The sequence below is a fragment of the Umezawaea sp. NPDC059074 genome (genome assembly GCF_042738955.1).
In the GTDB taxonomy this organism is placed as follows: domain Bacteria; phylum Actinomycetota; class Actinomycetes; order Mycobacteriales; family Pseudonocardiaceae; genus Umezawaea.
The window spans coordinates 112,635-163,228 of the sequence record NZ_JBHYHC010000006.1 but is presented as its reverse complement, the minus strand read 5'-3'; the positions used below and the strand labels follow the sequence as shown (position 1 = coordinate 163,228).

Below are 50,594 nucleotides of genomic sequence, written 5' to 3'. Positions count from 1 at the left end.
GTCTTGTCAAGGCATCTTTCCCGCCTTGACAAGACAAAAAGGATGTTGAAATAATTGCGCGAGCGGGGTGGGGAGACGCCAAGCAGCGCCCCCAACAGGGCCCCAACAACGCCCTCTACAACGCCCCAGCCAACCCAGCCACTTCCCCCACCACGATGATGGCAGGCGGCCGAATCCCCTCAGCCACGATGTCATCGGCAACCTTCGCCAAGGTAGACCGCACCACCTTCTGCGTCCGAGTAGTCCCCTCCTGAATCACCGAAGCAGGCGTCTCCCCAGACCGCCCCCCAGCCACCAACACCTCCGCAAACGCTCGCGCCCTCTCCACCCCCATCAGGATCACCAACGTCCCCCGAAGCCGACCCAACGCCTCCCAGTCCACAAGGGACCGAGCATCATCCGGCGCAACATGCCCCGACACCACCACAACCTCATGCGCCACCCCCCGATGCGTCACAGGGATGTCCACCATCGCAGGCACCCCAAAAGCACTGGAGATCCCCGGCACCACAGTCACCGGCACCCCAGCCTCAGCGCAGGCGATCAACTCCTCAAACCCACGCCCGAACACATAGGGATCCCCACCCTTCAACCGCACCACGAACTTCCCAGCCCGAGCGTTGTCCACCAACGCAGCGTTGATGAACTCCTGCGAAGCCGCCCGCCCATAAGGAATCTTCGACGCGTCCACAACGACAACCCCAGGCGCCAGGTCATCCAGCAACTCCCGAGGCGCCAACCGATCCGCCACCACCACGTCCGCACGCGACAACAACCGCCGCCCCCGAACGGTGATCAGGTCAGGATCCCCAGGCCCCCCACCGACAAGCGCCACCCCCGCCAACCGCTCGTGATGATCATCAACCACGGTCGCGTCCCGCAACGCCGACACCAGGCTGTCCCGCACCCGAGCGGACCGCCGATGCTCCCCACCGGCCAGCACCCCGAGCAACAACCCGTCATGCCCTCCAACGGCAGGCGTCACAGCCGTCCCCAACGCCGCGATGTCCGCCCGCACGCAGAACACCCGCGCGGCCTCGGCGTCCGCCGCCACCTGAGCGTTCACCGACGCCACCGACGTGCACGCCAGCACGTACCAGGCCCCGTCCAGATCCCCCGCCGCGTACCCGCGCGCGTGCCACGTGACTTCCCCGCCGTCGACCATCCCCTCGACCGCCGGGGTCACCTCGGGCGAGATGAGTTCGACGACGGCCCCCGCCGCCACCAACCGGGGCAGCCGCCGCTGCGCGACCGTCCCGCCACCGACCACGACGACGCGGCGTCCAGCCAGGTCGAGGCCCACGAGGTAGTGCTGTTCACCGTGCATGCGTCACAGCATCCACATGCGGCGGGCCCCGGCCAACTCGGGAGTTCACATCGCGAGCAGTTCGAACGACGCGGCCGCCCTCCCGCCGAACCGCTCCCCCGTCGTCGCCGCGATCCGCCGCAGGAATTCGGGCCCGTCAGCCATGTCCCCGCTCAACCCGGCCAGGTAGACGGCGTGCGCCCGCAGCGACTCGACGGCGCGGTCCAGGGTGTCTGTGATGTCCACCGCATGGGTCGCCTGAGGCGATCCGAACACCGCCACGTGCTGCACCCCGCCCCACGGTTCCAGCTCCAGGTCGCGGAACACCCACCGGTTCGCCGCGTCCCGCACGGCGTCGATCGTGGCCTCTCCCACGACCCGGTGGTCCGCCATGTTGAGGAACCCGCCGGGGAACGTCGGGTGGTGGTTGCCGCTGATCACCACGTCCGGCTTGTGCCGCCGGATGGCCGCCGCGATGTCCCGCCGCAGCGGCAGCCCGTACGTGATCATGCCGTCGTGGTGGTCCAGGAACTCCACGACGTCCACGCCCACGACCGCCGCGCTGGCGATCTGCTCCCGCTCCCGCACCGGCCCGGCCTCCTCGGGGGCCATCGAGTCGATCCCGGCCTCACCACGGGTCGCCAGGAGGTACGTGATCTTCTTCCCCTGCGCGGTCCACCGCGCAATCGCCCCCGACGCCCCGTACTCCAGGTCGTCCGGGTGCGCGACGACCGCCAAAGCGGTCTCCCAGCCTTCGGGCATCTCCACGAGGTCGTCCATGCGGGTGAGCCTAATCCTCACGGCCCGTCATTCTTCGCAGTGAATTGGCGTGAGCATTTGATCCACACCAGTCACAGCGACACAAATCAATGGCGATCACCGGACCACCCTCCGCCCCAGCGGCGGGCGTTCCTAGACGGTCTCGGGAACGACTTCGACGACCTTCGCCCCGGTGGCGGCGACCCCCGAGTTCCGGCACGACGCGTACAGCGCCCCGTACCCACCGGTGATCCTGGCCAGTCCGCTGGTCACCGTCGTCCCGTCGGCGCAGGTGACCACGACGCGGAACGCGCCGGTGCCCTGGCACCAGCCCACGGCCGAGGCCCGGTCGATCTTCGTGCCGCAGTCGTGCAGCCGGCTCGGGGCGGCGACCGCCGTGGCGGGGGCGGCGGCGAGGGCGAGCCCGGCGAGGAGTGCGAGGAGTCGTTGAGTCATGCCTCGATCCGAACACCGGCCGTGCCCACGACCGGGCCAACCACCCGGTCGTGGGCGTGCCTCGGGTCAGGCGTTGATCTGCGCCGTCAGCAGGTCGTAGTAGGAGGCGACCCTGGCGTAGACGCCGGGGTAGCCCGCGGCCGCGCAGCCGCGACCCCACGAGGTGGCTCCGATGAGCTTGCCGCCCGCGACGATCGGGCCGCCCGAGTCGCCCTGGCAGGTGTCGACGCCGCCCTGCGGGTAGCCCGCGCACACCATCGAGGTGGGGCTGTACTGCGGGTACGCCGTCTTGCATGTGGCGTCCGAGGTGACCGGGACGGTGGCCTTCAGCAGGTACCGGGAGGCCGAGCCGCCGGACGAGGTGGTGCCCCAGCCGAGGATCGTGGTGCTGGTGCCCGCCGCGTACAGCGACGTGTCGGACGGCGTGGCCAGCGGGAGGTACGTGGAGGAGATCGAGCGGTCCAGGGTCAGGACCGCGACGTCCGAGCCCGTGCTGGTGCCCTGGTAGTTCGGGTGCACCCAGATGCGGGTCACCGAGGCCACGACGCCCGCCGTGCTCTGCTTGTCCTCACGGCCCCACACGACCCGCGTGCTGGACGCGCTGCGGCCCGCGACGCAGTGCGCGGCCGTGACGACCTTGGTGCCCTTCACGAGCGTGCCGCCGCAGAACTGCGAGCCGCTGGTGCTCGCGAGGTACACCGTCCACGGGTACTGGCTGATCGTGGCGCGCGTGCCGCCCACGACGAAGGGGGTCACGTCCGCCGACGACGGCACGGTGGTCAGCAAGCCCACCACGGCCGCGATGGCGGTCACGACGATGAACTTCACCAGGCGATGCAGGGTGTTCGCCATTGGAGTCCTTCCGAGGAAAGGTAAAGGGGACTCCAAGAGCTACCGCGACGAAGCCGACCGGGGTAACCCCCGATCGGCTTCGCCACACCCTTGACCGTTGACTCACCGCAATCGCTTGATTACGGGCGGATGTCGTGCGGACTACAGGATCCCGCGGGCCACGAAAGCGGCCTTGACCTTGGCCGCGGTGCGGTCGCCGCACAGGGCCTTCGCCGTCGCCACGGTGGTCTCGGCGGCCTGCGCGAACGTCGTGTCCGGCGTGTAGGAGAACTGCGCCTCCAGCACGATCTTCGCCGACTCGTTGCGGCCCAGGGCCTTGTAGACGTCGAACAGCGCCCGCGACCAGATCTGGCCGTCGAAGTGCACTTCACCCTGGCGGTCGGAGACCTTCAGGTCCGTGTCCGTGCGGCGCAGGCAGTGCGGGGTCTCGCCCTCGGTGTAGGACACCGCGTCCCAGTCGCCGATGCACGCGAGCGGCGTGGTCGCCGTGTCCTTCTGGAGCGGCACGGACATGATCATCGCCCACCAGTCGCCGAACGCCTCGCCGATGGAGCCGCCGTCCAGGCTCTGGCCGAAGTTCGGCACCTGCGCGTCCTGGATCGCGTGGCCCAGCTCGTGCCAGATGATCTCGGCGTCCTCGGCGTCGTCCACACCGCCGGTGCCGAACGTGATCTGGTCGACCGACGGGTCGTAGAACGACTGGTCGTCCTCGAACCCGATCGTCGTCACGTCCTGGGCCTCGTTGTTGACGTCCTTGAACCCGAGGCGCTGGATGTACTTCTGCGCCTCCGTCACGCTGTAGTACGCCATGACCTGCTCGAACCGGTCGTCGGACCGGGTGTACTCGAACTTGCGGTTCTTCGCGAACGCCAGCTCGTTCGTCGGCCCCACGAGCTTCGCGTACTTGCCCGACAGGTAACCCGACGAGTCCAGATCGGACAGCTTGACCGCCTTGTACGCCTTCTTCGGCACGGCCGCGTCGGCGTCGTCCTGGTCGGTCAGGTTCTCGTCCTGGAGCGTCGCGACCGGGTTCGGCGCGAACACCTTCCCGGTGCCCTCGGCCCGCTTCACGATGTCCTCGGTCTTGATGACCGCGCCGGAGGAGGCGTCCACGATCGTCCGCACCGATCCGCGGTCGGTCCGCGACACCACGGCGTACACCAGCTTCGCCTGCGCGCCGGGCAGGACCGACAGCTCGGTCGCCGCGCGGTCGCCCGCGACCTGCTGGTCCACGGTCGCGTCGGCGCGCTCGGCCGCCACGCCGGGCGCGGTCGTCGCCAGGCCCTCGACCTTGAGCCGCCCGTCCTGCACGGTCTCCTTGTGGGTCCGCTTGTCCACGTGCTTCGCGTAGTACCCGCCCAGGACCGGCTTGCCCTCGAACGTCTGCGCGTACCAGTAGTGGGTCGCCAGCAGCGAATCCCGCGTGGCCACCAGTTGCAGATCCGCCGGCGCCTGCGGGGCGGCCTGGGCGACACCGCCGAACAGGGACACCGCGCTGGCACAACAGGCCACGGCGACGAGGCGACGCAGACGCATGGATGCTCTCCAGAATGCAGGGACCCGGAACGGATCGGGCCGTGTGCGGAGCGACGCTAGTACCGACAGCGACCGGGAAAACCATCCGAAGGTAGGAAAGTCCGCACGGGTTCACCACCTGGGACGGTGACCCGTGGTGAGCTTTCGCCCCAGAAGTCCGGATCGGCGCTAGGAACCCGCCACTCCGGGCACGACCACGGTCTCCACACGACCTTCGTCCGGGGGCAGCGAGGGGCCCACACCGGACGCGACCCACGCGACCGCCAACCCGGACGCGGCCAGCTCCACGGCCCCGTGCGGGTGGATGCCGGTGCCGGGCCGCAGCAGGTGCCGCACCTGGTCCACCGCCGACGCCGCTCCCACCACGAACGCCGCCCGCCGCAGCTCCGCGTCGGCCCGTGGCGTCCGCTGGTCCGCCGTCCCCGGCCCGAGCCCGATCAACGCCAACCGCCCGCGCGGCAGCACCCGAGCGGCGGCCACGGTCACGTTGTCGCCCTTGACCTTCGGCGCGGCCAGCTCCACCGGGCCCCCGTCGGCCAGGTCCGCGGCGGCCCGCAGCGCGGCGGCCTCGGCGACGCTGGCCGACCCGGTCACCTCCGCCACCACGGCGCTGGGGTTCGGCACCGGCACGGCCGCCAGCACGTCAGCGGAGAACGTCAGCAGCGGCGCGGACGTGTCCCCGTGCCAGAATCCCCAGTCCTCGACGGCTTCCAGGATGCCCTGCTCGTCGGCCTTCCGGTCGGCGGTCGCGAACGCCCGCACCGCCCGCAGGTCCAACCCGCGAGCCTCTAGTTCCGCCAACGCGGACGCGACCGCGGACGTCGACACCCCGCTCCCGGAGCCCAACCCCACCACGAGCGTGCGGGGCACCAACCGCACCTCGCGGTCGGCCCGCGTGGCGGCGGGCAGCCGGTCGTCGATCACGATCTTCCAGTCCGCCTCGCCGTGCGACAGGACCGTGTCCGGCAGCGCGGGCAGCGGGAACCCCAGCGGGTTCAGCAGCAGCACGTGGTCCCCGGCCGCCAACGCCGCCGAGCACCCGGCCAGGTCCCCGTCGGCCGTGGCGTCCAGTAGTTCGACCAGCTCGTCCAACGGGCCGTCGTCGGCGGCGGAGCCCACGACGGCCGTGCGCCCGAGGAACTCCGCGATCCGCAGGGCCAGGGCGTCGTCGCCCAGCGACACCACGAACTCGCCGTCCACGCACACCACGCCGGGGTCGGATCGCTTGTCCCGCAACAGGGGCGCGACCAGCCGGACCGCCGACGCGGCCCCCACGAAGAACACCGCGGCCGACAGCGACGGCCACAACCGGTGCAGCGCGGGCCGCACGGGACCGTCGGGGACCACGGTGTCCGGCCCCAGGAAGGGCCCCACCTCGACCAGGTCCCGCCGTCCGGCCTCGGTGGCCGCGAACAGCCCGATCACGTCCGGGTCCCCCACAGCACCAGCACCGGGTTGGTCGCGGTCGTCACGCTGCCGACCAGCCGCGCCGACGACAGCAGGCTGCCCTCCACGGCGTACCCGGCGTCCCGCAGCACGTCCCGCGAGGGCACGGCCCGGTCCAGTTCCGGCATCGCCACGACGATCCGCTGCGCGCCGACCTTCGCGCACGCGGCCACGGCGGCGGGTCCGCCGCCACCGACGAAGATCGCGTCCGGCCGGGGCAGCTCACCGATCACCGAGGACAGCTCCTCCTCGACGATCCGCACGTCCACGGCGTGCGCGGCGGCGTTCGCGATGATCCGCACCACCTGCACGGGGTTCCGCTCCACGGCGAGCACCGCCGCGCCCAGCCGACCGCACTCGATCCCCACCGCGCCGGGACCGGCGCCGACGTCCCACACCAGTACACCTGGCCGTGGTGCCAACCGGGCCAAAGCCAGCGCCCGGACCTCGGTGGTCGCGACCATCCCGTCCCGGTTCGCGAACCGGTCGTCCGGCAGCGCCCAGCCCTCGGGCTCGACGGCGAACTCGGTATCCGCCAGGCACAGCACCTCCGGCGTGCGCCACAACCGGTTCACCGCCTCGGCCGGGTCCACAGTGGACCGCCGTTCGGTGGGGCCGCCCAGGTTCTCCGCGACCACCAGCGTCCGCCGCCACCCGGCCAGCCCTCGGGCCAGCTCGACGACGGAGGCGTTGCGCACCAGCACCGCCGACCGCGCGCGGCACAGGTTCACCGCGTGGTCGAGCGGGAAGCCCTCGTCGAGGACCGTGACCTTGTTCCACGACCGGCCCGCCTCGGCGACGAACCGCTGGAGCGACTGGAGATCCGCCATGGCCTAGTGCGCGCGCCTGGTCCGCTTGCCGCGGGCCACGGGCTTGCGGGGCGTGGTGCTGGCGCGGACGGTGGTGATCGGCGTCGCGGCGGCGACCGCGCGCGGCTTCGGGTCCGGCGCGGGCTCGTCGGCCTCGACGGGCACGACCACGTCGTCGGAGGCGGACACGGACACCGTCGCGGGCTTCACCCGGCGGGCGCTCTCCTGCCACCCGTGCACGGCCGACCACGCGGCCGCGGACGTCTCGGACGGGGCCTCGGTCGTCACGTCGGTGATCTCCACGACGTCCGCCACCTCGGCGCGGGCGTTGATCCGGCCCGCGCGACCGGCGCGGACCGACCACTTCGACGGCCGGGCCTTGCGCACGGGCTCGTCGGACGCCTCGACGGGCGCGTCGGACTTGCGGAACCCGGCGCCGCGCGCCCGGCTCGACGGCTTGAGCACCTTGCCCACCAGGAACAGGGTGGTGCGGTAGATCTTGTGCTCCTTCACGGCGGCCTCGAGGTCGGCGAGCGTGGTGTGCACGATCGTCTCGTCGGGCCAGGAAACCTTGTACGCCACCACGATCGGCGTCTCCTCGGGGTACCCGCCCGCGCGCAGCTTCTCGACCAGCTGGCCGGTGCGCGCGGCGGACAGGGACACCGCCATGGTGGTGCCGTGGCCCGCGAACTCCTGGAGGTGCTCGCTGCCCTCGGGGCCGGTCAGGATCAGCGACTGCGCCACGTCCGACGTCGTCAGCTCACGGCCGATCGCGGCGGCCGCGGCGGAGAACTGGGACACGCCGGGCACGACCTCCAGCTCCAGCCCGAGCCTGCCGCACGTGTCGTGGTGCTCCTGCACCTCGCCCCACAGCGACGGGTCGCCCGCGTGCAGCCGCACGACCTTGAGCCTGCCCGCCGCGGCCCGCCGGTAGACGTCCACGACCTCCTCCGGCGGCACGCGGGTGAAGTCGACCAGCTCGGCGTCGGCGCGCGCGTGCTCGCGGACGCACTCGGCGTCCACGACGCTCGGCGCCCACACGACGACGTCCGCTTCCGCGATCCGCTTCGCGCCCCGCAGGGTGAGGAGATCGGCGGCGCCGGGACCGGCGCCCACGAAGGAGATCCGACCAGACGTCACGCGTGGCTCCTGTGGGGACAGAGGGTGTTCGGGGAGATGGGGCGACCGTACCTTCCGGTCATCCGCCACTAACGAGTGGCCTCATACGGCATTTCCGCCGATGTGCACGCCCGGACGAAGCGAGCCACCGAATCGGGTGACGCCGCCGGGTGCGTGTGCAGGTATGACGCGTGCACCCCGCCCACCACGAACCCCTCGGCGACGGGCCGCCGGTCGTGCCCCCGCCACTGCCACGCCGGACTGGCGCCACTCGAAGGGGTGAGCACCGTCCGGTGGAACTCGTGCCCGGTGATCCGCTGCCCGGCCCGTGCCAGCACCGAGTCCACGGTCGCCACGGCGTCGCGGTAGCCCAGGGTCAGCTTGGCCGACATCGAGCCGTCCGCGTCCAGCACCCCGCACATCGGCACGCCGTCGAGCTTGCGGGCCAGGTACAGCAGCCCGCCGCACTCGGCGTGGATCGGCGCGCCGGACCTCGCGAGCGCCGCCACGGCCGCGCGCAGCGGCTCGTTCTGCGACAGCAGGTCGGCGTGCTGCTCGGGGAACCCGCCGGGCAGCACCAGCCCGGCCGTGCCCTCGGGCAGCTCCTCGTCGCGCAGTGGGTCCACGGTCACCACGTCCGCGCCCGCCGCGCGCAGCAGTTCGACGTGCTCGGCGTAGCCGAACGTGAACGCCGCCCCGCCCGCGATGGCGACGACCGGGGCCCCGGCGACCGCCTCCACCTCGGCGGACGCGTTCCACGGCGGCACGGCCATCGCGGGCGCGATGGCGGCCAGCCCGCGGATCGCGTCCAGGTCGACGTGCTTGGCGACGGCGTCCGCGATGGCGTCCACGGCGGCCACCGCCTCCGGCCCGTGCTCGACGGCCGTGATCAGCCCGAGGTGCCGCGACGGCAGCGAGAACGCCGGGTCGCGCGGCAGGACGCCCATGACCTCCAGGCCGACCTCGGCGCACGCGCTGCGCAGCACCTGCTCGTGCCGCTCGGACCCGACCTGGTTGAGGATCACGCCGCCGAGGCGCACGGTCGGGTCGTAGCCGCGGAACCCGTGCAGCAGGGCGGCGAGGCTGCGGGACTGGCCGCGCGCGTCGACCACGAACAGCACGGGCGCGGCCAGCAGCTTGGCGACGTGCGCCGTCGACCCGACGCCCTCGGTGTCGATCCGCCCGTCGAACAGGCCCATCACGCCCTCGACCACGGCGATGTCCGTGCCGCGCGAGCCGTGCACGAACAGCGACGCGACCTTCTGCTCCCCCACCATCACCGGGTCGAGGTTGCGGCCGGGCAGTCCCGTGGCGATGCCGTGGTAGCCGGGGTCGATGTAGTCCGGGCCGACCTTGAACGGCGCGACCCTGCTGCCGGAGCGGCGCAGGGCGGCCATCAGCCCGGTAGCCACGGTGGTCTTGCCGCTGCCCGACGCGGGCGCCGCGACCACCAGCCGATTCACCACTCGATCCCCTTCTGGCCCTTCTGCCCGTCGTCCATGGGGTGCTTGACCTTGGACATCTCCACCACCAGGTCGGCGGCGTCCAGCAGGGCGGGTGGGGCGTACCTGCCGGTGATCACGACGTGCTGGTGGCCCGGCCGGTCCCTCAGCACGGACACCACCTCGTCGACGTCCACCCAGCCCCAGTGCATCGGGTAGGTGAACTCATCCAGAACGTACAGGCCGTGAACGCCCTCGGCGATCCGCCGGGAGATCTCCCGCCAGCCCTCCAGCGCCGCGGTGGCGTGGTCCTGCTCCGTTCCCTGCTTGCGGGTCCAGGACCAGCCCTCGCCCATCTTGTGCCACTCGACCGGCCCTCCCGCGCCAGTCTCGTCGTGCACGCGGCCGAGCGCCTTGAACGCCTCCTCCTCGCCGACCTTCCACTTCGCCGACTTCACGAACTGGAACACACCGATCGACCAGCCCTGGTTCCAGCCGCGCAGGGCGAGCCCGAACGCCGAGGTCGACTTCCCCTTCATCTCGCCGGTGTGGACCATCAGCAGCGGCCGGTTGCGCCGCTGCCGGGTGGTCAGGCCGTCCTTCGGGACCGACGCGGGTTGTCCTTGGGGCACCGGGGTCTCCTAGGCGGCGCGGGCCGCGCGGACGACGCCCGCGACCTGGTCGGCGGACAGTTCTTCCAGGCGCAGGCAGGCCCCGTCGAGCGCGACGGCGACCTTGGCGGCCAGGCCGAGCCGGATCGGGCCGTGCTCGCAGTCGACGACGACGGACGCGGTGCCGTCGGCGGCCAGCAGGCCCGCGGCGCGCAGCGCGTCCCGCATCGGGTCCCCGCCCGCGCCGGTCGAGGTGGCGCGGCCGTCGGTGAGCAGCACCAGCAGCGGACGACGGCGGGGGTCGCGGAGCCGTTCGATCTCCAGGAGCCTGCGGGCCTTGAGCAGGCCGTCCGCCAACGGGGTCCGGCCGCCGGTGCGCATCCGGCGCAGCCGGGCCGCGGCCGCGTCGACCGACGTGGTGGGCGGCAGCGCGACCTCGGCGGACGAGCCGCGGAACGTGACCACGCCGACCTTGTCGCGGCGCTGGTAGGCGTCGCGGAGCAGGGAGATCACCGCGCCGCTGACGGCGGACATCCGCTGCCGGGCGGCCATCGAGCCGGAGGCGTCCACGACGAAGAGGACGAGGTTGCCCTCCTTGCCCTCGCGGACCGACAGCCGCACGTCACCGGCCTTGAGCAGCAGGCCGGGACCGGTGCGGCCGCGGGAGTTCTGGTGCGGCGCGGCGGCGGCCAGCGTGCCGACCAGGTGCAGCCCAGCACCGTCCACAGTGGACGAACGGACGACCTGGCCGGTGCGGGCGCGGGCCCGTGACCGCCTGCCGGGCGCGCCCTCGCCGACACCGGGCACCTGGAGCAGCCGGGCGCGGAACGCCGGAGCGGGCGCGGCCGGGGGCTTGTCCGACGACCCCGACCCACCCTGCTGCGGCTGCTGTTGCGGCTGCTCGGAGCCCTCGGGCGCGGGCTGACCGCCGTCGTCGGGACCGTCGGGAGGCCCGTCCGGCTCGGGCTCGTTGTCGGCGTGCTCGGCCGCCTGCTGCATGGCATCGGCGAGCTGCTCCTCCTCCAGACCCGGCTCGTCGAACGGGTCGCGGCGCTTGCGGTGCGGCAGCGCGAGCCGGACGGCGGCCTCGACGTCGGCCTCCTCCACGACGTCCGCGCCGCGCCACGCCGCGTGCGCCACGGCCGTGCGGGCCACGACCAGGTCGGCGCGCATCCCGTCCACCTCGAACGCCGCGCACACGCCCGCGATCCGGCGCAGCTCGGAGTCCGGCAGCGCCACGGTCGGCAGCGCCGCGCGAGCGGTCACGATCCGGTCGGCCAGCTCGGCGTCCGCGGCCTCCCAGCGGGCGGCGAAGCCCTCGGGGTCGGCCTCGTAAGCCAGCCTGCGGCGGATGACCTCGGTCCGGGTGGCCACGTCGCGCGAGGCGCGCACGGCGACCGTGAGGCCGAAGCGGTCCAGCAACTGCGGGCGGAGTTCACCCTCCTCCGGGTTCATCGTCCCGACCAGCAGGAACGACGCCGCGTGCGAGATCGACACGCCCTCGCGCTCCACGTGCGCGCGGCCCATCGCGGCCGCGTCCAGCAGCAGGTCCACGAGGTGGTCGTGCAGCAGGTTGACCTCGTCGACGTAGAGGACGCCGCGGTGCGCGGCCGCCAGCAGGCCCGGCTGGTAGGCGCGGACGCCCTCGGTCAGGGCGCGCTCCAGGTCCAGCGAGCCGACCAGGCGGTCCTCGGTCGCGCCGACGGGCAGCTCGACCAGCTTGGCGGGACGGCGTTCGGCGGCGTCGCCGAGGTGCGGGCCGTCCGGGCACTCGGTGTCGACCAGCGGGTCGCAGCCGAACCGGCAGCCCGGCACGACGGCCAGTTCCGGCAGCAAGGCGGCGAGGGCTCGCACGACCGTCGACTTGGCGGTGCCCTTCTCACCCCTGACCAGCACACCGCCGATACCGGGGTGCACGGCGTTCAACAGCAGGGCCAGTCGCAGGTCGTCGTGACCGACGACCGCGGAAAAGGGGAAGCGCGAGGTCATGCGGGGAGGTCCTTCCTCGGGTGTCCACGCCCGTGTCCGGGAGAAGTGACTCGGGGGTCGAGTTCCTGACTCCCGGATCTCTCCTACCCGGTCACAGTGGCGGGACCGTGCCGGATTCCCACCGGCTTCCTCGCGCACCCCTACAGCTTTCGCATCGTCGCATCCCGCTCCGCGCCTACCAACCCCTCGGCGAGTCTGATCACATCCGCGCGGGGTGGACAATCGGCCCCGTGAGCGATGAGCCGGGTGTCCTCTCGGACGCGGAACTGGTCCGCGCCGCCCAGAGCGGCGAGGTGACGGCGTTGGGGACGCTGCTGGCCCGGCACCGGGCCGGGATGCGCGCGGTCGCGCTGGGCGTCCTGGGCTACGGGCCGGACGCCGACGACGCCGTGCAGGACGCGTCGCTCACGGCGGTGAGCCGGATCGGCGACCTGCGCGATCCCGCCGCCGTGGGCCCGTGGCTGCGGATGGTCACCCGCAACGCGGGCCGGATGCGGCTGCGCGCTCCCCAGGCCGTCGCGGTCCCCGAGACGCTGCCCGCGCTCGGTCCGACGCCGGACCAGGTCGTCGAGGAGGGCGCGCTGCGGGACTGGGTGTGGCACGCGATCGGCGAGCTGTCCGAACCGCTGCGGCTGGCCGTGCTGCTGCGGCACTTCAGCGGCGTGACCTCGTACGAGCAGATCGCGGCTGCGTGCGAGGTGCCGGTCGGGACGGTGCGGAGCAGGCTGAACGCGGCCAGGACGTCCCTCGCCGACGCCCTGCTCACCACCGCCGACCTCACGCACGACGACATCGCCGAGAAGACCGAGCGGAGCAAGGCGGAGGCGCTCGACACGCTGGCCGCCGCCGAGCGCGGGGCGTTCGCCGAGGTGGTCGCGGACCGGTGGACGCCGGACGCGGAACTGCTCGCGGGCGCTGTGCGCGGCGGCGTCGGGACGATGATCGACGGGATGAACTGCGACCTCGAGGCGGGCGTCCGGCAGCGGTTCGGGGCGGCGCTCGTCAGCCGCGACCTCACGCTGTGGGAGATGGACCTGGTCAACCCGCCCGACGACCCGGACCACTGCCCGCCCGGCGTGATCTGGATGATGTCCCACCGCGGCGGCCGCTACCACCGGCTGCGCCTGTTCCACCCGGCGTGAGCGGCGTCACAGCCCTCGCACCGAACTTCTCGGCCTCCCCCGCATCGTGCTCACGTGAACCGATTCGAAGAAGTCACGACCCCGCTCACCCCCGGCACGCACACGATCACCGTCGAGGGCATCGCCCAGCGCTACCACGTGGCGGGCTCGGGTCCCGTGTGCGTCGCGCACTCCGGCGGCCCCGGCATCGCCTGGCAGTACCTGAGGTCGACCGCGCTCGAACAGCACCTCACGATGGTCTACCTGGAGCCCATCGGCACCGGCGACTCCGGCAGGCTGGCCGACCCGTCCGGCTACCACCTCGACACCTACACGCGGTTCCTGCACGCCGTCGTGGAGCACCTCGGCGTGCCGAAGGTGGCTCTGCTGGGCCATTCCCACGGCGGTTTCGTCGTGCTGCGGCACGTCCTCGAGCACGCCGACCGGGTGTCGGGCATCGTCCTGTACGACACGTCGCCGGTCACCGGCGAGGAGTTCTGGGCCGACGCCGTCGCCAACGTCACCAGGTTCGCCGAGCGCCACCAGGCACCCGAGGTCGCCGCGGCGTTCGCGCGCATCGGCTCCGACCTGGACGACGACGGCAAGACCCAGCTGGTCAAGGACCTGCTGCCCTCCTACTTCGCTGACTTCTACGGCCGGGAGGCGGAGTTCCGCCCGCTGCGCGATGGGCTGCGGGCGTACCGCGCCCCGGACCTCGGCGTCGAACCGCGACCGTTCGACGTGCGGGAGGAACTGCCGGAGATCACCGTGCCGACGCTCGTGGTGGTGGGCGCGCACGACGTCATCTGCGGCCCGCGCTGGGCGGAACTGCTGACCGCGGGCATCCCGCACGCCCAGGCGCTCGCGCTCACCGACAGCGGCCACTTCGGCCACCTCGAGCAGCCCGAGGAGTTCGAGTCCGCTGTCGTCGACCTCGTGACGAAGGCCGCGGTGCGCTAGACGGGACGCTGAGCGGCGCGCGGAACGACAGCAGGCCGAGCATCGGCGGCGGCTCGATCGCGGCGAGCCGGAGGTCGGGGAACCGGCGGGCGACCGTGCGCAGCACGACCTCGCCCTCCAACCGCGCCAGGCCCGCGCCGAGGCAGTAGTGCCTGCCGAAGCCGAACGCCAGGTGCCTGCGGGCGCCGGACCGGCCGGGGCAGAACGACTCCGGTTCGGCGAACACCTCGGGGTCCGAGCCCGTGCCCGCGAGCATCAGCAGCAGGGGCGCGCCCGCAGGCAGGTCGACGCCGGCCAGCGTCACGGGACGGCTGGTCACCCGCCGCCACGTCGTCACCGGGGGTTCGCGGCGCAGCACCTCCTCGACGCACGCGGCGGCCAGGCCGGGCTCGTCGGCGGCCAGCCGCGCCCACAGGTCCGGGTGTCGCAGCACCCGGTCCAGCAGGGTGCTGAGGAGCTGCGTCGTCGTCTCCTGGCCCGCGATCAGCAGGAAGTAGCAGAGCCCGGCGGCCTCGCGGACCGGCGTGCCGTGCTGTCGCAACGCGCTGAACAGGTCGTCGCCGTCCGGCGATGCCGCCCGGATCCGCCGGGTCAACCACTGGTGGAACTCGCCCGCCTGGACGGCCAGCTCGTGCTGGCGTTCGACGGAAGGGTTGCCCCAGAACAACTCCAGCGACGCCGTGCTCCACGCCTTGAGCGCGGGCACGTCCACGTCGGTGATCCCGAGCACCTCCATCAGCACCACGCACGGCAGGTCCCGCGCCAGGTCGGCGTGCAGGTCGGTCGGCGAGGCCAGCCGTTCCTCGCACAGCGAGGCGATCCGCGCCTCGAACCCCGCCACCCGCGCGGGCGTGAGGAACCCGGCGACCAGGCGGCGCAGGTCGGTGTGGGTGTCGGTGCCGTTGTTGGCCAGCGTCGGCGGCAGCGAGAACCCGGCGCGCGCCAGCACCCGCAGCACCGGGCGCGGGATCGGGGTCACGGCCGTCAGCGCGTTGTCCGGGTGGAACGCCTCCGGGTCCGCGAGCACGGCCCGCACGTCGGCGTACCGGCTGACCAGCCACAACCCGGTCGCCGGGTCGTGGTGGACGGGGCTGTCGGACCGCAGCCGCCGCAGGTCGGGGTGCGGATCGGCGGTGAAGTCGGCCCCGAAGAGGTCGAGCTGGGTGGTCCGCACGCCAGGACCGTATCGGGCCGGTGGGAGACTGCCGCCGTGAGCGTGAGCACAGGTGACTCGGTGTTCGACTGGATCGACACCCGCGCGGAGGCCCGCGCCAAGGCCGGACTGACCCGGCGGCTGCGGCCGCGACCGGCGTCCTCGACGGACCTCGACCTCGCGGGCAACGACTACCTCGGGCTGGCGCGGGACAAGCGCGTGACCGGGTCGGCCGCCGCCGCGGCGATGCGCTGGGGCGCGGGCTCGACCGGGTCGCGCCTGGTCACGGGCAGCACCGAGCTGCACATGGAGCTGGAGTACGAGCTCGCCAACTTCTGCGGCGCGCAGGCGGCGCTGGTGTTCTCCTCCGGCTACGCGGCGAACCTCGGCGCGCTCACGGCGTTGTCCGGGCCGGGCACGGCGATCGTGGCCGACCAGTACATCCACGCGTCGCTGATCGACGGCTGCCGCCTGTCGAAGGCGGACGTCGTCGTGGCGGGCCACTGCGACGTCCCCCAGGTCACGCACGCCCTGGCGACCAGGGGCAAGCGCCGCGCGCTGGTCGTGACGGACTCGGTGTTCTCGGTGGACGGCGACCTCGCGCCGCTGGGCGAGCTGGCCGCGGCGTGCCGGGAGCACGACTCGGCGCTGGTCGTGGACGACGCGCACGGCCTCGGCGTGCTCGGCGACGGCGGGCGTGGCGCGGTGCACGCGGCGGGCCTGGCGAAGTCGCCGGACGTCGTCACCACGATCACCCTGTCGAAGTCGCTGGGCGCGCAGGGCGGCGCGATCCTCGGACCGAGCCGGGTCATCCGGCACCTCGTGGAGACGGCCCGCAGCTTCATCTTCGACACCGGCCTCGCGCCGGGCAGCGCCGCGGCGGCGTTGACCGCGCTGAAGGTGCTGCGCGAGGAGCCGGACCGGCCCGCGCGCGTCGTCGCCGTGGCCCAGGAGCTGGCCGAACGGCTGCGCGCGGCGGGCCTGCGGGCCAGCACGCCCTCGGCCGCCGTCGTGTCCGTCCAGGCCCCGTCGGCCGAGGCCGCGTTCTCCTGGGCCGAGGCGTGCCGCACCAGCGGGGTCGTCGTCGGCTGCTTCCGGCCGCCGTCGGTGCCGGACGGCGTGTCCCGCCTCCGGCTGACCGCGCGGGCCGACCTGTCCGACGCCGACGTCGACCGCGCGGTGCGGGTGATCAGCGAGACCGGCGCATCCGCAGGTGCGGTATCCCGTCCTCGATGAACTCGTCGCCCTCGGGCACGAAGCCGAACGAGCCGTAGAAGTCGGCGATGTAGGTCTGCGCGTCCAGCACGCAGTCCACCGTGCCGACCTCGCTGAGCGCGGCCTCGACCAGTCTGCGGCTGTACCCCCGGCCGCGCGCGGCGCGCCCGGTGACGACCCGGCCGATCCGGAACGTGCGGTCGGGCTCCTCCATCAGCCGGAGGTAGGCCAGCGGCTCGGGCGCGCTGTCGACCTCCAGCCAGAAGTGCCGGGTGCCCGGTTCGAGGTCGCGGCCGTCCATGTCCCGGTAGATCGAGGACTGCTCGATCACGAAGACCTCGCTGCGCAGCCGCAGGATCTCGTACAGCTGGGCCGAGGTCAGGTCGGCCGCCCACTGCCTGCGCAGCGTTGCCGGAAACTGTGATGTTCGCACCGGGCCTGGATATCACAGCGGAACGGTTCAGAGATGTGACCGGTAGGTCGCCAGCCGGGTGTACACGCCGGGCTCGCCGGGACGCGCGCACCCCTTGCCGTAGGACACGACGCCGACGAGCTTGCCGCGCACGACCATCGGCCCGCCCGAGTCGCCCTCGCACGCGTCCTTCCCGCCCTGCGGGTAGCCCGCGCACACCATCGCGTCGGAGCGGTAACTCGGGACCGCGCGGGCGCATTCGGCGTCGGACACGATCGGCACGCGCACCTGGCGCAGCACCGGCGACGGGTCCGCGCGCTCGGAGGTGCGACCCCAGCCGAGGACGGTCGCCTCGGTGCCCGGCGCGTAGCTCGCGGTGTCGCCCGCGTCGACCAGCGGGACCGTCGGGAACGGCTGCGGCTCGCTCAACGTGAGCACCGCCACGTCGTCGCCACCGGAGACCTCGCGGAAATCGGGGTTCCGCCACACCTTCGCCACCTTCGCGGGCGTGCCCCGGCGGCGGTCGGCGTGGCCGGCGACGACGCGGATCGTGTCCGGGGCGCGGTCGCGCGCGGTGATGGCGAGGCGGTCGGTCACGCAGTGCGCGGCCGTGACCACGCGGTCCGGGGCGATCAGCGCGCCGCCGCAGAAGAACTGGCCGTTCGCGTCGGTCAGCGCGACCGCCCACGGGGTCTCGGGCGCCTCGACGCCGCCGACGATCGCGTTCGCCGGGGTGGCGGACGCGACCACGGCGGCGACGGCGGCGAACAGCGACACGGTGGTCCGCACGGAGCACTCCTCTACGGCAGGTGGACGAACTACTACCCACCGTAGCGGGCACGAGAAAGTCGCCCCCGCCGGGACTAATACCGGAGATCCTCCTGTTAGAGTCCCATGTTGCCGGAAATTTAACGGCCTATTGCACAGATCACAACGATCTGTCCGGAAATCTGGGAGGTCTACGCGTGTTCCTCGACTTCGGTCAACTACCGGCCTTCCTGATCGCCTGCGTGGTCGTGGTGCTCACGCCGGGCGTCGACGCCTTCCTGCTGCTGCGCACCTCGATGCGCTCGGGCACCCGCGCGGGCCTGTGGGCGCTGGCGGGCATCCACTCGGCGAGCTTCGTGCAGGTCGGCCTGGTCATCTCCGGGCTCGGCGTCGTGCTGGCCCGGTACCCCGCCGTGCTCGTGGCGCTGCGCTGGATCGGCGCGGCCTACCTGCTGTGGCTGGCGCTGTCGATCGCGCGGAGCCTGCTGCGCCGCACGACCGGCTCCGACGAGCCGGTGGAGGTCGTGGCCGACCGGCCGTTCCGCCGCGGGTTCCTGACCAACATCACCAACCCGAAGATGCTGCTGTTCTCGCTGGCGTTCCTGCCGCAGTTCATCGGCGCCGGCCAGCCGACCGCGCAGCTCGCGATGCTGGCCGTGGTGTTCCTCGGTCTCGCGGCGCTGTGGGAGCTGCTGATCGTGGTGGCCGCGAGCCGGGTCGCGGGCAGGCTGCGGCGACCCGGCGTGACCACCGCGCTGGACGCGGTGTGCGCGGCGGTGTTCCTGACGATGTCCGTCGGACTGGTGCTCTAGCGCGCGAACGTGGGCAGCGCGGCCCGCATGGTCGCCTGCACCATCGCGAACGCGGGCGAGTGCGTCTGGAGGTCCTGGTAGACGCCGACGGTCTCGACGTTCTCGTAGCTGCGCTGGAGTTCGGAGGCGAACGACAGCCAGGAGACGGGCGTGACGCCGAGCTGGGTCATCCGCAGCATCGCCGCGTCGTGGATGACCCGGTTCTCGCCCGCCGTCGCGTCGACCACGACCGACACCTCGTAATCGCGGCGCAGCGCGCCCATCGTCGTGTGCAGGATGCAGCCCTCGGTCATCAGCCCCGCGATGACCAGGTGCTTCATCCCGGTCGCGGCGACGGCGGCCTCGAAACCGGGGAAGTCGAAGGCGTCGAACGAGCCGCCGCGGTGCACCAGCGGGACGTCCCCGAGGACGTCGAGCAGCTCGGGGTACAGGCCACCGCGCGGGTCGTTCTCCGGGCCGAGCGAGACGACCAGCGGGACGCGGTAGCCGAGCGCGGTCTTGGCCAGCGCGACCGCGCCGTTGACGTTCTCCGGGATCGTCTGCGAGCCGAACAGGTTCGCGAAGCCGGTGACGTAGTCGATCAGCAGGATGGCGGTGTTGTCGGGGGTGCGGCGGTCGATGTGCACGGGATTTCCCTTTCCTGGGGTCAGATCTCGTCGACGATCGGGGTTTCCATGACGCCGAGGCCCTCGATCTCCATCCGCACCACGTCGCCGTGGCGGAGGAAGACCGGCGGGTCCTGGAAGGCGCCGCACCCGGTCGTGGTGCCGGTCATGATCACGTCGCCGGGCGACAGCTCGATCACCTTGCTGATGTCCTCGACGAGGTGCGGGATGTCGACGATCATCTCCTCGCTGGTGCCGTCCTGGCGGAGTTCGCCGTTGACCCAGCAGCGCAACCGCAGCCGGTGCGGGTCGGGCACCTCGTCCTTGGTGACCAGCCACGGGCCGAGCGGGGCGCCGGTCGGGATGCCCTTGGCCCTGGTCATCTGCGCGTACATCGGGTGGATGTGCACGTCCTTGAACGCCAGGTCGCGGGCCGTCACGTCGTTCGCGATGAGGTAGCCGGCCACGTGGTCGTAGGCCCGGTCCAACGGGATGTGCCTGCCGCCCCGGCCGATCACGACGCCGATCTCGGTCTCGTAGTCGAGCTGCTCGGACTGCGCGGGCCGGACGAGGGCGTCGTGCGGGCCGATGACCGTGTTGGACGGCTTGAAGATGATGATCGGCTCCGACGGCGAGGGCGCGTCCTTGCGGCGCATGGCCTCGTCCACGTGGGACTGGTAGTTGCCGCCCGCGACGATGATCTTCTCCGGGCGTGGCACCGGCGGCCCGATCCGGGTGGTCGACTCGTCGACCCACCGCACCGGCCCGGTGAGGGCCTTCTCGACCATCGGCTGGAGCACGTCCAGCAGCGACAGCACGGTGTTGGTGTCCAACGAGGTCAGGCCGAGCGACCGGAACAGCGGGTCGAGCGGCGCGATCCCCTGTCCGGGGACGAACACCCCCGGCCGTTCCGCCCGCTCGGGGCCGTAGCTGACGATCTTCACGAGGGCACTCCCTTCCGGTGCTCGAGGCCGATGAACCCCTGGTAGCCGATCTCGTCGAGGGTGCGTTCCAGCAGGGCGAAGTCCAGCGTCCCGGTGCCGGGACCGCCCCGGCCGGGGACGTCGGCGAACTGGACGTGGCGGACCAGCGGGGCGTAGCGGCGCAGGACGGCCGCGGGGTCCTCGCCCATCATCGCCAGGTGGTAGACGTCGACCAGCAGGCCGAGATCGCCGGTGCCGCACCGCTTTCCGACGTCCTCGACCACACGCGCGGTCTCGTGGACGTCGGTGAGCGCGTAGGCGGGGGTGTCGTGGACGTTCAGCGTCTCCAGCACCACGGTCGCGTCGAGGGACTCCACCACCAGCGCCAGCCGTTCGTCCGCGAGGGCCGACCGTTTTCCGTTGCCGTACAAGGCGTTCACGATCCGGCAGCCGGTCAGCTCCAGCAGTTCCCCGACGGCGTTGAGGTTCTCGCGGAACCGCGCCCCCGCCGCAGGGTCGACGAGGAGTCCATTGGAGCCGCCCGCGTCCAGGTTCAACGACACCAGCCGCACGCCCGCCGCCACCAACGCCCGCGCGAACCCGTCGTCCGGCGGCGTCGGACCGTCGAACGGCCACCAGCTCTCCACGTGCTCGAACCCGGCGGCGGCCGCCGCGGCGGGCCGGTCGAGCAGCGGCAGGTCACCGAACAGCAGGGACAGGTTCGCGCTGTAGGCCCTCATCCCCGCAACACCTCCGCGACGGCCCGGTCGGCGTCCCGGCGGTCGCCCGCCCACGCCACGATCCCGTCCGGCCGCACCACGACCGCGTCCGCGCCGCCGAGCACCTTCGGGTCCAGCACCAGGTCCGCGGTGAGGACGGTGAACTCCTCGGGCAGCAGCACGGCCGACACGAGCACGTCGCCGACGCGCACCGGCGTGTGCGGGAACCGGTGCCCCACCACGGCTTCCCGCAGCGGATCGGCCCCGTGGGCGGGCGCGTAGCCGAACCCGAGGTCCTGGTCGACCGCGTCGATGTGCTCGCTCTGCTCGCGGATCACCACGTCCAGCCCCTCTCGGTCGTCCGCCACGATCGCGCGCCTGATCTCGCCCATCCGCACCCCGTTGCGCACGCTCCACTCCGCGTTGCTCACCGCGACGGCCTTCCGCTCGGCCTCGTAGGTGTCCAGCAACGCGGGAGACGCCCGCCCGCGCAGCACGTGCGCCAGCTTCCAGGCCAGGTTGTGCACGTCCTGCACCCCGGAGTTCATCCCGAACCCACCGGTGGGCGGAAAGGAATGCGCGGCATCGCCAACAAGGAACACCCGCCCGACCCGCCACGTCCGCGCGACCTGCGCACTGATCCGCCAGGTGGCGATCCGCACGACCTCCGGCTCAAAATCCGCCCCGACGGCCCGCCGCACGATCTCGCGCGCCTCAGCCTCCGTAGGCGGCTCAGGCCGGGCAGACACGCCCATCCGCGTCACCATCGTGACCCACCGCTCACGCCCGTCGACCGACGCCACACTCGCGGACTCCCCGGCCCGATCACCGGTCAGGAACTGGATGCACAACCGCCCCCGAGCCCACTCACCGATGTCGCCCCGCCAGTACACGCTCTGCCCGTACCCGAGCAGTTCCCCGTCGAACTCCACCCCCAGCCCACGCCGCACCCCGCTACCAACGCCATCAGCGGCGATCACGTAGTCGGCGACAACATCACCACCGGACGTCCGCACCACCACGTGATCGCCCAGATCCTCGACCCCGGTGATCTCGACCCCTTCCCGGAGATCGGCCACCTCCGCCGCGAGCACCCGCCGCACCACGTCCTGCCCGACCCGGCACACCGACGTCGGACTCAGTTCCTCACGCAGGTCCTCGACACTCCGCGCGACCTCCGCACCGGCCACCGAGTCGCAGTAGATGAACTGGTTCGCCCGACGCGGCAACGCCTCCCGCCGCACCGCGTCCTCAAGCCCCCACCGCGCGAACACCTCCATCGTCCGCGTCCGCACCCCACGGGCACGCGGGTGGTCGTCGACCTCCACCTCACGCTCGAACACCGTGCACGGAATCCCCGCCCGCCCCAACGCCACAGCCGCACTGAGCCCAACAGGCCCACCACCGACCACCACGACCCGAGGCTCACCCACGCTCCACCACCAGGAAGTCGAAGTCGCACCCCTGATCGGCCTGCATGACGTGCTCCCGGTACAGCCGCTCAAACCCCCGCGCCACCGTGACCGGCCCAGGCCACGGCACCCGCCCCGCCAGTTCCACCGGGTCCACCAGCAGATCGATGCGCGACTCCTCCACGTCCAGCTCGATCCAGTCCCCATCCCGGACCAACGCCAACGGCCCACCCACCGCCGCCTCCGGCGCGACGTGCAACACGACGGTCCCACTGGCCGTGCCACTCATCCGCGCGTCGGACACCCGCACCAGATCGGTCACCCCGCGCTCCAACAACTTCCGCGGAATGGGCAGGTGCCCCACCTCAGGCATCCCCGGCCCACCAACAGGCCCAGCCCCGCGCAACACCAGCACACTGCTCTCGTCGACGACCAACTCCGGATCATCGATCCGCGCGTTCAGATCAGCCACCCCGTCGAACATCACAGCCCGCCCCCGATGCCGCACAAGATGCGAACTGGCAGCAGACCGCTTGAGCACCGCCCCATCCGGCGCAAGCGACCCCGACAACAACGCCAACGCCCCAGCAGCCCCCACCGGCTCCCCCACAGTCCCCAGCCGCCGAGACCCCCCTTCGACCACCACCTCACGCCACGGCCGCCCATCCCCGGCAGCGGTGTCGAGATCGGCCAACTCGCTCAACCGCCCCATCAACGCCGGAACCCCACCATCCCCATCCAGCTCGTCCAACAGCCCATCCCCAGACGGCTTCACATCCGCGAGCAAGGGCGTCGAATCACTGATGGCCCGCAGTTCCTCCACGTCCAGGTGCAACCCCAGCCGCCCCGCAATGGCCTGGAGGTGGATGAGCACGTTCGTAGACCCACCCACCGCACACAACACCCGAAACGCGTTCCGCAACGAAGCACCGGTGATCACCCGCGACGGCGCCACCCCACCCCGCGCCAACTCAACAGCCCGCCGCCCAGTCAACTCAGCAGCCACCACCCGCCGCTCAGACCCAGCAGGCACCAACGCCGTCCCAGGCAACGCCATCCCCACCACTTCGGCGACAACAGCCATGGACACAGCGGTCCCCATCACGTTGCAGGTCCCCACCCCACAACTCAAACAGCTTTCCAACCGCGCCCAACCGTCATCATCAAGCCGCCCGGCACGCCGCTCGTCGATCAGCGGCCACAACTGCTCCACCGTCATCGGCCGACCATCCCAAGTGGACACCGGCCGTGGCCCAGCTCCCAACGCGATAGCAGGCTTCCCCGCACTGGCAGCCCCCATCAACTGCGCGGGCAACGTCTTGTCACACCCACCGAGCAGCACCACACCATCGATCGGCGAGGCCAACACCATCTCCTCGGTGTCCATCGCCAACAGGTTCCGCAGGTACATGCTCGACGGCCGCACGAACGCCTCAGCAAGCGAAATAGTCGGAAACTCCACCGGAAACCCACCAGCGGCAACAACACCGCGCTTCACGTGGGCAGCCAACTCCCGCAACCCCCCGTTGCACGGGTTCAACTCACTCCACGTGTTGGCAATCCCGATCACCGGCCACCGCCGAACCCCTTCAGCGGACACCCCACCCCCACGCATGAACCCACGCGCGATCAACCCATCGGGCCCACCGTCAGCGAACAACTCCCCACCACGCCGCCGACTCTCTTGCTGAGACACCACTCCACAGTGACATACACCCACTAGATCCGTGAAGTGCATCAGTGATATATCTAGCTCCATGTCCCTCACCGACACCGTCTACGAACAGCTGAAGGCCCAAATCCTCAGAGTGGAACGAGCTCCAGGCGACGTCCTCTACGAGGCGGTCTTGGCCAACGAGTTCGGCGTCTCGAAAACCCCAGTACGCGAGGCCCTACGCCTACTGGCCCAAACCGGCTGGGTGGTAGTCCTGTCCCGCAAGGGCTACATCGTCCGCCCGGTAGAACTGCGGGACGTACGAGACATCTTCGCCCTGCGCCGCATGCTGGAACCAACATTGGCAGGCGAGGCAGCCACCAACGCCACCACAGCCCAGGTAACCCACCTGCGAACCTTGGTGGACGACCAACAGCAAGCAGGCCCCGACCTGGACCGCGCCCTACGCTCAGCCAGACAGTTCCACCTGGCCCTGGCAGACATCACCGGCAGCCACCGCACCCGCACAATCCTCGAGGACTTGGTGGACGAGGTCAGACGCCTCCACTACCTACTGCCCAACGTGGAAAGCCACATCACGTCAGCAGAAGAACTCAAAGCCCACAACCTCATCCTCACAGCAGTAGCAGCAGGCAACGCCACACAAGCCCAAGCCTTGATGCTCGACCACCTCAACGAGGTAGCCCGCGCCCTGGTAACCGGCTTCGCTGGCGCCTAACCCACTTTCCAGCAGGGTTCACCAGCGACTTCGGCTCCCGGCTCACCCACTCAGCGGCTTCGGCTTCCAGCCTGGCCGGTTGGCGGCTTCGATTTCCAGCCCGCTGTGTCCAATTTGATTTGGGGCCCCTAGATTTGCCCCTTGATCGGGCCAAAAGGCAGTGCCCCAAAGCCCTGCCCGATCTCCAATTTTAAGGGGCAAATCCCCCAAATAAAATCGGACACGAACCAACCAGCCAGCCCCAGCAGGCAGGCAATCGGCCATCAAGCCTGCTGCCGCAGGCAACCCTGCGCCATCAACTCCCGTAGGCCTGCCGCAGGCAACACTTCGTCATGAACCCCGGTGGGCCTGCCGGAGGCAACCCTGCGACTTCCGCCCCTGCAAGCCTGCCGCAGGCAACCCTTCACCCTCAACCGCTGCCAGCCCGTCTGCCGCAGGCAACCTTCAACTGAGGCACCGCAGGTCTGGCCCTTGACACCTGGCCACATCGGCAGCCGTGGCCAGCGGGCCCCCGGCCCAGACTCATCCCCGTGACCAACCCGACCCGGATCTAAATTGCACCGATCGGAACTGCTCTTTCTCTCTTCCGGCCCCCGGCCGGCACTCGCACCGCGCACCAACCGGACTGTGCCGGCAGGTTCTTTTAACCCCCACCCCGGCCGGCCCCCGGTTGTTTTTGCGCCCCCACCCTCTTTCGCTTTGTCAAGCCGTCTTTCCAGGCTTGACAAAGCGAAAGAGGGTGGGATAATTGGCGCAACCGGGGGTTAGCCCCCACAACACCGGACCACCCAAACAAACCCGCAACCCCGATGACACCCCAAACAAGGGTCCCCCACCCGCGAGCACCCCCCGATACACACGCTACCCACAAGGTCCGACATTCCCGGACCCCAACCCCACCCCTCAGTTAGCCGGATCGGGTGAAGAACCCGCTTCCTCCAACTCCGCCTCCAACACACTCCCAAACGCAGCCACCCGCGCATAAACCCCAGGCTTCCCAGCCCGAGCACACCCTTCCCCCCAAGACGTAACCCCGATCAACTTCCCCCCAGCAACCAACGGCCCCCCAGAATCCCCCTGACACGTATCCACGCCACCCTCAGGAAACCCAGCACAAACCATCATCCCCGAGTCGTACTGCGAATAAGCGGCCCTACAAGCCTGATCCGACGTCACCGGCACAGAAGCCCCCAACAGGTACCGCGACGCAGCCCCCTGCTCACTCACCCGCCCCCACCCAAAAACAGCGGCGACACCCCCAGCCCGGTACAGCCCCACATCCCCCACCCCAGCCAAGGGCAACGCCGCATAGGTCAACGACTTCCGCAGCGTCAACACAGCCACGTCCGACCCCCGCTCAGCAGCGACGTACTCCGGATGCACCCACACCCGGCTGACGCCGCTCACCACCCCGTCGGACCCCTTCTTGTCCTCCCGCCCGGCCACCACCCGAAACGCCCCGGCCGCCCGCCCTTCCGCACAGTGAGCGGCCGTCAGCACCTTCGTGGGCGCGACGAGCGTCCCCCCGCAGAACTGGAACCCGTTCGCGTCCGTCAGGTACACGACCCACGGGTGGTCCACGATCGAGGCGCGCTCGCCGCCGATGATCCGCTCGTCTCCCGACGCGGACGCGACCCCTGGCAGAGCGGCCGCCACCAGTGCCGCCACCGCCACGACGAGTACGGCGATACGTCGCTTGCTCTCCCTCACGGGACCTCCTCAACGGGTTCCAGTACCACCGAGGAGGCTAGGCCATACGTCCGACAAAACTAGGCCGTTCAGCCCAACGTCAGTTGTTCGGGGAGTTCCCGAACTTGCTCCACACCTTCCCCGCCGTGTTCCCCAGCACCTCGCCGAACTCGTTGAACACCTTCATCAACGGGTCCTCGGACGTGCTCATCGAGTCCTTGTAGGACTTCGCGGCGGACTTGATGTCGTCGGTGAACGAGCTGGTCGGCCGGTCGTCCTCGCGGCGCTGGTACTCGCCGGTGAGGATGGCGCGGTACTCCTCACCCGCCGCCCACTTCTGCAACTCGGCCGCGCGCACCACGGCCAGCGGGTGGGTCAGCGGCCAGGTCTTCACCAGCTTGAGGACGCTGTCGCGGATGTCCTCGACCTGCTCGTACTCCTTGGCCTGCTTGAGGAACTCGGCGGTGTCCACCTGGGACCCGTCCATCCCACCGGCCAACGCCACGTGGACGCGCAGCGCCGCGGACGGGTCCTGCACGCACAGCAGCCCGGCACGGTCGCAGGACAGCTCGGTCTTGCGGTACCACTCGTGCAGCGCGGCGATGACGGCGCGGATCGCCCAGTAGCCCGCGGGCATCCAGCCGAGGCTGAACTGGAGCTGCATCAGGCGTTGCAGGATGGTCTGGTAGAGCGCGTGGCCGGACAGGACGTGGCCCATCTCGTGGCCGATGGCGAACCGCAGGCCCTCGTCGTCCAGCAGTTCGATCAGGCCCGTGGTCAGCACGATGAACGGCTTGTCGATGCCGAGCGTCAACGCGTTCGGCACCGGGTTGCGCTGCACGAACACCTCGGGCGCCGGGTCGATGTCCAGCGTCGCGGCCGTTTCCAGCCGCAGGCGGTCCAGCTTGGGGTACTGCTTCGGGCCCACGCGGATGGACGACGCCAGGTACACGAGGCGCTCGCCGCGTTCGGTGAACGCGCCCGCCACCGCCTGGAGCACCGGGCCGATGCCCGGCACCGCGCGCAGCAGCGCGAGCGCGCCGCGGTCGGCCGGATGTTCGTACGCCCGCGGACTGATCCCCGCGAAGCGCACCCTGGCCGTCGAACGTTCGATCTCCTCGGTCATCACCCCAGGTTAGACACGATTCGAGACTCGGCCTGCCGAAACGGACCAATCAGCGGGCACACTGCACCGATGACCGCTGACGTCCTTGGTGCCGACTTCGAGACCCGCGCCCTGCCCGTGAACGGCGGAGCCGCGACCGCCACCCTCGTGCGGCACCGCGCGCCGCAGGCGAGCCGGGGCGCGATCCTGTACGTGCACGGCTGGGCCGACTACTTCTTCCAGCGCCACGTCGCCGAGCACTACGCGGCGCTCGGGTTCGACTTCTACGGCGTCGACCTGCGCGCCTACGGCCGTTCCCTGAGGCCGGGCGAGACGCCGAACTTCATCACCGACATCACCGACTACTTCGAGGAGCTCGACAGCGCCGCGAAGCTCGTCCGCGAGGACGGCCACGCGAAGCTGGTGGTCATGGGCCACTCGACCGGCGGCCTGATCACCAGCCTGTGGGCGCACGAGCGACGCGCCGACCAGGTCCTCGACGCGCTGGTGCTGAACAGCCCGTGGTTCGACCTGGCCGAGCCGCGGATCATGCAGACCGTCGGCACGGCCGTGGTGCGCGGCGCGGGCCGCCTGTCACCCAAGCTGGTGATCAAGCCCGGCATGGGACCGGTGTACGGCGAGAGCATCCACCGCGACCACCACGGCGAATGGGACTTCGACCTGAAGTGGAAGCCGATCGACGCGTTCCCGGTGTACGCGGGCTGGCTACGCGCCATCCGCATCGGCCACGCCAGGCTGCACGCGGGCCTCGACGTCCGCGTGCCGTCGCTCGTGCTGCGCTCCGACGCCAGCCACCTGCACGCGAAGGCCTGGTCGGAGCGGGCGATGGTGACCGACACGGTGCTCGACGTCGAGCACATCGAGCGCTGGGCGCCGAAGCTCGGCGGCCAGGTCACGTCGCTCGCCATCGCGGGCGGCATGCACGACCTGTTCCTGTCCGCCGAGCCCGTGCGCGACCGCACGTTCGCCGCGATCGACGAGTTCCTGGACCGCTAGACCTCGTGCGGCTGGGGCCGGTGGTGGACGTACTCCACGATCGTCCCGTCCGGGTGCCGGGCCGTGAGCCCGGCCCCGGTCGGCACGTCGATCCGCGCGTCCAGGATCTCCGCACCCCGCGCCACCAACCGCTCCTCGTACACGTCGAGGTCCGCGACCAGCAGCGTGCCGTGCGTAGCCCGGAACGGCTCGACCACCTCCTCAACGCCTTCGACCAGCAGGAACGCGCCCACGGTCGCGATGCTCAGCCCCTTCTCCGGATACGGTGTGCGCAGATCGACCTCCACTCCTTGAAGCTCCTCGTAGAACGCGATGGCGTCGTCCAGCCCACCGGGCGGGACGAACGCGCGGACGTACGGACGGGGTGTCGTGCGGGTGGACGAGTCGGGCTCGCGCCGCCAGAGCTGATCGGTCATGCCTCCACCCTGCGACCCGGACGTCCACCGGACGAGACACCGGTTCATGGGGTTACCGGCGGTCATAGGCTCGGACCGTGTCGACGAAACAGGAACTGGGCGCGTTCCTCCGCGCCCACCGCGAGCGCCTGACCCCGTCCGACGTCGGCTTGGCGGGCGGCGGCCGCCGCCGCACCCCCGGCCTGCGCCGGGAAGAGGTCGCGGCCCTGTCCGGCGTCGGCCTGGCCTGGTACACGTGGCTGGAACAGGGCCGCGTCGACACCTCACGCCAGGTCCTCGACGCCGTGTCCCGCGCCCTCCACCTGGACGCCGACTCCCACAGCCACGTCCTGACCCTGGCGGGCCTCCTCCCCACGCCCGCCCCTCAACTCCCCCTCACCGCGACCCTCGCCCCGCTGGTCAACACCTGGCCCGGCCCGGCGGCGGCCGTGGACCGCCACTTCGACCTCCTCACCGCCAACCCGGCCTACCGGGACCTGTGGCGCCTCCCGGAGACCAACCTCGTCCTGCTCCTCACCGACCCCGCGCTGCACGACCGGATGCCGGACTGGGAACCACTGGCACAGGACGTGTTCCGCCAGTTCCGCCTGCACGCCGACCGCCACCCCGACGACCCGCGCACCACCGACCTGCTCACCCGCTTCACCCGCGAACGCCCGGAACTGGCCCCCTGGTGGGAATGCCGCTCCGTCCAGGAGTTCCGCACCACCACCGCGACCATCGACGACAGGTCGTGGACGTTCTCCCTCCTACGCCCCAGCGAAGACCCGGAAGCGGGCGTGCTGCTCCTGAGGCCGGGGCTCCGCTGACCCGCTTACCGCTTCTCCGGCCTGGGAAGCAGGAGATGCACGGCGAAGCCGGCCGCAGTACCCAAGAGGACCTGGTAGGCGATCGACAGCTCACGCTGCGAGCCGAGGTAGAACACCGCGTCGAGCTCGGTGCTCACCAGACCGGCCATGGTGATCAGCCCGGTGACGTGCCAGCCGAAGAACCCCGCCGTCCAGATGGCGAGCGGCCAATGCGTGCGGGCGGGGCGGCGCAGGACCAGGTAGGCGGAGAACGCGGCGGCGGCGTTGAAGAGCACGGCCAAGGCGATCAGTTCGAGCGAGCCGACGCCGAGCGTCGCGATCGTCTGCACCGCGGCCAACGCGAGCACCACCAGGCAGCCGAGCCGTGTCTTGTCCACGGCGCGGATGGTAGCCGCGGTGAGCACGACCCGATCGGCCGCGCCCACCGCTGATGTTGTCCCACGCGGGTGGTCCTGGAAGCAGGTCGGTGCCGCGACGAGCAGGGGAAGTCGTTGCCGCGTCGCATGTCGAGTGGCCAGGCGACGGCGCGTTCGACGACCCACCGGCGCCGCGGCCCAGCCTGTCGCGGTCGACGGCCGACAACCGAGGTGTGCAGTTCACGGCGAACACCTGCTCCTCCGTGCTAGACAGGAACCATGGGTTGGGGGCTCAGAGTTCTGCCATGGGTGGGAATCGTGGTGCTCGTGGTGTCCACCACCGCGGACTCCCCGGTACCGCCCCGCACGACCACCACAGTGATGGCGGCTCCGCAGCCACCACTGCCGCCGCTGCCGTCGACCACGGAGCCGCCACCGGTGACAGCGTCCTTGCCGCCGGTGCACGTCAGCTCGTCCTTTGACGGTCACGCTTCCGCACCGGTCTTCGTGTTTCCGGACGCGTTGGACGAGGAGACCCGCCTGCGGCTGATGAAACCGGAACGCGGCGAGGGGTCCGGGTACCCGAATTTCGAGGTGGGCCGCTGGAGGGTGGACGCGGGTGGCGTGCCGTCCGCCGAAGCCGAAGTCGACGGCGTCCGCAGGTCCATGTCGAAGCACTCCGTCCAGGTGACCAACAAGCACGGCGAGCAGATGCGAGTGCTGGATGTGCGGGCTGTGGTCCTGGAGCGGCGACCGGCCTTCGCGGGCACCCTGCTGCTGGACACGGGGATAGAGGCACCGGACCTGGCCCCCGCCAGCGTCGATCTCGACCAGCCGGAGGGACGCCTGGTCAGTGCGCAGTCCGGTCGCCCCCTGCTCGACGTCGAGCCCCTGGTCGCGGAGCGGGGTGAGACTGCCAGGGTCGACTTCACCGCGTTCACCTCCGCTCATGACTACCTCTGGGAACTGCGGTTGACGGTCCAGTACGGGGATTCGGAACCGGAGGAGCTGGTGATCCGCTCGGACGGAACCGTTGACGGACCGCCGTTCCACACCACCGCGTGGAACCGGGACTGGCACTACGCGGGCGGCGCCCACGAACTGCACTCCGGGCCCTGCTGCTACGCCGGTTGACCACGCCGCGGAACCGTATTCGTCAGCCCGGAACGCGATGACCGGATCGCCGGCCGCGTGGCCACGGGGTGAGGTTTCGACGGGCCTGCCACGACACCACCGAACCTCAGGCGAGGACAGACGCGCCGAACCGAGTCCGGGCGGTGGACTTCCAGTCCGACGCCACCACCGACGGCCACCCGTTCACGATCGTGTCCATCGTGGACGAACACACCCGCGAATGCCCCGGCGACCTGGTCGAACGGTCCACCACCGCGGACCGGCTGGTCGACGAGCCGGACCGGATCGCCTTGGCCCGTGACTACCCGGCGGTGTCGCGCAGCGACAACGGCTCGGAGTTTCAGCACGAACATGATCGACCAGCCTGCTGTCACACCCCGAGGACGGGCGGTGAACCGAGGGATCGGTGGGTTCGACCGGGCCTCGCGACTCGTCACGCAGCGAGGCGTTGCGGCAGGTCATCCGCAACCGATGGTCATGACGGCCAGGCCCGATCGACCCACGGGAACACCCTTCACGCCCTGGTTCGGCCGATCGTGGTCAGCGCCAGAAATGGTCCGGGAATGTCCCGCAGGGCCATTGGATCACCCTTTCCCCTTCCGCGGTGCTCGCACCCGGAACTGCCAAGCACTGGCCGGTCCCGTAATTGACGAAGCGCGACGTCCCGCCCCAGTTCTCCACGCGCCAGAAATGGTCGGGGAAGGTGCCGCACGGCCACTGGATGACCTGGATCCCCGCCTCGCCGCTGTTTCCGGGCACGGCGAGGCACTGGGTGCTGTTGAGGTTGATCACCCGGTAGTGCCGGACCCCGTCGACGTTCCACGCCTCCAGCCCCCACTGGTGGTCGCGGAACGAACCGCAGGTCCACTGGATGAGCCCGGTCCCCGCCGCAGTGCTGCCACCGGGTACCGCGAGGCACTTGCCGCTGTTGTCGTTGACTATGTGCCCGAACGCCGCCGCGACCGCGGGATCTCGGACCGGGTCGAACTCCAGCTTCACCGCGTTCGCCACGTGCGGTTCCAGACCGGCGGTCGCCGGTGGCGCGTCAGCGGCGGCGACCCCCGCACCCACCAGCACCAGACTCGCGACCGCGGTCAGCAGAACAGTTCCCCATCGAAACACGAATAACCCCCTGAGAACACGAGGGGGCCAGAACGAATCACCGGTCACGACCCCCCTCAGAATCTCGCGACCGAATAGATCGTCACATCCGGGCCACCCGTGAAACAAGAGGATAAACCGAGCAACACCCGATCGAGTTACCTACGAGCAAAATGATCCCACCGGTCAAATAACCACGGCGGAGCTTAATAGGAAATCATCAGACCACTCCCGCACGAGCGGCGGCAATCGCGGCATGAGCGGCCCGTTCGGCGACAACGGCATCCACCGGCTCACGAGTGATGAAAACCCGGTAGTACAGCGGCGCGCACGCCAGCCGAACCACCTCGACCGGATCGACCCCACCGGGGAGTTCACCGCGATCGACCGCGCGGACGACGACCTTCGCCGCCTCCTCCTGCCGAGCGGCGTAGAACGCCTGGAGCGCCAAGGCGGCGCGAGGCGACTGGAAGGACGCGGCCACGACCGCCGTCGGCACCCCGGCATCACCGAACGCCGAGGCGATCTCGACCGTGACGGCGACCAGGTCGCCCTCGACGGTCCCGGTGTCCGGCACCGGCCACGGCGTCTCGCGGGTCTGGTCGAGCGCGTCGGCGAGCAGGTCGTCGACGCCGCCCCAGCGCCGGTAGACCGTGGTCTTGTGGACGCCCGCGCGGGTCGCGACGGCGTCCACGGTGAGCGCCGGGTAGCCGTGGTCGGCCAGTTCGGCGTAGGTCGCGGCGAGCACGGCGTCGCGGACGCGGGCCGAGCGGCCGCCGGGGCGAGTCGTCATGGGAATCCAGTTGCGTCGTCGGGACGGGCGTGACCACAATAACGCAACTCGAGTTGCATTAGGGAGGGTTGCCGAGTGCTGTCGGACCGCCTCACTCGTTTCACCGCCGAGGCCGAACGGGATCCGGTCGCCGCCACCGAACGGCTGCGCGCGGACCTCGTCGACGCCGGTGGACCGCTGGTACAGCGGATCAACGACGACACCGTTCGGGTGACGTTCGTCTGGATCGGCCCGGAAGAGCAGGTCTCGGTGCGAGCGCAGGTGTTCGACGACCGCAACGCGCTGTCGCACCCGATGCGGCAGGTGCCGGGCACGGACGTGTGGCACCTCGACGCGGTGGTCGCGTCCGACGTGGTCACCACCTACCAGTACCTCGTCGACGACCCGTTCCCCGACGCCGACCACGAGGACCTGGCAGCGCTGGGCAAGCTCATGCTCGAGGCGCGCACCAGGATGTTCGCCGACCCGGTCAACCCGCGGCGGCTGTTCCCGCAGATGGCCGTCGTCGCGGGTGAGCGGACCGCCGACCCGCGGCACTGGGACTCGGTGCTCCAACTCCCGGACGCCGACCCCGTCGACTGGTTCGACGCGGAGCCCGCCGAGCGCGGCACCCTGACGGAGCATCGGCTCGACGACCGGACGATCACCGTCTACACACCGCCCGGCTACCGCCCCGACGAGACGTACCCGCTGGTGGTGCTGCTGGACGGCGAGTGCTGGCCGCTCGTCGCCGACCTCCCGACCGCGCTGGACAACCTGATGGGCCGCGAGATCGCGCCCGCCCTCGTGGCGATGGTGCACAACCTCGGCGGCATGGGCCCGCGGATGGCGGAGTTGGCCTGCGACAACGCTTTCGCCGCGCTGCTCGCGGACCGCGTCGTGCCGTTCGTGCGGTCGCTGCACGCCGTGGCGGACCGGGTCGTCGTCGCGGGCAACAGCCTCGGCGGCCTCGCCGCCGCCCACGCCGCCCTCGAACGCCCGGACGTGTTCGAGGCCGTCCTCTCCTGCTCCGGCTCGCACTGGTGGGGGTACGACGGATCGGGCTGGGGCAAGGACTCCGAGCCCGAGTGGCTGACCCGCCGGTACGCCGACGCACCCCTGCTGCCGTTGCGCTTCTGGGTCGACGTGGGCTCACTGGAGACCGGTTCCGGCCCCATCTCGCCCGGCGTCGACCAGCGCGCGGCCAACCGCCACCTGCGAACCGTGTTGCGCGCCAAGGGATACCGCGTCGACTACCACGAGGCGCCCGGCGGCCACGACTTCGCCACGTTCCGCCGCAGCGTCGTCCGCGGCCTCCGCGCCCTGCTCCCCGCCTGAGAGGACCGACCGTGCCCATCGCCCCGAGCCCGGACCAGCTCTACCCGCTCCCCGACCACCCGCGGGTCGTGCTGCTCAAACCGTTGATCACCTCGCCGACCATCGAGGTCGGCGACTACACCTACTACGACGACCCCGACGACGCCACGGCGTTCGAGCGCCGCAACGTCCTGTACTCCTACGGGGCCGAGAAGCTGGTCATCGGCAAGTACTGCGCCATCGCCGCCGGGACCACGTTCATCATGGCGGGCGCCAACCACCTGACGACCGGCGTGTCCACGTTCCCGTTCACCATCTTCGGCGGCGACTGGGCGGAGTCCACAGTGGACCTGATGCTGGCCAACCCGTCCAAGGGCGACACCGTCGTCGGCAACGACGTGTGGTTCGGCTACCGCACGATGATCATGCCCGGCGTGACCGTCGGCGACGGCGCGATCATCGCCAGCGGCTCGGTCGTGGTGTCCGACGTGCCGCCGTACACGATCGTCGGCGGCAACCCGGCCAAACCCGTGAAGGCCCGCTACACCGAAGCCGAGACGGCCCTGCTGCTGCAAGCCGCGTGGTGGGACTGGCCGGTCGACCTGGTCACCACCCACGTCCGCACCATCATGTCCGGCACCCCGGCGGACATCGGCGAGATCGCCCGCGCGAACGGGCTCATGACGGGGTGATCGCCTCCGACGACCCGAAGGGCTTGCGGGCCACGCCGACGTACGCGCTGATGTAGGCGTCGTCGGAGTCCGGGCGCCATTCGGGGAGGAGGACGACGCCGGGGTCGACCAGGTCCAAGCCGTCGAAGAAGCGGGCGATCTCGGCGGCTGAGCGGAGCACCAACTGGGCGTCCGTGCGCTGGTAGACGGCTTGGACGCGTTCGCCGCTGGTGACGCTGTCCTGGGGTACGCCGTCGAGGCTGCCGTGGGAGATGGCCAGGTAGCTGCCGGGGACGACGGCGTCTCGGTAGCGGGCCACGGCGGCGTGCGGGTGGTCGCTGTCCGGGACGAAGTGCAGGGCCGCGGCGAGCAGGACGGCGATCGGGCGGTCGAAGTCCAGGAGGGCCCGGATCTCCTGGTTGGCGAGGACCGCGTCGGGGTCGCGCAGGTCTGCTTGGACGGCGACGGTGAGCGGGTCCTTGGCCAGCAGGGCGATGCTGTGCGCCACCGCGACCGGTTCCACGTCCACGTAGGCGACTCGGCTGTCCGGGTTGACCTGCTGGGCGATCTCGTGGACGTTGCCGACCGTCGGGATGCCCGAGCCGAGGTCGAGGAACTGGTCGATGCCCTCCCCGGCCAGGTAGCGCACGGCGCGCCGCAGGAAGTCCCGGTTGGCGCGGGCCGCGCCCGCCATGCCGGGGTAGATCTTCTCGATGGCCTTCGCCGTCTCGCGGTCGACGGCGAAGTTGTGGGACCCGCCGAGGAAGTAGTCGTACATCCTGGCGACGCTCGGCCGGGTCAGGTCGACCGAGGACGGCACCCACTGGTCCACGACGTTCCCTCCCGTTGCTCGGTGTCGATCAAACTCCTGATCCTTCCGCGCCGCGTGACGACCTGTCCAGGCGCGATCAGGTGAGAACGACGCAACCCCGGCGTTCCAGGTCGAGCAGCCACACGGGCATGGACAGCGACTTGTTCCACCGCAGGTCCAGCTTCTCCAGCGCGGGCAGGCCGCCGATCACGTCCGGCAGCGCCGTCAGGGCGTTGTTGCGCAGGTCCAGCACCCGCAGCGCCGCCAGCGAGCCGATCTCGACGGGCAGCCGGACCAGGTGGTTGTCCCGCAGGCTCAGCTCGCGCAGGTCGACCAGCTCGCCGATCGACGGCGGCAGCGAGGTGAGCACGTTGTCGCGGAGGTGGAGTTCACGCAATCGGGTGAGATTCCCGATGGACGACGGCAGCTCCGCGAGCCGGTTCCCGTAGAGCCGCAGCTCGCGCAGCCCGACCATCCCGCCGAAGGTCTCCGGCAACGACGTCAGCAGGTTGTCCGTGATGTTGAGGTACCGCAGCTTCACCAGCCCGCCGAGCGACTCCGGCACGGACGTCAGCCGGTTGTCGCTGAGGTAGAGGTACCGGTCGAGCGAGGTCAGGTCGCCGAGGGAATCGGGCAGGGCGGTCAGGGCGTTGTGCCCCAGGTCCAGGGTGTGCAACGTGGTGAGGCCGCTGATCTTCGGCGACACCTCGCCGAGGCGGTTGGCCGCGACGTTGAGCATCCGGAGCTCGCCCAGCTCCCAGAGCGCGTCGGGCAACGCCGTGAGGTCGTTGTCGTACGCGCTCAGCTCCCACAGGTCGGGTGGGAGGTCGGGGAACTCGGTCAGCCCTTGGCCGTCCAGGTCGAGGGTCCGCATCGGGACACCCTAGGTGCTCGCTCAGAGCGAACGCCCATCGGAAACAATCCCCGGCTCTACTTGGTTGAGCCAGTCAGACTCAACTTTGGAGGGTGAACTGATGGGCAGGACTCTGGCTCTTCCGGTGTTGCCCCTCGACGACGTGGTCGTGCTCCCCGGCATGGTCGTCCCCATCCGGCTTTCCGGTGCGGACGCCAACGCCGAGGCCCGCGCCGCCGTCGAGGCCGCCACCGCCGCCGCCGAGAGCGGGACCAAGGCGCAGCTGCTGCTGGTCCCGAGGCTGGACGGCAAGTACGCCAAGGTCGGCACGCTGGCCGTGATCGAGCAGGTCGGCAGGCTGTCCGGCGGCGAGCGCGCGGCCGTGGTGCGCGGCACCGAGCGGGTGCGCATCGGCACCGGCACGACCGGGCCGGGCGCGGCGCTGTGGGTCGAGGCGACCGTCGCCGACATCCCAGCCTCCGACGAGCACACCGCCGAGCTGGTCCGCGAGTACCGCGGGCTGGTCACCACGATCCTCCAGCAGCGCGGCGCGTGGCAGGTCGTCGACTCCGTGCAGCAGGTCGACGAGCCGTCGGCCCTCGCGGACCTCGCGGGCTACGCCTCGTACGTGACCGAGGAGCAGAAGGTCTGGCTGCTGGAGACGAACGACGTCAACGCGCGGCTGGAGAAGCTGCTCGTGTGGGGTCGCGAGTACCTGGCGGAGCTGGACGTCGCCGAGACGATCCGCAAGGACGTCAAGGAGGGCATGGAGAAGCAGCAGCGGGAGTTCCTGCTGCGCCAGCAGCTGGCCGCGATCCGCAAGGAGCTGGCCGAGCTGGACGGCAAGCCCGCGACGGAGGAGCAGGACTACCGGGCCCGCGTAGAGGGCGCCGACCTGCCCGAGCACGTCCGCAAGGCCGCGCTCGCCGAGGTCGACAAGCTGGAGCGCACGTCCGACCAGTCCCCCGAGGTCGGGTGGATCCGGACGTGGCTGGACACGGTGTTGGAGCTGCCGTGGAACGAGCGCACCGACGACGCCTACGACATCCTGGGCGCGCGCGCCGTGCTGGACGCGGACCACTCCGGGCTGGACGACGTGAAGGAGCGGATCACCGAGTACCTGGCGGTGCGCCGCAGGCGGACCGACCGCGGCATGGGCGTCGTGGGCGGCCGTCGCAGCGGGGCCGTGCTGGCCCTCGTGGGTCCTCCCGGCGTCGGCAAGACGTCGCTGGGCGAGTCCGTCGCACGGGCCATGGGCCGCAAGTTCGTCCGCGTGGCGCTGGGCGGCGTGCGCGACGAGGCCGAGATCCGCGGCCACCGGCGCACGTACGTCGGCGCGCTGCCCGGCCGGATCGTCCGCGCCATCACCGAGGCGGGCACGATGAACCCCGTCGTGCTGCTGGACGAGATCGACAAGGTCGGCTCGGACTACCGCGGCGACCCGACGGCCGCGCTGCTGGAGGTGCTGGACCCGGCGCAGAACCACACGTTCCGCGACCACTACCTGGAGGTCGACCTCGACCTGTCGGACGTGGTGTTCCTGGCCACGGCGAACGTGCTCGACACGATCCCGGCGCCGCTGCTCGACCGCATGGAACTCGTGCAGCTCGACGGCTACACCGAGGACGAGAAGGTCACGATCGCCCGCGACCACCTGCTGCCCCGGCAGCTGGAGAAGGCCGGCCTGACGCCCGAGGAGGTCACGATCTCCGAGGACTCGCTGCGCAAGCTGGCGGGCGAGTACACCCGTGAAGCCGGTGTGCGGCAACTGGAACGCGGCCTCGCGCGCATCCTGCGCAAGGTCACGGCCAAGGTCGCGATGGACGAGGACATCCTGCCCGTCGGCGTGGACGTTCCCGACCTGCGCGGCTACCTCGGCAAGCCCAAGCACACGCCGGAATCCGCCGAGCGCACCTCGGTTCCCGGTGTGGCAACGGGTCTGGCCGTGACGGGCGCCGGCGGCGACGTGCTGTTCATCGAGGCCTCGTTGGCGGCCAAGGACTCCGGCGCGAGCGGCGTCACGTTGACGGGGCAGCTCGGCGACGTGATGAAGGAGTCGGCGCAGATCGCGCTGTCCTACCTGCGGTCGCACGACGAGGAGTTCGGGTTCGGCGTCGGCGCGCTGGCCGAACGGGGCGTGCACATCCACGTCCCCGCGGGCGCGGTGCCGAAGGACGGCCCGAGCGCGGGCGTGACCATGACGACCGCGCTGGCGTCCCTGCTGTCGGGCCGACCCGTTCGCTCCGACGTGGCGATGACCGGCGAGGTGTCGCTGACCGGCCGCGTGCTGCCGATCGGCGGCGTCAAGCAGAAGCTGCTGGCCGCCCACCGGGCGGGCATCACGACCGTGCTGCTCCCGGCGCGCAACGAGCCCGACCTGGACGACGTGCCCGCGTCGGTCCGCGAGGCGCTGACCGTGCACCTGGTCGCGGACGTCCGCGAGGTGCTGGTCCACGCCCTGGAGCCCGCCTCGTCGGCGGTGACCGCCGCGGCGTAGCCGTCGCCAGGACGTGAAAGGGCCCCCGCTCGGTGATCGAGCGAGGGCCCTTCCTCGTGCGGCGCCTAAGAACTAGACGCCGATGTCGATGACGACGCGCGTCGGGTTCTCCAACACGGTCACCGTCTGCCAGGTGGCCCGCCGGTACCCGAGCCCCACCGTCAGCTGCCCCTCGAAGTCACCGGTGATCGCGAACCCCTGCACGTTCGCCAGCTGCGGGGTCGTGAACTTCCGCGGCCCGGTGTACGTCGGGTTGCCGTTGTCGTCGTGAGCGGCCCCCGGCCACGCCACGACCTGGTAGAAGAACGTCCCCGGCAGGTCGACCGGCTTGCCGGACCCGTCGTAGACCAGCTCCGGCACGACCTGCGCGAACGGGATCGTCGGCTTCGGCCCGGTGAAGTCCAACACGATCCGGTCGTACGTGGCGTGCGCCCCGACCCGGACGTTCGTGAGCAACGGCGTGCTCGGCGCCGCCGACGCGGTCGACACCATCGTCAGCACAGCGGTGAACACGGCGAACAAGACCGCGACCGCGCGCAAGCGAGTGTTCATGGCTACCCCTCCCCAAGTTGGCCAAAAGCGCTCCGCCCCGAGAAGCGCCCACCCATTAGAGACGCCCGACCACCCCCGCGGGTTGCGAACGGCGGAAACTGCGCCGCCCTGGTGGTCGCACTAGGCTCGGAATCCCGAAGATCACCCCCTGGAGGACTCCATGAGCCTTGAGCGTCCCGCCGCTCCCGACCCGTACTCGCTGCTGCCCGCGGTGGACTCGTTCAGCGTGACGTCGACCGACGTCCGCGACGGCGAGGCGCTGGACCAGGCGCAGGTGTTCGCGGGTGGCAACACGTCGCCGCAGTTGAGCTGGTCCGGGTTTCCCGAGGGCACGAAGAGCTTCACCGTGACGTGCTTCGACCCGGACGCGCCGACGCCGTCGGGGTTCTGGCACTGGGTGGCGGTGAACCTGCCCGCGTCCGTGACCGAGCTGGCCGCCGGTGCGGGTGAGAAGGACGGCACGCTGCCCGGTGACGCGTTCCACGTGCGGTCCGACTACGGCACCCGCGCGTTCGGCGGCGCGGCCCCGCCGGAGGGCGACCCGGCGCACCGGTACTACTTCGTGGTGCACGCGGTGGACGTGGAGAAGCTCGACGTGGACGGGGACGCCTCGCCCGCCGTCGTGAGCTTCAACCTGGCGTTCCACACGCTCGCGCGGGCGATCATTACGCCGGTCTTTCAGCAGACCTGAGCGGGAATCGCACGGCCGTCCTGCCCGTTTGAGAGAGTGGCACCCTCACCTACCAGGCAGGACGGCATCGTGCGGCACTTCGACCTCGTCATCATCGGCAGCGGCTCCGGGAACTCGATCCCCGACGAGCGGTTCGCGGACCAGCAGATCGCGATCGTCGAGAAGGGCGTGTTCGGCGGGACGTGCCTCAACGTCGGCTGCATCCCGACGAAGATGTTCGTGCACACCGCCGACGTGGCCTCGACCCCTCGCGGAGCGGCGAGGTTCGGCGTGGACGAGCACCTGGACGGCGTGCGCTGGCCGGACGTGCGGGACCGGATCTTCGGCCGCATCGACCCCATCTCGGCAGGCGGGCTGCGCTGGCGGGCCGAGGGCAACCCCAACACGACCGTCTACCAGGGCACCGCGAAGTTCGTCGGCCCGAAGACGCTGGACACCGGCACCGGCGAGGTCATCACCGCCGACCGGTTCGCCATCGGCGCGGGCAGCAGGCCGGTCATCCCGGACGTCGTGGACCTCGACACCGTCGACTACCACACCAGCGACACGATCATGCGGCTCGACGAGCTGCCCGAGAGCATGGTCATCCTCGGCAGCGGGTTCGTCGCGGCCGAGTTCGCGCACGTGTTCTCGTCGTTCGGCGTGAAGGTCACCCTCATCGCGCGCTCGAACATGCTGCTGCGCCACGAGGACCACGAGATCGCCGAGCGCTTCACGGAGATCGCCGCCGAGAAGTGGGACGTCCGGTTGCAGCGCAAGACCGTGCGCGCCGAACGCACCGACACCGGCCTCCGCCTGCACCTGGAGGGCCCGGACGGGGCCGAGGTCGTCGAGGCCGACACGCTGCTCGTCGCCGTCGGCCGCACCCCGAACTCCGACCTGCTCGACCTCGCGCAGACCGGCGTGACCACCCACCCGGACGGCCGGATCGTCGTCGACGAGTTCCAGAAGACCGTGGTGGACGGCATCTACGCGTTCGGCGACATCAGCTCCGAGCACCAGCTCAAGCACGTCGCGAACCACGAGGGCCGCGTCGTCCAGCACAACCTGCTGCACCCGGACGCGCCGAAGGCGTCGGACCACCGGTACGTGCCGTCGGCGGTGTTCTCGTCGCCGCAGATCGCGTCCGTCGGCCTCACCGAGGAGCAGGCGGTCGAGCAGGGCGTGGCGTACGTGAAGGGCAGCCAGGCCTACGCGTCGATCGCCTACGGCTGGGCCATGGAGGACCAGACCGGCTTCGCCAAGGTCCTCGCCGACCCGAAGACCGGCAAGATCCTCGGCGCGCACATCATCGGCCCGCAGGCCCCGACCGTGATCCAGCCCCTCATCCAGGCCATGAGCTTCGGCCTGGACGCCCGCTCGATGGCGAAGGGCCAGTACTGGATCCACCCGGCCATGCCGGAACTCGTCGAGAACGCCCTGCTCAACCTGCCGCTCGAGGACTGAGTCAGACGGTGCGGGGACGGCCCGCGATGGAGCCGAGCACGGTCAGCGCCACGACCATGCCCGCCAGCAGCGCCATCGAGGCCGTCCACGCGCCCGTCGAGTCGCGCAGCAGGCCGAACGTGAACGGGCCCGTGCCCGCCAGCAGGTAGCCGATGCTCTGGGTCATCGCCGACAGCCTGGCCGTGTCGGCCGTGGTCGACGTGCGCAGCGACACCATCACGATCGCCAGCGGGAACATCCCGCCCATGCCCAGGCCCACCAGCAGCACCCACAGGCCGGGTGCGGCGCCCGGTGCGAACGCCAGGCCCAGCACGCCGGACAGGGACAGCAGGCCGAGCACGATCACCATGCCGGTCTGCGACGGCCAGCGGGCGGCCAGCGGCGGGACGATCAGGCTGACCGGGACGCCGAGGACGACGGTGATGGCGAGCAGCAGGCCCGCCGTGGTGCGGTCGACGCCCGCGTCGCCCAGGATCGCGGGCAGCCAGCCCATCACCGTGTACGCGAGCATCGCCTGAAGCCCGAAGAACACCGTCATCACCCACGCCAGCGGCACGCGCAGCAGCGACCGGCCCGCGGGGGCGCCCGTCACGCGGCCCGCGACGCGGCGGGACCCGGCCAGCCACAGCACCAGCGCCGCCAGCGACAGCAGCGCCCACGCGCCGACCGCCGCCCGCCACGAGCCGAGGAACGCCTCCAGCGGCGGGGTCAGCGCGGCGCCCATGGCCGCGCCCGCCGCGAGGGCCGCGGTGTAGACACCCGTGACGAGGCCGAGTTTCGTGGGGAACGAGTCCTTGACCACCACGGGGATGAGGACGTTGCAGAGGGCGATGCCCGCGCACGCCACGAACGTGCCGCCGAGCACCACGAACGGGCCGTCCACCACGCGCAGGACCAGCCCGACCGTGAGCAGCAGCAGCGCCGCTCCGACGGCTCGTTTGAGGCCCAGGCGGCGGCCGATCCACGGGGCGGCGAACGCGGCGCCGCCGAAGCACAGGGTGGGAACGGCCGTGAGGAGGCTCGTCCACCCCGCCGACACGCCGAGACCCGCTCTGACGTCGCCCAGGACCGACGCGAGGCTCGTGACAGCCGGTCGCAGGTTGGCTGCCGCGAGAGTGACGCCCGCCGCCAAGAGGATGCCCCCCGTGACAGCCACTTGTCGGTGTCGTCCTACGGGTTCGACCACTCCGTGTGCTTGAACCGTCGCGGAAACACCACGATCGGTGGCAGTGTTATCACTCGACGGTATCGATCGCGGAATCGTCACCCGACTACTGTCCCAGACATGGGATGTTCGGATGAAAGGACTTTGCTGTGCCATTGGCCACTACCCGGCGGGCCGGCCTCGTCGATCAGGTGATCGACCAGATGAGAGGGGCCATCAGCAGCGGCGAATGGCCCGTGGGCCGCCGCATCCCGCCGGAACCGGAACTGGTCCAGGCCCTGGGGGTCGGCCGCAACACCGTGCGCGAGGCCGTCCGGGCGCTGTCCCACGCGGGACTGCTGGAGGTCCGGCAGGGCGACGGCACGTTCGTGCGCGCCACGAGCGAGATCTCCGGCGCGGTGCGCAGGCTGTGCGGCAACGAACTGCGCGAGGTGCTCCAGGTGCGCCGGACGCTCGAGGTCGAGGGCGCGCGGTTGGCCGCGTCGCACCGCACGGAGGACGACCTGCGCAAGCTGACCGCGCTGCTCGCCGAGCGGGACGCGGCCATGGCCGCCAAGGACTGGGAGCGGATGATCGAGCACGACGCCGCCTTCCACGGACTGCTCGTCCAAGCGTCGCACAACACGCTGCTCGCCGAGCTATACCGCGGCTTGAACGAAACCGTCCGCGCGAGCATCACGGCCACGGTGGACGAGGACCTCGACCCGCCGGTGTCGCACATGGGCCTGCTGGACGCCGTGCGGGACCGGGACCCCATTCGCGCCGCCGCCGAGGCAAGCGGTTTCCTGGAGGACATCCTGCAACGCCACGGCTACTGACATCACGGACTGAAAGCGTCCGCGATCCCTCCTATGGTGGAACCCATGGAGCCCTATCGGATCGAGATCCCGGAGTCCCAGCTCGACGACCTCCGCGCCCGGCTCGCGAACACCCGCTGGCCCGCCGAACCCGAGGGCACGGGGTGGTCCGACGGCGTGCCCGTCGCGTACCTGCGCGACCTCGTCGAGCACTGGCGCACGCGGTACGACTGGCGGGCCTGGGAAGCGCGGCTCAACGCGTTCCCCCAGTTCACGACGACCATCGACGGCGCGAACGTCCACTTCCTGCACGTCCGCTCCGCGAACGAGGACGCGCTGCCGCTGGTCCTGACCCACGGCTGGCCCGGTTCGGTCGTGGAGTTCCTGGACGTGGTCGAGCCGCTGTCGCGGGACTTCCACCTGGTGATCCCGTCCATGCCCGGCTACGGCTTCTCCGGTCCCACCCCCGACACCGGCTGGAACGTGCCCCGCATCGCGGCGGCGTGGGCCGAGCTGATGGCCCGGCTGGGCTACGACCGCTACGGCGCGCAGGGCGGCGACTGGGGCTCCGCCGTGTCGCGCGAACTCGGGATCCTCGACGCCGAGCACGTGGTCGGCGTGCACCTGAACATGCTGGTCACCCGTCCCGACGACGACCTGACCGGCCTGACCGACGACGACCGCGCGCGGCTCGGGCGCCTCAAGCGGTTCGCCGACGACGGGTCCGGCTACCAGCGGATCCAGGGCACGCGCCCGCAGACGCTGGCGTACGGGCTGACCGACTCCCCGGTCGGGCAGCTCGCCTGGATCGTGGAGAAGTTCAAGGAGTGGACCGATTCCACGGACGTACCGGAGGACGCCGTCGACCGCGACCACCTGCTCACCAACGTGATGGTCTACTGGCTCACCGGCACCGCGGGGTCGTCCGCCCGGCTGTACAAGGAGGCCGTGAAGTCCTGGGGCGCGGTCAAGCCGTCGACCACCCCGACCGGCGTGGCCCTGTTCCCCGGCGAGATCGCCCTGCCGGTGCGGTCGATCGCCGAGAAGACCAACACCATCGTGCGGTGGACCGAGTTCGACCGGGGCGGCCACTTCGCCGCCATGGAGGAACCCGACCTGCTCGCCGCCGACGTCCGCACGTTCTTCGGAGACCTCAAGTGAAGCCGTTCCGCATCGACGTTCCCCAGGAGCAGCTCGACGACCTCGCCGCGCGCCTGGCCAACACCCGCTGGCCCGCCCAGCCCGCCGGGTCGGGCTGGGCCGACGGCGTGCCGGTCGACTACCTGCGCGAGCTGGTCGAGCACTGGCGCACGCGCTACGACTGGCGCGCCTGGGAGGCGCGGCTCAACGCCCTCCCGCAGTTCACCACGACCATCGACGGCACGACCGTCCACTTCGCGCACGTCAAGTCCCCCAACGAGAACGCGCTGCCGTTGATCCTCGTCCACGGCTGGCCGGGCTCGTTCGTGGAGTTCCTGGAGGTGGTCGAACCGCTGTCGCGCGACTTCCACCTCGTCATCCCGTCCATGCCCGGCTACGGCTTCTCCGGGCCTCAGCCGGACACCGGCTGGACGACCAAGCGCATCGCGGCCGCGTTCGCCGAGCTGATGGCGCAACTCGGCTACGACCGCTACGGGGCGCAGGGCGGCGACTGGGGCGCGACGATCGCCCGGCGGCTGGGCGTGCTGGACGCCGAGCACGTCGTCGGCGTGCACGTGAACTTCCTGCTGGCGAACCCGCCCGCCGACCGGTCTGCGCTGTCCGACGACGACAACGACCGGCTGGACGACCTCGCGCGCTTCGCCGCCGACGGGTCCGGGTACCGGGCGATCCAGGCCACCCGGCCGCAAACGCTCGCGTACGGGCTGACCGACTCCCCGGTCGGGCAACTCGCGTGGATCGTGGAGAAGTTCAAGGAGTGGACGGACTCGGAGAAGCTGCCGGAGGAGGCCGTCGACCGGGACCACCTGCTCACCAACGTGATGATCTACTGGCTCACCGGCACCGCGGGCTCGTCCGCGCGGCTGTACAAGGAGTCCCCGAACCGGTTCCAGGACCGTTCGACCACGCCCACCGCGGTCGCCGTGTTCCCGGCGGAGATCGCCCGGTCGGTGCGGGCGCTGGTCGAGAAGCACACGACCGTGGTGCGGTGGACCGAGTTCGACCGGGGTGGCCACTTCGCCGCGCTGGAGGAGCCGGACCTGCTCGCCGAGGACGTCCGCGCGTTCTTCCAGAGCTTGTAGATGCTGGACAACCGCACGCTCAACCGCACCACGCTGGCCAGGCAGATGCTGCTGGAACGGCACGACCTGGAGCCCGAGCAGGCGATCGAGCGCCTGGTCGGGCTCCAGGCCCAGGCCACGGCGTCGCCGTACGTCGCCCTGTGGTCGCGGCTGGCGGACTTCGACGCCCATCGGGTCGGCACGATGCTGGTGGACCGCACAGCGGTCCGCACGACCCTCATGCGCGGCACGCTGCACCTCGTGACGGCCCGCGACTGCGTGCGGCTGCGGCCCGTGCTCCAGGCGATGCTGACCCGCACCACGACCGCCGGGCGCGTCCCGACGGGCGTGGTCTTGGCGGATCTGGTGGCCATCGCGAAACCGCTGCTCGACGCCGCGCCGATGACCAACGCCCAACTCGTGGCCGCGGTGACCGAGAGGTGGCCGGACCACGGGGTCAGCGGCCTGGGCACGGTGCTCCAGTCCCTGCTGCCGATGGTGCAGGTGCCGCCGCGCGGGGTGTTCGGCCGCAGCGGATCACCGCTCAACGCCGCCGCGTCCACGTGGCTGGGCAAGGACATCCCGGACGCGGCCCCAGCGGACGACGCCGTGCTCCGCTACCTGGCCGCGTTCGGGCCGGCGACGGTCGCGGACGTGGCGGCGTGGTCGAGGCTGACGGGCCTGCGCGCAGTCGTGGACCGGCTGGACCTGGTGCGGTACCGCGACGAGGCGGGCCGGGAACTCCTGGACGTCCCGGACGGCGTCCTCACCGACCCGGAAACCCCCGCACCGCCCCGTTTCCTGCCGGACTTCGACAACGTCCTGCTGTCCCACGCCGACCGCACGCGAATCATGACCGACGAACACCGGAAGCTGTGGGGCGGCGTCCTGAACGGCGTGTTCCCACCCAGCTTCCTGCTCGACGGCTACCTCAGCGGGACCTGGAAGGCCGACAAGGGCGTCCTGTCCATCACGCCGTACCGGAAGGTGTCTAAAAGGGACCAGAGCGCGTTGACTCGGGAAGGCTTGAAACTGCTGGACTTCCTCGCGCCCGGCAAGGACCACGACGTGCGGTTCACGTGCTGACCGTTCCCCCGGCGTTCGCCGAGGCGACGGTCGTGCGCGAAGGCGACGCAGGCAGCACGTGGATCGGCGAACTCCCCGCGCTGGTCGAGGAATTCCTGGAACGCTGGTCCTGCACGGTGTCCGGGCCTCCCGCGCACGGCTCTGTCGGCGTGGTGCTCCCGGTCGTCCGCGCGGACGGGTCGGACGCGGTGCTCAAGCTGTCGTTCCCGCTGGCCGTCAACGCCGCGGAACCTGTCGTGCTGACGGCGTGGAACGGCGACGGCGCGGCCCGACTGCTGGACCGCGCCGACGACCGGTACGCGATGCTCCTCGAACGCCTGTCCCCGTTGGGGGACGAGGTCCCCGACCCGTTCACCGCCGTGGGACGGCTCGCCCGCCGCTTGGCCGTCCCCGCACCGCCCGGCCTGCCCTCGCTGGCCGAGCGAGCGCTCCAGTGGGTGGACGAGGTGCCCGCGCACGCCGCTCGCCTCGGGAACCCGTTGGGGCGCAAGGTGGTGGATGCCGCCGTGGCCAACGCGCGGGAGATGGCGGCTGACGACCCCGCCGTCCTGGTGCACGGCGACCTGCACTTCGGAAACCTGCTGCGCCGCGACGGCGACCTGACCGCCGTGGACCCGAACGGTTTCGTCGGCGACCCGGCCTACGACTTCCTGCCGCTGCTGCGCGGCGAGTGGTATGCCCGGCCCCCGGACGTGGAGCGGGCGATCGCCGAGTTCGCCGACGCGGCCGAGGTCGACCGCGAGCGGGTCCGGCGCTGGGCGCAGGCGCGGGCGGCCGAGTCGGCGTTGTGGTCACGAGACCTCGGCGAGCCCTCCTGGGTCACCGACGTGGTCGACGCGATCGCCGGCGACCTCGCCTGACGCCGTGCTGCGGTGCTCCCAGCCGCTGCGGAGCGCCGCCAGCGTGGCCGTGATCGCGGGGCGTCTGCTGGCCGTCGCGCGCCACACCGCGAACAGCCGTCGCGTTGGTGTGGGGTGCAGGGCCACGGCTCGGACGGTCGGTGGGAGGGGGCCGCGGCCGAGGCGGGGGAGCAGGCCGACGCCGATGCCCTGGGACAGCAGGGCGATCTGGGTCTCGTACTCGCCGACGCGGTGGGCGAGGTCCGGTTCCATGCCCGCCGCGCGGAACGTCTTCACCAGCCAGTCGTGGCAGATCGTGCCCTCGGGCTGGCAGATCCACCGCTGGTCCGCCAGGTCCTCGGGCACCAGGAACGGGCGGTCGGCCAACGGGTGCCCGGCGGGCAGCAGGACGTCCGCGACGTCCTGGCCGAGGGTGCTGCGGGAAAGGGACTCGGGGATGGCCAGCGGGGCGTTGTCCCAGTCGTGGGTGACGGCCAGGTCCAGTTCGCCGCGCGCCACGGCCTCCAGCGCGAGCGGCGGGTCCAGTTCGACCGTGCGGACGTCCAGCGCCGGGTGGTGGGCGATCAGGTCGGCCAGGACGATCGGCAGCAGGCCGCGCGCGGCCGTGGCGAAGGAGCCGATGGTCAACGTGCCGACGGCGGCCCCGCGCTGCTCCTCCAGGGTCACCTCGGCCTCCTCGACCAGCGCCAGCACCTGCGCGGCGGTGGCCGCGAGACCGAAGGCGGCGTCGGTGAGCGTGACGCCCCGGCCACGGCGTTCCAGCAGCGTGGTGCGGGTCTCGCGTTCGAGTTTGGCGATCTGCTGCGACACCGCGGACGGCGTGAAACCCAGCACGGAGGCGGCCGCGCCGACCGATCCGTGAGTGGCGACGGCGTGCAGCGCGCGGAGCCTGCCGAGATCCATCATGTAGCAATGCTAAACCCTTGAGTGAAGGAGATATCGCTAGTGCTTAACGGTTGATCCCCCCAGACTCGAAGGAGTGAAACCACGGCACGCCGCTCTCGCGGTCCTCGTCGCGGCCATCTGGGGCGTCAACTTCGTCGCCATCAAGATCGGCCTGCAGAACTTCCCGCCCCTGCTGTTCTCCGGGCTGCGCTTCCTCGTCGCGGCCGTCCCCGCCCTCTTCTTCGTCGGCAAGCCCAAGGTCGCGTGGAAGTGGGTCGTCGCGGTCGGCCTGGTCCTCGGCGTCGCGAAGTTCGGCTTCGTGTTCACCGGCATGTACGCCGGAATGCCCGCTGGCCTGTCGTCGCTGGTGCTCCAGAGCCAGGCGATCTTCACGGTCGTGTTCGCCGCCGTGCTGCTGCGCGAACGCCCGCGCCGCACGCAGCTCGTCGGCATCGGCGTCGCCTCCGTCGGGATCGTGGTGATCGCGCTCGACTACGGCGTCGGCAGCCCGTTGAGCGCGTTCCTGCTGGTCATCGCCGGTGCGGCCTGCTGGGGCCTGGCCAACGTGATCACCCGTCGCGCACAGTCGCCGGACGCGCTCAACTTCATCGTGTGGGTCAGCGCGGTGGCGGTGCTGCCGCTGTTCGGGCTGTCGCTGCTGATGGAGGGCGTGGACCGCGACCTGGCCGCGCTGGAGGCGTTCGACTGGTCGGGCGCGGCGACGCTCGGGTTCGTGGCGTGGATCTCGACGCTGCTCGGGTTCGGCCTGTGGGGTCATCTGCTGCGCGAGTACGACGCGAGCACCGTGGCGCCGTTCTCGCTGCTCGTGCCGGTCGCGGGGATGCTGTCCGCATGGCTCGTCCTCGGCGAGGAGCTGACCGTCCTGCGCTGCACGGCCGCGCTGCTGGTGATCGCGGGCATGGCGAGCACGGCGATCAGGCCGTCAGCCGGGCGCTCCGGGCGGGACGAACGGCAACCCGTCGGGAGCGCCGTGGGCGAGCAGGTCTAGCAGGGCCGCGGTGTCCAGGTGGTCCGCGACCAGGTCGCCGAGCAGGTCGAGCTGGGCGGCGCGCGCGGCGGCGAAGTCCACGTCCGCGGCGGGCTTGAACCCGTCGCGGCCCGCCCGCTCGGCGGCCCAGCGCAGGAACGCCCGGCGGAACGCGTCGTTCTCCAGCAGCCCGTGCCAGTGCGTGCCCGCGATCCCCTCGACCAGAACGCCCTCACCGGTGCCGTCCGGCAGCGTGACGAGGGTGTCGAGGTCACCGCGCCGCACGACCTGCCCGTGGTGGATCTCGTACCCGCCGACCGGCTCGCCGAACGCCGTGCCGGTCGGCCGCCGCAGCGTCTTGGCGGCCTCGAAGCGGACGTCGACGTCCAGCAGCCCCAACCCCTCCACGACGCCCGCCCGCGACTCCACGGCGTCCTCGATGCGCGTGCCGAGCATCTGGAACCCGCCGCACACCCCGAGCACCGGCAGGCCGCGCCGGGCGTGCGCGGTGATCGCGTCGGCCAGCCCGGTCTCGC

General features: G+C 71.2%; 50 protein-coding genes and 1 riboswitch (1 of these 51 only partly in view). Of the genes, 19 read left to right on the top strand and 31 right to left on the bottom strand.

The genetic code is table 11. The annotated features are described in order from the left end of the window. Positions 1–115: 115 nt before the first annotated feature. The 11 genes from cobA to ACFWW9_RS05120 all read right to left on the bottom strand — a co-directional run bounded on the left by cobA (position 116) and on the right by ACFWW9_RS05120 (position 12,325). Positions 116–1,327 (bottom strand): uroporphyrinogen-III C-methyltransferase, encoded by a 1,212-nt coding sequence (gene cobA / locus ACFWW9_RS05170; protein WP_390371591.1) that lies wholly within the window; start codon positions 1,325–1,327, stop codon positions 116–118. A 45-nt stretch (positions 1,328–1,372) separates the two neighbouring features. Then, positions 1,373–2,086, bottom strand: a complete 714-nt coding sequence (locus ACFWW9_RS05165) for a PIG-L deacetylase family protein (protein WP_390371588.1) — start codon at positions 2,084–2,086, stop codon at positions 1,373–1,375. A gap of 132 nt (positions 2,087–2,218) precedes the next feature. After that, on the bottom strand, positions 2,219–2,521 hold the full coding sequence (locus tag ACFWW9_RS05160; RefSeq protein WP_390371585.1) for a hypothetical protein: 303 nt from the start codon (positions 2,519–2,521) through the stop codon (positions 2,219–2,221). Between the two features lie 66 nt (positions 2,522–2,587). Next, complete coding sequence (locus ACFWW9_RS05155) at positions 2,588–3,373, bottom strand: S1 family peptidase (RefSeq protein ID WP_390371583.1); 786 nt, start codon at positions 3,371–3,373, stop codon at positions 2,588–2,590. Between the two features lie 141 nt (positions 3,374–3,514). Next, positions 3,515–4,909, bottom strand: coding sequence for a M4 family metallopeptidase (locus ACFWW9_RS05150; RefSeq protein ID WP_390371581.1), 1,395 nt, complete (start codon positions 4,907–4,909; stop codon positions 3,515–3,517). Positions 4,910–5,077: 168 nt separating this feature from the next. Next, positions 5,078–6,334: a cobalamin biosynthesis protein gene (locus ACFWW9_RS05145; protein ID WP_390371579.1), complete on the bottom strand. Its 1,257-nt coding sequence runs from the start codon at positions 6,332–6,334 to the stop codon at positions 5,078–5,080. Then, positions 6,331–7,185, bottom strand: a complete 855-nt coding sequence (locus tag ACFWW9_RS05140; RefSeq protein ID WP_390371576.1) for a hypothetical protein — start codon at positions 7,183–7,185, stop codon at positions 6,331–6,333. The genes ACFWW9_RS05145 and ACFWW9_RS05140 overlap by 4 nt, the downstream gene beginning before the upstream one ends. A gap of 3 nt (positions 7,186–7,188) precedes the next feature. Further along, a complete protein-coding gene (locus tag ACFWW9_RS05135) occupies positions 7,189–8,304 on the bottom strand; it encodes a cobalt-precorrin-4/precorrin-4 C(11)-methyltransferase (RefSeq protein WP_390371574.1) in 1,116 nt (371 codons plus the stop codon). A 68-nt stretch (positions 8,305–8,372) separates the two neighbouring features. Further along, entirely contained in the window at positions 8,373–9,749 is a 1,377-nt protein-coding gene (locus ACFWW9_RS05130; RefSeq protein WP_390371571.1) for a cobyrinate a,c-diamide synthase, read from the bottom strand. Further along, positions 9,743–10,357, bottom strand: a complete 615-nt coding sequence (cobO, locus tag ACFWW9_RS05125) for a cob(I)yrinic acid a,c-diamide adenosyltransferase (protein WP_390371568.1) — start codon at positions 10,355–10,357, stop codon at positions 9,743–9,745. The genes ACFWW9_RS05130 and cobO overlap by 7 nt, the downstream gene beginning before the upstream one ends. Before the next feature lie 9 nt (positions 10,358–10,366). Beyond that, positions 10,367–12,325, bottom strand: coding sequence for a putative cobaltochelatase (locus ACFWW9_RS05120; RefSeq protein WP_390371565.1), 1,959 nt, complete (start codon positions 12,323–12,325; stop codon positions 10,367–10,369). A gap of 38 nt (positions 12,326–12,363) precedes the next feature. After that, a riboswitch (cobalamin riboswitch) is annotated at positions 12,364–12,507 on the bottom strand. A gap of 48 nt (positions 12,508–12,555) precedes the next feature. On the opposite strand from ACFWW9_RS05120, the gene ACFWW9_RS05115 reads away from it, so the two are divergent. Both ACFWW9_RS05115 and ACFWW9_RS05110 read left to right on the top strand, forming a co-directional pair. Next, complete coding sequence (locus ACFWW9_RS05115; RefSeq protein ID WP_390371563.1) at positions 12,556–13,467, top strand: RNA polymerase sigma factor; 912 nt, start codon at positions 12,556–12,558, stop codon at positions 13,465–13,467. 54 nt (positions 13,468–13,521) lie between these two features. Continuing rightward, positions 13,522–14,406: an alpha/beta fold hydrolase gene (locus ACFWW9_RS05110; protein ID WP_390371560.1), complete on the top strand. Its 885-nt coding sequence runs from the start codon at positions 13,522–13,524 to the stop codon at positions 14,404–14,406. On the opposite strand, the gene ACFWW9_RS05105 is transcribed toward ACFWW9_RS05110, so the two are convergent. Then, positions 14,315–15,580 carry a cytochrome P450 gene (locus ACFWW9_RS05105; protein WP_390371557.1) on the bottom strand — a complete coding sequence of 422 codons (1,266 nt, stop codon included), beginning with the start codon at positions 15,578–15,580 and terminating at the stop codon, positions 14,315–14,317. The two genes, ACFWW9_RS05110 and ACFWW9_RS05105, sit on opposite strands and share 92 nt — an antisense overlap. 36 nt (positions 15,581–15,616) lie before the next feature. On the opposite strand from ACFWW9_RS05105, the gene ACFWW9_RS05100 reads away from it, so the two are divergent. After that, on the top strand, positions 15,617–16,795 hold the full coding sequence (locus ACFWW9_RS05100) for an 8-amino-7-oxononanoate synthase (protein ID WP_390371554.1): 1,179 nt from the start codon (positions 15,617–15,619) through the stop codon (positions 16,793–16,795). Here the strand turns inward: ACFWW9_RS05100 and ACFWW9_RS05095 are convergent. Both ACFWW9_RS05095 and ACFWW9_RS05090 read right to left on the bottom strand, forming a co-directional pair. After that, the gene (locus ACFWW9_RS05095) at positions 16,749–17,207 is read right to left on the bottom strand and encodes a GNAT family N-acetyltransferase (RefSeq protein WP_390371552.1); all 459 of its coding nucleotides are present in this window, start codon (positions 17,205–17,207) and stop codon (positions 16,749–16,751) included. The two genes, ACFWW9_RS05100 and ACFWW9_RS05095, sit on opposite strands and share 47 nt — an antisense overlap. 27 nt (positions 17,208–17,234) lie before the next feature. Continuing rightward, on the bottom strand, positions 17,235–17,975 hold the full coding sequence (locus tag ACFWW9_RS05090; protein ID WP_390371549.1) for a S1 family serine peptidase: 741 nt from the start codon (positions 17,973–17,975) through the stop codon (positions 17,235–17,237). 176 nt (positions 17,976–18,151) lie between these two features. On the opposite strand from ACFWW9_RS05090, the gene ACFWW9_RS05085 reads away from it, so the two are divergent. After that, entirely contained in the window at positions 18,152–18,766 is a 615-nt protein-coding gene (locus tag ACFWW9_RS05085; protein ID WP_390371546.1) for a LysE family translocator, read from the top strand. On the opposite strand, the gene ACFWW9_RS05080 is transcribed toward ACFWW9_RS05085, so the two are convergent. From ACFWW9_RS05080 to ACFWW9_RS05060, 5 genes are read right to left on the bottom strand one after another with little or no spacing between them, the layout of a single operon-like run. After that, positions 18,763–19,392, bottom strand: coding sequence for an isochorismatase family protein (locus ACFWW9_RS05080; RefSeq protein ID WP_390371544.1), 630 nt, complete (start codon positions 19,390–19,392; stop codon positions 18,763–18,765). The genes ACFWW9_RS05085 and ACFWW9_RS05080 overlap by 4 nt on opposite strands. 20 nt (positions 19,393–19,412) lie before the next feature. Continuing rightward, the gene (locus tag ACFWW9_RS05075; protein ID WP_390371541.1) at positions 19,413–20,315 is read right to left on the bottom strand and encodes a fumarylacetoacetate hydrolase family protein; all 903 of its coding nucleotides are present in this window, start codon (positions 20,313–20,315) and stop codon (positions 19,413–19,415) included. Further along, a complete protein-coding gene (locus tag ACFWW9_RS05070) occupies positions 20,312–21,034 on the bottom strand; it encodes a TIM barrel protein (RefSeq protein ID WP_390371538.1) in 723 nt (240 codons plus the stop codon). Before ACFWW9_RS05070 ends, ACFWW9_RS05075 begins: the two co-directional genes overlap by 4 nt. Continuing rightward, the gene (locus ACFWW9_RS05065; RefSeq protein WP_390371621.1) at positions 21,031–22,425 is read right to left on the bottom strand and encodes an FAD-dependent monooxygenase; all 1,395 of its coding nucleotides are present in this window, start codon (positions 22,423–22,425) and stop codon (positions 21,031–21,033) included. Before ACFWW9_RS05065 ends, ACFWW9_RS05070 begins: the two co-directional genes overlap by 4 nt. Positions 22,426–22,438: 13 nt before the next feature. Continuing rightward, positions 22,439–24,163 (bottom strand): dihydroxy-acid dehydratase, encoded by a 1,725-nt coding sequence (locus ACFWW9_RS05060; protein ID WP_390371618.1) that lies wholly within the window; start codon positions 24,161–24,163, stop codon positions 22,439–22,441. 19 nt (positions 24,164–24,182) lie between these two features. Between ACFWW9_RS05060 and ACFWW9_RS05055 the strand changes: the two genes are divergently transcribed. Continuing rightward, positions 24,183–24,818 carry a GntR family transcriptional regulator gene (locus ACFWW9_RS05055; RefSeq protein ID WP_390371535.1) on the top strand — a complete coding sequence of 212 codons (636 nt, stop codon included), beginning with the start codon at positions 24,183–24,185 and terminating at the stop codon, positions 24,816–24,818. A 903-nt stretch (positions 24,819–25,721) separates the two neighbouring features. Here the strand turns inward: ACFWW9_RS05055 and ACFWW9_RS05050 are convergent. Then, a complete protein-coding gene (locus tag ACFWW9_RS05050; protein ID WP_390371532.1) occupies positions 25,722–26,528 on the bottom strand; it encodes a S1 family peptidase in 807 nt (268 codons plus the stop codon). Between the two features lie 79 nt (positions 26,529–26,607). Next, positions 26,608–27,633 (bottom strand): M48 family metallopeptidase, encoded by a 1,026-nt coding sequence (locus tag ACFWW9_RS05045; protein WP_390371530.1) that lies wholly within the window; start codon positions 27,631–27,633, stop codon positions 26,608–26,610. Between the two features lie 69 nt (positions 27,634–27,702). Between ACFWW9_RS05045 and ACFWW9_RS05040 the strand changes: the two genes are divergently transcribed. Further along, complete coding sequence (locus ACFWW9_RS05040; RefSeq protein ID WP_390371527.1) at positions 27,703–28,629, top strand: alpha/beta hydrolase; 927 nt, start codon at positions 27,703–27,705, stop codon at positions 28,627–28,629. Here the strand turns inward: ACFWW9_RS05040 and ACFWW9_RS05035 are convergent. Beyond that, a complete protein-coding gene (locus ACFWW9_RS05035) occupies positions 28,626–29,045 on the bottom strand; it encodes a VOC family protein (RefSeq protein WP_390371524.1) in 420 nt (139 codons plus the stop codon). The two genes, ACFWW9_RS05040 and ACFWW9_RS05035, sit on opposite strands and share 4 nt — an antisense overlap. 77 nt (positions 29,046–29,122) lie before the next feature. On the opposite strand from ACFWW9_RS05035, the gene ACFWW9_RS05030 reads away from it, so the two are divergent. After that, positions 29,123–29,854: a helix-turn-helix domain-containing protein gene (locus ACFWW9_RS05030; RefSeq protein WP_390371522.1), complete on the top strand. Its 732-nt coding sequence runs from the start codon at positions 29,123–29,125 to the stop codon at positions 29,852–29,854. Between the two features lie 5 nt (positions 29,855–29,859). Here the strand turns inward: ACFWW9_RS05030 and ACFWW9_RS05025 are convergent, their stop codons facing one another. Next, positions 29,860–30,231, bottom strand: coding sequence for a hypothetical protein (locus tag ACFWW9_RS05025; protein WP_390371519.1), 372 nt, complete (start codon positions 30,229–30,231; stop codon positions 29,860–29,862). Positions 30,232–30,519: 288 nt separating this feature from the next. Here ACFWW9_RS05025 and ACFWW9_RS05020 point away from each other — a divergent pair, with 288 nt between their 5' ends. Beyond that, positions 30,520–31,344: a hypothetical protein gene (locus ACFWW9_RS05020; protein WP_390371517.1), complete on the top strand. Its 825-nt coding sequence runs from the start codon at positions 30,520–30,522 to the stop codon at positions 31,342–31,344. A gap of 540 nt (positions 31,345–31,884) precedes the next feature. On the opposite strand, the gene ACFWW9_RS05015 is transcribed toward ACFWW9_RS05020, so the two are convergent. Continuing rightward, entirely contained in the window at positions 31,885–32,514 is a 630-nt protein-coding gene (locus tag ACFWW9_RS05015) for an RICIN domain-containing protein (protein WP_390371515.1), read from the bottom strand. A gap of 151 nt (positions 32,515–32,665) precedes the next feature. Beyond that, the gene (locus tag ACFWW9_RS05010) at positions 32,666–33,238 is read right to left on the bottom strand and encodes a TetR/AcrR family transcriptional regulator (RefSeq protein ID WP_390371513.1); all 573 of its coding nucleotides are present in this window, start codon (positions 33,236–33,238) and stop codon (positions 32,666–32,668) included. A gap of 75 nt (positions 33,239–33,313) precedes the next feature. On the opposite strand from ACFWW9_RS05010, the gene ACFWW9_RS05005 reads away from it, so the two are divergent. Next, entirely contained in the window at positions 33,314–34,555 is a 1,242-nt protein-coding gene (locus tag ACFWW9_RS05005; protein ID WP_390371511.1) for an alpha/beta hydrolase, read from the top strand. 17 nt (positions 34,556–34,572) lie between these two features. Next, on the top strand, positions 34,573–35,226 hold the full coding sequence (locus tag ACFWW9_RS05000; protein ID WP_390371616.1) for a CatB-related O-acetyltransferase: 654 nt from the start codon (positions 34,573–34,575) through the stop codon (positions 35,224–35,226). Here ACFWW9_RS05000 and ACFWW9_RS04995 read toward each other — a convergent pair. Continuing rightward, positions 35,213–36,037 carry an SAM-dependent methyltransferase gene (locus ACFWW9_RS04995; RefSeq protein ID WP_390371508.1) on the bottom strand — a complete coding sequence of 275 codons (825 nt, stop codon included), beginning with the start codon at positions 36,035–36,037 and terminating at the stop codon, positions 35,213–35,215. The genes ACFWW9_RS05000 and ACFWW9_RS04995 overlap by 14 nt on opposite strands. Positions 36,038–36,113: 76 nt before the next feature. After that, the gene (locus ACFWW9_RS04990) at positions 36,114–36,890 is read right to left on the bottom strand and encodes a leucine-rich repeat domain-containing protein (RefSeq protein WP_390371505.1); all 777 of its coding nucleotides are present in this window, start codon (positions 36,888–36,890) and stop codon (positions 36,114–36,116) included. A 100-nt stretch (positions 36,891–36,990) separates the two neighbouring features. Between ACFWW9_RS04990 and lon the strand changes: the two genes are divergently transcribed. Continuing rightward, positions 36,991–39,366, top strand: coding sequence for an endopeptidase La (lon, locus tag ACFWW9_RS04985; protein WP_390371503.1), 2,376 nt, complete (start codon positions 36,991–36,993; stop codon positions 39,364–39,366). A 72-nt stretch (positions 39,367–39,438) separates the two neighbouring features. Here the strand turns inward: lon and ACFWW9_RS04980 are convergent, their stop codons facing one another. After that, positions 39,439–39,918 (bottom strand): hypothetical protein, encoded by a 480-nt coding sequence (locus tag ACFWW9_RS04980; RefSeq protein ID WP_390371501.1) that lies wholly within the window; start codon positions 39,916–39,918, stop codon positions 39,439–39,441. A gap of 160 nt (positions 39,919–40,078) precedes the next feature. Between ACFWW9_RS04980 and ACFWW9_RS04975 the strand changes: the two genes are divergently transcribed. Both ACFWW9_RS04975 and ACFWW9_RS04970 read left to right on the top strand, forming a co-directional pair. After that, positions 40,079–40,609, top strand: a complete 531-nt coding sequence (locus ACFWW9_RS04975) for a YbhB/YbcL family Raf kinase inhibitor-like protein (protein WP_390371498.1) — start codon at positions 40,079–40,081, stop codon at positions 40,607–40,609. Between the two features lie 69 nt (positions 40,610–40,678). Beyond that, on the top strand, positions 40,679–42,055 hold the full coding sequence (locus ACFWW9_RS04970) for a mycothione reductase (protein ID WP_390371613.1): 1,377 nt from the start codon (positions 40,679–40,681) through the stop codon (positions 42,053–42,055). Position 42,056: 1 nt separating this feature from the next. On the opposite strand, the gene ACFWW9_RS04965 is transcribed toward ACFWW9_RS04970, so the two are convergent. Further along, positions 42,057–43,211 (bottom strand): MFS transporter, encoded by a 1,155-nt coding sequence (locus ACFWW9_RS04965; RefSeq protein WP_390371496.1) that lies wholly within the window; start codon positions 43,209–43,211, stop codon positions 42,057–42,059. A 158-nt stretch (positions 43,212–43,369) separates the two neighbouring features. Here ACFWW9_RS04965 and ACFWW9_RS04960 point away from each other — a divergent pair, with 158 nt between their 5' ends. The 5 genes from ACFWW9_RS04960 to ACFWW9_RS04940 are packed head-to-tail and all read left to right on the top strand — an operon-like array spanning position 43,370 to position 48,185. Then, positions 43,370–44,038 (top strand): FadR/GntR family transcriptional regulator, encoded by a 669-nt coding sequence (locus tag ACFWW9_RS04960; RefSeq protein ID WP_390371493.1) that lies wholly within the window; start codon positions 43,370–43,372, stop codon positions 44,036–44,038. A gap of 45 nt (positions 44,039–44,083) precedes the next feature. Beyond that, entirely contained in the window at positions 44,084–45,178 is a 1,095-nt protein-coding gene (locus ACFWW9_RS04955) for an epoxide hydrolase family protein (RefSeq protein WP_390371490.1), read from the top strand. Beyond that, entirely contained in the window at positions 45,175–46,260 is a 1,086-nt protein-coding gene (locus tag ACFWW9_RS04950; protein ID WP_390371487.1) for an epoxide hydrolase family protein, read from the top strand. The genes ACFWW9_RS04955 and ACFWW9_RS04950 overlap by 4 nt, the downstream gene beginning before the upstream one ends. Then, positions 46,261–47,325 (top strand): winged helix DNA-binding domain-containing protein, encoded by a 1,065-nt coding sequence (locus tag ACFWW9_RS04945; RefSeq protein ID WP_390371484.1) that lies wholly within the window; start codon positions 46,261–46,263, stop codon positions 47,323–47,325. It abuts the gene before it with no gap. After that, entirely contained in the window at positions 47,319–48,185 is an 867-nt protein-coding gene (locus tag ACFWW9_RS04940) for an aminoglycoside phosphotransferase family protein (RefSeq protein WP_390371481.1), read from the top strand. The genes ACFWW9_RS04945 and ACFWW9_RS04940 overlap by 7 nt, the downstream gene beginning before the upstream one ends. Here the strand turns inward: ACFWW9_RS04940 and ACFWW9_RS04935 are convergent. Beyond that, positions 48,117–49,091: a LysR family transcriptional regulator gene (locus ACFWW9_RS04935; RefSeq protein ID WP_390371478.1), complete on the bottom strand. Its 975-nt coding sequence runs from the start codon at positions 49,089–49,091 to the stop codon at positions 48,117–48,119. The two genes, ACFWW9_RS04940 and ACFWW9_RS04935, sit on opposite strands and share 69 nt — an antisense overlap. A gap of 73 nt (positions 49,092–49,164) precedes the next feature. On the opposite strand from ACFWW9_RS04935, the gene ACFWW9_RS04930 reads away from it, so the two are divergent. Then, positions 49,165–50,079, top strand: coding sequence for an EamA family transporter (locus ACFWW9_RS04930; RefSeq protein ID WP_390371475.1), 915 nt, complete (start codon positions 49,165–49,167; stop codon positions 50,077–50,079). Here the strand turns inward: ACFWW9_RS04930 and ACFWW9_RS04925 are convergent. Further along, a protein-coding gene (locus ACFWW9_RS04925; RefSeq protein WP_390371472.1) for a cobyric acid synthase crosses the window boundary here: on the bottom strand, positions 50,014–50,594 show its 3' end. The gene runs 946 nt beyond the window's last position; 581 of the gene's 1,527 nt are visible here — the last part of the coding sequence; its start codon lies off the right edge, out of view — the gene reads right to left on this strand; it ends in the stop codon at positions 50,014–50,016. The two genes, ACFWW9_RS04930 and ACFWW9_RS04925, sit on opposite strands and share 66 nt — an antisense overlap.

Excerpts from the sequence above, each read along its gene's own strand:
- ACFWW9_RS04935 (WP_390371478.1), bottom strand. The coding sequence starts at position 49,091 with ATGATGGATCTCGGCAGGCTCCGCGCGCTGCACGCCGTCGCCACTCAC.
- ACFWW9_RS05120 (WP_390371565.1), bottom strand. The coding sequence starts at position 12,325 with ATGACCTCGCGCTTCCCCTTTTCCGCGGTCGTCGGTCACGACGACCTG.
- ACFWW9_RS05045 (WP_390371530.1), bottom strand. The coding sequence starts at position 27,633 with ATGACCGAGGAGATCGAACGTTCGACGGCCAGGGTGCGCTTCGCGGGG.
- ACFWW9_RS05060 (WP_390371618.1), bottom strand. The coding sequence starts at position 24,163 with ATGCACTTCACGGATCTAGTGGGTGTATGTCACTGTGGAGTGGTGTCT.
- ACFWW9_RS04955 (WP_390371490.1), top strand. The coding sequence starts at position 44,084 with ATGGAGCCCTATCGGATCGAGATCCCGGAGTCCCAGCTCGACGACCTC.
- ACFWW9_RS04980 (WP_390371501.1), bottom strand. The coding sequence starts at position 39,918 with ATGAACACTCGCTTGCGCGCGGTCGCGGTCTTGTTCGCCGTGTTCACC.
- ACFWW9_RS04990 (WP_390371505.1), bottom strand. The coding sequence starts at position 36,890 with ATGCGGACCCTCGACCTGGACGGCCAAGGGCTGACCGAGTTCCCCGAC.
- ACFWW9_RS05035 (WP_390371524.1), bottom strand. The coding sequence starts at position 29,045 with ATGACCGATCAGCTCTGGCGGCGCGAGCCCGACTCGTCCACCCGCACG.
- ACFWW9_RS04945 (WP_390371484.1), top strand. The coding sequence starts at position 46,261 with ATGCTGGACAACCGCACGCTCAACCGCACCACGCTGGCCAGGCAGATG.
- ACFWW9_RS05055 (WP_390371535.1), top strand. The coding sequence starts at position 24,183 with ATGTCCCTCACCGACACCGTCTACGAACAGCTGAAGGCCCAAATCCTC.
- ACFWW9_RS05160 (WP_390371585.1), bottom strand. The coding sequence starts at position 2,521 with ATGACTCAACGACTCCTCGCACTCCTCGCCGGGCTCGCCCTCGCCGCC.
- ACFWW9_RS04975 (WP_390371498.1), top strand. The coding sequence starts at position 40,079 with ATGAGCCTTGAGCGTCCCGCCGCTCCCGACCCGTACTCGCTGCTGCCC.
- ACFWW9_RS05010 (WP_390371513.1), bottom strand. The coding sequence starts at position 33,238 with ATGACGACTCGCCCCGGCGGCCGCTCGGCCCGCGTCCGCGACGCCGTG.
- ACFWW9_RS05040 (WP_390371527.1), top strand. The coding sequence starts at position 27,703 with ATGACCGCTGACGTCCTTGGTGCCGACTTCGAGACCCGCGCCCTGCCC.
- lon (WP_390371503.1), top strand. The coding sequence starts at position 36,991 with ATGGGCAGGACTCTGGCTCTTCCGGTGTTGCCCCTCGACGACGTGGTC.
- ACFWW9_RS05070 (WP_390371538.1), bottom strand. The coding sequence starts at position 21,034 with ATGAGGGCCTACAGCGCGAACCTGTCCCTGCTGTTCGGTGACCTGCCG.
- ACFWW9_RS05150 (WP_390371581.1), bottom strand. The coding sequence starts at position 4,909 with ATGCGTCTGCGTCGCCTCGTCGCCGTGGCCTGTTGTGCCAGCGCGGTG.
- ACFWW9_RS05165 (WP_390371588.1), bottom strand. The coding sequence starts at position 2,086 with ATGGACGACCTCGTGGAGATGCCCGAAGGCTGGGAGACCGCTTTGGCG.
- cobA (WP_390371591.1), bottom strand. The coding sequence starts at position 1,327 with ATGCACGGTGAACAGCACTACCTCGTGGGCCTCGACCTGGCTGGACGC.
- ACFWW9_RS05155 (WP_390371583.1), bottom strand. The coding sequence starts at position 3,373 with ATGGCGAACACCCTGCATCGCCTGGTGAAGTTCATCGTCGTGACCGCC.
- ACFWW9_RS05140 (WP_390371576.1), bottom strand. The coding sequence starts at position 7,185 with ATGGCGGATCTCCAGTCGCTCCAGCGGTTCGTCGCCGAGGCGGGCCGG.